The organism is Halolamina pelagica, from assembly GCF_900115675.1.
Lineage (GTDB): Archaea > Halobacteriota > Halobacteria > Halobacteriales > Haloferacaceae > Halolamina > Halolamina pelagica.
The window spans coordinates 1-47649 of the sequence record NZ_FOXI01000016.1 but is presented as its reverse complement, the minus strand read 5'-3'; the positions used below and the strand labels follow the sequence as shown (position 1 = coordinate 47649).

The 47649-nt window shown below is 69.7% G+C and carries 49 protein-coding genes, 1 tRNA gene, 1 rRNA gene and 1 pseudogene; 29 read left to right on the top strand and 23 right to left on the bottom strand.

From position 1 onward, the window contains the following. The 5 genes from BMZ83_RS14185 to BMZ83_RS14165 all read left to right on the top strand — a co-directional run. The coding region (locus BMZ83_RS14185) for an AMP-binding protein (RefSeq protein ID WP_143076986.1) at positions 1-1154 on the top strand (1154 nt) is incomplete at its 5' end. Positions 1155-1210: 56 nt separating this feature from the next. Further along, on the top strand, positions 1211-1735 hold the full coding sequence (locus BMZ83_RS14180; RefSeq protein WP_074880043.1) for a DUF4212 domain-containing protein: 525 nt from the start codon (positions 1211-1213) through the stop codon (positions 1733-1735). Further along, positions 1732-3381 (top strand): VC_2705 family sodium/solute symporter, encoded by a 1650-nt coding sequence (locus tag BMZ83_RS14175; protein WP_074880040.1) that lies wholly within the window; start codon positions 1732-1734, stop codon positions 3379-3381. The genes BMZ83_RS14180 and BMZ83_RS14175 overlap by 4 nt, the downstream gene beginning before the upstream one ends. A gap of 3 nt (positions 3382-3384) precedes the next feature. Further along, on the top strand, positions 3385-3846 hold the full coding sequence (locus BMZ83_RS14170) for a universal stress protein (protein WP_074880037.1): 462 nt from the start codon (positions 3385-3387) through the stop codon (positions 3844-3846). Positions 3847-3906: 60 nt separating this feature from the next. Beyond that, positions 3907-4305, top strand: a complete 399-nt coding sequence (locus tag BMZ83_RS14165) for a hypothetical protein (RefSeq protein ID WP_074880034.1) — start codon at positions 3907-3909, stop codon at positions 4303-4305. Between the two features lie 18 nt (positions 4306-4323). On the opposite strand, the gene BMZ83_RS14160 is transcribed toward BMZ83_RS14165, so the two are convergent. Next, entirely contained in the window at positions 4324-4521 is a 198-nt protein-coding gene (locus tag BMZ83_RS14160) for a hypothetical protein (RefSeq protein WP_074880032.1), read from the bottom strand. Positions 4522-4715: 194 nt separating this feature from the next. On the opposite strand from BMZ83_RS14160, the gene BMZ83_RS14155 reads away from it, so the two are divergent. The 3 genes from BMZ83_RS14155 to gdhB all read left to right on the top strand — a co-directional run bounded on the left by BMZ83_RS14155 (position 4716) and on the right by gdhB (position 9202). After that, entirely contained in the window at positions 4716-7589 is a 2874-nt protein-coding gene (locus BMZ83_RS14155) for a bacterio-opsin activator domain-containing protein (protein WP_074880029.1), read from the top strand. Positions 7590-7760: 171 nt separating this feature from the next. Next, a complete protein-coding gene (locus tag BMZ83_RS16535; protein WP_143076985.1) occupies positions 7761-7904 on the top strand; it encodes a rubrerythrin-like domain-containing protein in 144 nt (47 codons plus the stop codon). A gap of 2 nt (positions 7905-7906) precedes the next feature. Continuing rightward, a complete protein-coding gene (gdhB, locus tag BMZ83_RS14150; RefSeq protein ID WP_074880027.1) occupies positions 7907-9202 on the top strand; it encodes a glutamate dehydrogenase GdhB in 1296 nt (431 codons plus the stop codon). Positions 9203-9256: 54 nt separating this feature from the next. On the opposite strand, the gene BMZ83_RS14145 is transcribed toward gdhB, so the two are convergent. Together BMZ83_RS14145 and BMZ83_RS14140 are read right to left on the bottom strand one after the other, a co-directional pair. Next, on the bottom strand, positions 9257-10714 hold the full coding sequence (locus BMZ83_RS14145) for an RtcB family protein (protein WP_074880024.1): 1458 nt from the start codon (positions 10712-10714) through the stop codon (positions 9257-9259). 39 nt (positions 10715-10753) lie between these two features. Then, complete coding sequence (locus BMZ83_RS14140) at positions 10754-11872, bottom strand: DoxX family protein (protein ID WP_074880021.1); 1119 nt, start codon at positions 11870-11872, stop codon at positions 10754-10756. Positions 11873-11947: 75 nt separating this feature from the next. Here BMZ83_RS14140 and BMZ83_RS14135 point away from each other — a divergent pair, with 75 nt between their 5' ends. Next, positions 11948-12148, top strand: a complete 201-nt coding sequence (locus BMZ83_RS14135) for a hypothetical protein (protein WP_074880017.1) — start codon at positions 11948-11950, stop codon at positions 12146-12148. A gap of 237 nt (positions 12149-12385) precedes the next feature. Here the strand turns inward: BMZ83_RS14135 and BMZ83_RS14130 are convergent, their stop codons facing one another. After that, positions 12386-12811, bottom strand: coding sequence for an archease (locus tag BMZ83_RS14130; protein ID WP_074880014.1), 426 nt, complete (start codon positions 12809-12811; stop codon positions 12386-12388). Next, positions 12811-13977 carry a DUF502 domain-containing protein gene (locus BMZ83_RS14125; RefSeq protein ID WP_074880010.1) on the bottom strand — a complete coding sequence of 389 codons (1167 nt, stop codon included), beginning with the start codon at positions 13975-13977 and terminating at the stop codon, positions 12811-12813. Before BMZ83_RS14125 ends, BMZ83_RS14130 begins: the two co-directional genes overlap by 1 nt. A gap of 120 nt (positions 13978-14097) precedes the next feature. On the opposite strand from BMZ83_RS14125, the gene BMZ83_RS14120 reads away from it, so the two are divergent. Further along, positions 14098-14457 carry a hypothetical protein gene (locus BMZ83_RS14120; RefSeq protein WP_074880007.1) on the top strand — a complete coding sequence of 120 codons (360 nt, stop codon included), beginning with the start codon at positions 14098-14100 and terminating at the stop codon, positions 14455-14457. On the opposite strand, the gene BMZ83_RS14115 is transcribed toward BMZ83_RS14120, so the two are convergent. The 4 genes and pseudogenes from BMZ83_RS14115 to BMZ83_RS14100 form a co-directional block, all read right to left on the bottom strand. Beyond that, positions 14454-14711, bottom strand: coding sequence for a hypothetical protein (locus tag BMZ83_RS14115; RefSeq protein WP_074880004.1), 258 nt, complete (start codon positions 14709-14711; stop codon positions 14454-14456). The two genes, BMZ83_RS14120 and BMZ83_RS14115, sit on opposite strands and share 4 nt — an antisense overlap. A gap of 232 nt (positions 14712-14943) precedes the next feature. Then, positions 14944-15630: pseudogene (locus BMZ83_RS14110) on the bottom strand (nitroreductase family protein). A gap of 102 nt (positions 15631-15732) precedes the next feature. Then, positions 15733-16173 (bottom strand): universal stress protein, encoded by a 441-nt coding sequence (locus BMZ83_RS14105; protein ID WP_074880002.1) that lies wholly within the window; start codon positions 16171-16173, stop codon positions 15733-15735. 364 nt (positions 16174-16537) lie between these two features. Then, positions 16538-18361: an ATP-binding protein gene (locus BMZ83_RS14100; protein ID WP_074879999.1), complete on the bottom strand. Its 1824-nt coding sequence runs from the start codon at positions 18359-18361 to the stop codon at positions 16538-16540. 88 nt (positions 18362-18449) lie between these two features. Between BMZ83_RS14100 and BMZ83_RS14095 the strand changes: the two genes are divergently transcribed. Continuing rightward, a complete protein-coding gene (locus BMZ83_RS14095) occupies positions 18450-18779 on the top strand; it encodes a DUF7113 family protein (RefSeq protein ID WP_074879995.1) in 330 nt (109 codons plus the stop codon). A 7-nt stretch (positions 18780-18786) separates the two neighbouring features. Here BMZ83_RS14095 and BMZ83_RS14090 read toward each other — a convergent pair whose 3' ends face one another. Continuing rightward, positions 18787-20061: a DNA double-strand break repair nuclease NurA gene (locus tag BMZ83_RS14090; RefSeq protein WP_074879992.1), complete on the bottom strand. Its 1275-nt coding sequence runs from the start codon at positions 20059-20061 to the stop codon at positions 18787-18789. An 82-nt stretch (positions 20062-20143) separates the two neighbouring features. On the opposite strand from BMZ83_RS14090, the gene BMZ83_RS14085 reads away from it, so the two are divergent. Then, positions 20144-20350 carry a hypothetical protein gene (locus BMZ83_RS14085; RefSeq protein ID WP_074879990.1) on the top strand — a complete coding sequence of 69 codons (207 nt, stop codon included), beginning with the start codon at positions 20144-20146 and terminating at the stop codon, positions 20348-20350. Positions 20351-20355: 5 nt separating this feature from the next. Here BMZ83_RS14085 and BMZ83_RS14080 read toward each other — a convergent pair whose 3' ends face one another. Together BMZ83_RS14080 and BMZ83_RS14075 are read right to left on the bottom strand one after the other, a co-directional pair. Beyond that, on the bottom strand, positions 20356-21366 hold the full coding sequence (locus BMZ83_RS14080) for a 5,10-methylenetetrahydromethanopterin reductase (protein WP_074879988.1): 1011 nt from the start codon (positions 21364-21366) through the stop codon (positions 20356-20358). 3 nt (positions 21367-21369) lie between these two features. Beyond that, positions 21370-22128, bottom strand: a complete 759-nt coding sequence (locus BMZ83_RS14075; RefSeq protein ID WP_074879985.1) for a coenzyme F420-0:L-glutamate ligase — start codon at positions 22126-22128, stop codon at positions 21370-21372. A gap of 114 nt (positions 22129-22242) precedes the next feature. On the opposite strand from BMZ83_RS14075, the gene BMZ83_RS14070 reads away from it, so the two are divergent. Continuing rightward, positions 22243-23106 carry an alkaline phosphatase family protein gene (locus tag BMZ83_RS14070; protein WP_074879982.1) on the top strand — a complete coding sequence of 288 codons (864 nt, stop codon included), beginning with the start codon at positions 22243-22245 and terminating at the stop codon, positions 23104-23106. Between the two features lie 161 nt (positions 23107-23267). On the opposite strand, the gene BMZ83_RS14065 is transcribed toward BMZ83_RS14070, so the two are convergent. Continuing rightward, the gene (locus tag BMZ83_RS14065; RefSeq protein WP_074879980.1) at positions 23268-24440 is read right to left on the bottom strand and encodes an HD domain-containing protein; all 1173 of its coding nucleotides are present in this window, start codon (positions 24438-24440) and stop codon (positions 23268-23270) included. 85 nt (positions 24441-24525) lie between these two features. On the opposite strand from BMZ83_RS14065, the gene cofD reads away from it, so the two are divergent. From cofD to BMZ83_RS14035, 6 genes are all read left to right on the top strand, one after another. Continuing rightward, positions 24526-25617, top strand: coding sequence for a 2-phospho-L-lactate transferase (gene cofD / locus BMZ83_RS14060; protein ID WP_074879977.1), 1092 nt, complete (start codon positions 24526-24528; stop codon positions 25615-25617). Next, complete coding sequence (locus BMZ83_RS14055) at positions 25618-26385, top strand: tRNA-dihydrouridine synthase (RefSeq protein WP_074879972.1); 768 nt, start codon at positions 25618-25620, stop codon at positions 26383-26385. It abuts the gene before it with no gap. Further along, positions 26382-27260 (top strand): triphosphoribosyl-dephospho-CoA synthase, encoded by an 879-nt coding sequence (locus BMZ83_RS14050; RefSeq protein ID WP_074879969.1) that lies wholly within the window; start codon positions 26382-26384, stop codon positions 27258-27260. The genes BMZ83_RS14055 and BMZ83_RS14050 overlap by 4 nt, the downstream gene beginning before the upstream one ends. Then, positions 27257-27883: a DUF447 domain-containing protein gene (locus BMZ83_RS14045; RefSeq protein ID WP_074879965.1), complete on the top strand. Its 627-nt coding sequence runs from the start codon at positions 27257-27259 to the stop codon at positions 27881-27883. The genes BMZ83_RS14050 and BMZ83_RS14045 overlap by 4 nt, the downstream gene beginning before the upstream one ends. A 24-nt stretch (positions 27884-27907) precedes the next feature. After that, on the top strand, positions 27908-28657 hold the full coding sequence (locus BMZ83_RS14040) for a proteasome assembly chaperone family protein (protein WP_074879962.1): 750 nt from the start codon (positions 27908-27910) through the stop codon (positions 28655-28657). 68 nt (positions 28658-28725) lie between these two features. After that, entirely contained in the window at positions 28726-30099 is a 1374-nt protein-coding gene (locus BMZ83_RS14035) for an NAD(P)/FAD-dependent oxidoreductase (protein ID WP_074879957.1), read from the top strand. Between the two features lie 7 nt (positions 30100-30106). Here the strand turns inward: BMZ83_RS14035 and BMZ83_RS14030 are convergent, their stop codons facing one another. After that, positions 30107-30310: a 30S ribosomal protein S17e gene (locus BMZ83_RS14030; RefSeq protein ID WP_074879954.1), complete on the bottom strand. Its 204-nt coding sequence runs from the start codon at positions 30308-30310 to the stop codon at positions 30107-30109. Between the two features lie 125 nt (positions 30311-30435). Between BMZ83_RS14030 and thyX the strand changes: the two genes are divergently transcribed. Genes thyX through BMZ83_RS14015 form a run of 3 tightly spaced genes read left to right on the top strand, consistent with a single transcriptional unit; the run spans position 30436 to position 32972 of the window. Beyond that, a complete protein-coding gene (thyX, locus tag BMZ83_RS14025; RefSeq protein WP_074879951.1) occupies positions 30436-31179 on the top strand; it encodes an FAD-dependent thymidylate synthase in 744 nt (247 codons plus the stop codon). A gap of 39 nt (positions 31180-31218) precedes the next feature. After that, positions 31219-32241 carry a lamin tail domain-containing protein gene (locus BMZ83_RS14020; RefSeq protein WP_074879948.1) on the top strand — a complete coding sequence of 341 codons (1023 nt, stop codon included), beginning with the start codon at positions 31219-31221 and terminating at the stop codon, positions 32239-32241. A 44-nt stretch (positions 32242-32285) separates the two neighbouring features. Then, positions 32286-32972 (top strand): molybdenum cofactor guanylyltransferase, encoded by a 687-nt coding sequence (locus tag BMZ83_RS14015; RefSeq protein WP_074879945.1) that lies wholly within the window; start codon positions 32286-32288, stop codon positions 32970-32972. On the opposite strand, the gene yqeC is transcribed toward BMZ83_RS14015, so the two are convergent. After that, entirely contained in the window at positions 32973-33704 is a 732-nt protein-coding gene (gene yqeC / locus BMZ83_RS14010) for a selenium cofactor biosynthesis protein YqeC (protein ID WP_074879943.1), read from the bottom strand. Between the two features lie 55 nt (positions 33705-33759). Further along, positions 33760-34596, bottom strand: coding sequence for a polysaccharide deacetylase family protein (locus BMZ83_RS14005; protein WP_079990209.1), 837 nt, complete (start codon positions 34594-34596; stop codon positions 33760-33762). Positions 34597-34801: 205 nt separating this feature from the next. Between BMZ83_RS14005 and BMZ83_RS14000 the strand changes: the two genes are divergently transcribed. The 5 genes from BMZ83_RS14000 (at position 34802) to BMZ83_RS13980 (ending at position 39032) form a co-directional block, all read left to right on the top strand. Continuing rightward, positions 34802-35539 carry an archaeal proteasome endopeptidase complex subunit alpha gene (locus BMZ83_RS14000; RefSeq protein WP_074879941.1) on the top strand — a complete coding sequence of 246 codons (738 nt, stop codon included), beginning with the start codon at positions 34802-34804 and terminating at the stop codon, positions 35537-35539. A gap of 71 nt (positions 35540-35610) precedes the next feature. Continuing rightward, entirely contained in the window at positions 35611-36765 is a 1155-nt protein-coding gene (locus BMZ83_RS13995) for a metal-dependent hydrolase family protein (RefSeq protein WP_074879939.1), read from the top strand. Positions 36766-36878: 113 nt separating this feature from the next. Further along, positions 36879-36953, top strand: a tRNA-Glu gene (locus BMZ83_RS13990). A 158-nt stretch (positions 36954-37111) separates the two neighbouring features. Continuing rightward, entirely contained in the window at positions 37112-37540 is a 429-nt protein-coding gene (locus tag BMZ83_RS13985) for a hypothetical protein (protein WP_074879937.1), read from the top strand. A gap of 49 nt (positions 37541-37589) precedes the next feature. Further along, a complete protein-coding gene (locus tag BMZ83_RS13980) occupies positions 37590-39032 on the top strand; it encodes a hypothetical protein (protein WP_079990208.1) in 1443 nt (480 codons plus the stop codon). A 140-nt stretch (positions 39033-39172) separates the two neighbouring features. Here the strand turns inward: BMZ83_RS13980 and BMZ83_RS13975 are convergent, their stop codons facing one another. The 3 genes from BMZ83_RS13975 to coxB are packed head-to-tail and all read right to left on the bottom strand — an operon-like array spanning position 39173 to position 42713. Continuing rightward, positions 39173-39442 (bottom strand): cytochrome C oxidase subunit IV family protein, encoded by a 270-nt coding sequence (locus BMZ83_RS13975; protein WP_074879933.1) that lies wholly within the window; start codon positions 39440-39442, stop codon positions 39173-39175. Between the two features lie 4 nt (positions 39443-39446). Then, entirely contained in the window at positions 39447-41963 is a 2517-nt protein-coding gene (locus tag BMZ83_RS13970; protein ID WP_074879930.1) for a cbb3-type cytochrome c oxidase subunit I, read from the bottom strand. Positions 41964-41966: 3 nt separating this feature from the next. After that, a complete protein-coding gene (coxB, locus tag BMZ83_RS13965; RefSeq protein WP_074879926.1) occupies positions 41967-42713 on the bottom strand; it encodes a cytochrome c oxidase subunit II in 747 nt (248 codons plus the stop codon). Between the two features lie 210 nt (positions 42714-42923). Between coxB and BMZ83_RS13960 the strand changes: the two genes are divergently transcribed. Continuing rightward, positions 42924-44609, top strand: coding sequence for an aldehyde ferredoxin oxidoreductase C-terminal domain-containing protein (locus BMZ83_RS13960; RefSeq protein ID WP_074879923.1), 1686 nt, complete (start codon positions 42924-42926; stop codon positions 44607-44609). Positions 44610-44621: 12 nt separating this feature from the next. Here BMZ83_RS13960 and BMZ83_RS13955 read toward each other — a convergent pair whose 3' ends face one another. Together BMZ83_RS13955 and BMZ83_RS13950 are read right to left on the bottom strand one after the other, a co-directional pair. Continuing rightward, positions 44622-44906 carry a ubiquitin-like small modifier protein 1 gene (locus BMZ83_RS13955; protein ID WP_074879920.1) on the bottom strand — a complete coding sequence of 95 codons (285 nt, stop codon included), beginning with the start codon at positions 44904-44906 and terminating at the stop codon, positions 44622-44624. Between the two features lie 38 nt (positions 44907-44944). After that, complete coding sequence (locus BMZ83_RS13950) at positions 44945-46135, bottom strand: redox-regulated ATPase YchF (protein WP_074879917.1); 1191 nt, start codon at positions 46133-46135, stop codon at positions 44945-44947. Between the two features lie 116 nt (positions 46136-46251). Between BMZ83_RS13950 and BMZ83_RS13945 the strand changes: the two genes are divergently transcribed. Next, positions 46252-46539: a hypothetical protein gene (locus BMZ83_RS13945; RefSeq protein WP_074879913.1), complete on the top strand. Its 288-nt coding sequence runs from the start codon at positions 46252-46254 to the stop codon at positions 46537-46539. Here the strand turns inward: BMZ83_RS13945 and BMZ83_RS13940 are convergent, their stop codons facing one another. Together BMZ83_RS13940 and rrf are read right to left on the bottom strand one after the other, a co-directional pair. Further along, entirely contained in the window at positions 46540-47376 is an 837-nt protein-coding gene (locus BMZ83_RS13940; RefSeq protein ID WP_074879910.1) for a DUF7504 family protein, read from the bottom strand. Positions 47377-47566: 190 nt separating this feature from the next. Further along, positions 47567-47649: ribosomal RNA gene (gene rrf, locus BMZ83_RS17525) — 5S ribosomal RNA — on the bottom strand; the annotation flags it as partial.

Here is a 47649-nt window from a genome sequence, read left to right as displayed (position 1 = left end):
CGAAAGGCGTCAAACACACGACGGGGGGCTACCTCTCGTGGGCGGCGTGGACTTCTCACGCGGTACTGGACATCAAGCCCGAGGACACGTACTTCTGTTCGGCCGACATCGGCTGGATCACCGGCCACTCCTACATCGTCTACGGCCCGCTCGCGCTCGGGACGACGACGATGATGTACGAGGGAACCCCGGATTACCCCGAGCGCGACCGTCTCTGGGAGATCGTCGAGGAGTACGAGGCCACGCAACTCTACACGGCACCGACGGCGATCCGGGCGTTCATGAAGTGGGGGACGGAGTACCCCGACGCGCACGATCTGTCGAGTCTGCGCCTCTTGGGTACCGTGGGCGAGCCGATCAACCCCCGCGCCTGGAAGTGGTACTACAAGCACATCGGCGACGAGTCCTGCCCGGTCGTGGACACGTGGTGGCAGACCGAGACGGGCGGGATGATGGTCACCACGCTGCCAGGGGTCAAGGACATGAAGCCCGGTTCCGCGGGTCCGGCGCTCCCGGGCGTCGATGCCGAGATCCTCGACACGACCGGTGAGGAGGTCGACCCCGGACGGGCGGGCTATCTGACGATCCAGAAGCCCTGGCCGGGGATGCTCCGGACCCTCTACCAGAACGACGAGCGCTTTATCGACGAGTACTGGCGCGAGTACTCCGACATCGAGAGCGACGACCCCGAGGACTGGACCTACTTCCCGGAGGACGGGGCGAAGATCGACGAGGACGACTACATCACGGTGCTGGGCCGCGTGGACGACGTGCTCAACGTCTCCGGGCATCGGCTCGGGACGATGGAGATCGAGTCGGCGATCGTCGGCGTCGAGGGCGTCGCCGAGGCCGCCGTGGTGGGCGGCGATCACGACGTGAAAGGCGAGGCCGTCTACGCCTACGTCATCACCGAGGACGGCTACGACGAGACCGAACAGCTCCGAGAGGCGATCGTTCAGGGCGTCGAGGACGCGATCGGCCCGATCGCCCGCCCCGAACAGGTGATCTTCACGCCCGAACTGCCCAAGACGCGCTCGGGGAAGATCATGCGCCGACTGCTCGAGGACATCGCCAACGGCGAGGAACTCGGCGACACCTCCACCCTGCGCAACCCCGAGATCGTCGAGGAGATCCGGGACAGCGTACAGCAGTAACCCCGACGCACCGTTTTTCGAACACGAACGGACCACGACCGACACACGCACGATCTATGACACACAATACCTCACACGAACCGGACGACGACACCGACGACCTCGCCACCGACGGCGGCCGATCGTCGCCGCCGGCCGGCGGGACCGACGGCGGCCGACCGTCGCCGCCGTCCGACGAGACCCACGGCGGCGTCGCCGAGCGCGAGGCGGAGGTGGACTACCTCGAGACCGAGATCAACATCCTGAGTCCCAACACGCCGTTCATGCGGGACCACCTGAAGCTGGTGTGGGCGGGCTTTCTCGCGTGGACGGTGCTCACTTGGGGGCCGGTGGTTGCGACCTACCTGGCGCCGGAACTGATGACCCAGGAGATACCCGTCATCCAGTTCCCGGCGCACTACTTCACGGTCGCGTTCGTCGCGCCGACGAGTTCGCTCGTGCTGGCGTTCATCTACTCGCGGCGGCGGGACAGACTCGACGAGAAGTACGGCATCGACCACTCCGAGACCGTCGACGCCGGCTCCGGCGGCGGGTCGGAGCCCGACGAGAGCGTCGCCGCCGACGGGGGTGAGGACGTATGAACGCGCTCGCCGCGGCGGCGCTGCAGTCGAGCGAACTCCTGCCGGAGGCGCTGGACATCTCGTTCAAGCCGATCCCGGCGGTGCTGGTGATCGCGATGCTGGCGCTGTTCCTCGTCGTCGGCTACCTGTTCAAGGTGGCCGACACCGAGGGGATGTGGGTCGCCGGGCGCTCGATCGGCAACGTGGAGAACGGGATGGCGATCGGCGCCAACTGGATGTCCGCCGCCTCCTTCCTCGGCCTGGCCGGGCTGGTCGCCCTCTCCGGGTTCTACGGGCTGGCGTTCATCATCGGCTGGACCGCAGGCTACTTCGTGTTGCTCATCTTCCTCGCCGCCCAGATGCGGCGGTTCGGGAAGTACACCGCGCCGGACTTCGTCGGCGACCGCTTCAACTCCGACACCGCCCGCGCGATGGGCGCGCTGACGACGATCCTGATCGGCTTCGTCTACTCGGTCGGGCAGGCCCGCGGGATGGGGCTGGTCGGCCTCTACGTGTTCGGCACCGACTACGTGACGATGGTGGTCATCATGATGGCGATCACCGTCGCGTACCTGAGCCTCTCGGGGATGATGGGCGCGACCAAGAACATGGCCGTGCAGTACGTCATCCTCATCGTCGCCTTCCTCGCGGCGGTGTACGTCGTCGGCTTCACCGGCGACTACTCGACCGTCCTGCCCCAGATCGAGTACGGGGCGCTGATCAACGACCTCAACAGCGAGTTCTCCGAACCGTTCGCGAACTCGTCGTTCTTCCTCTGGGTCGCCACCGCGTTCTCGCTGGTGTTCGGAACCTGCGGCCTCCCGCACGTGCTCGTGCGGTTCTACACCGTCGAGAACGAGAGGACCGCCCGCCACTCGACGGTCTGGGGGCTGTTCTTCATCATGCTGCTGTACTGGGGCGCGCCCGCGCTGGCGGCGTTCGGCGTCGACCTCTACGACGCCTCCCAGTACGGCCCGACCTACGCCGCCGAGGGCGGGATGTCCGGCGGCGAGGGTGACCTGATCGTCGTGCTGGCCGCCCAGCTCTCGAACCTTCCGACGTGGTTCGTCGGCCTCGTCGCCGCCGGCGGGATCGCCGCCGCCATCGCGACGACCGCGGGCCTGTTCATCACGGCCTCCTCGGCGGTCTCACACGACATCTACACCAACATCATCAACCCCGACGCGACCCAGCGCGAACAGGTGCTGGTCGGCCGGGGGACCATCGTCGTCCTCGGGGCGATCGTCACGCTCACCGCGCTCGACCCGCCCGCGCTGGTCGGCGAACTGGTCGCGCTGGCGTTCTCGCTCGCGGCGATCGTGCTGTTCCCGATGTTCTTCCTCGGGCTCTGGTGGGAGAAGACCAACCGACAGGGCGCGCTCGCGGGCATGAGCGTCGGCCTGCTGGTCTGGATCGCCGCGGTGGTCAACGACCTGATCGTGCCGTTCAGTGACCTCTACGGACAGGTGTTCCCGGCCATCGGCGCCGCGCTCGTGGGGACGCCGCTGGTGTTCGCGATCACCATCGTCGTCTCCCGGCTCACCGAGGAGCCGCCCGAGGACACCAAACGCATGGTCCGGCAGTGTCACAGCCCCGAGCCGATGTCCCGCCAGGAGAGCGCCGAAGACGTCGCGACCGACGGGGGCGAGACCCCCGCGGACGACTGATCCATGTACGACAACATCCTCGTTCCGACCGACGGAAGCGACACCGCCGAGGCCGCCGTGGACCGCGCGGTCGACCTCGCCGCGAAGTACGACGCCACCGTCCACGCGCTCTACGTCATCGACGTGGACGCGGTGAACTACTCGCTGGGCACCGAGCAGGTCGACCGCATCCGGCAGGGCCACCTCGACGACATGCCCGAGGTGAAACAGGCCGCCGACGAGGCGACGGGCTACGTTGCCGACGCCGCCGAATCCGCGGGGGTGCCCGCCGAGGAGCACGTCCGCGCCGGCCAGCCGGCACGGGCCATCCGCAACGCCATCGACGAACTCGGCGCCGACCTGGTCGTGATGGGGAGCCACGGCCGCTCGGGGATCTCCCGGGCGCTGCTCGGCAGCGTCGCCGAGCAGGTCCTCCGGAAGACGCAGATCCCCGTGTTGGTCGTCGACGCGCGAGGGGAGGAGTGAGTCCGGCCGGGGGGTGACGCCGCCGAAAGGCACGTCCCCCTCGCGCGCCTCGTTCCGCGTATGTCCTACCCCGTCACCTACTACTGCCCGTGCTGTGGCGCAGTCCACGAACTCGAGCGCGAGGGGTATCTCGCGGACAAGAGCGTCACGCCCTACCCGCTTTCCGGATGGAACTACGTCGACCCGGACGAGCCGTTCGAGGACGCGGCGGGCATCGACGGCGTCCGGATCGTCTGCGGCGACGGGGAGCTACTGCTCTCCGGGGACGACCTCCCGGCGGGCGCAGACGCCCCCGACGAGGGCTGTGGCGAGCCGTTCTACCTCTCCTTCGTCCGGTTCGAGGACGGGGTCGAGATCGAGCCGGAGCCGGAGGGCGACCGCGTCACGATCGGCCTCGGCACCCACGGCCCACGCGGACCGGACGAGCCGGGCGGGCCGGCCGGCCCCCACGACGACTGAGCCCCCGCGGCCGACCGCTCACTCCTTCTGGAACCATCCGTACACCGTCGGGTGGCTGAGGAGGTTCGCCGCCGTGAGCGCGATCGCCACCACGCCGCCGGCGACGACCAGTTGCGTGTACGGGTCCGGCGGCGTGAACAGGATCGCCAACGGGAACGCGACCGTGGTGATCCCGAGGGCGAGGAGGACGAACCGACCGCGCCGGGTGTCGAGCATACGCGGTGTAGCGCCCGGGCGGGGGTAAATGTCTCCGGTCGCCGTGTGAGGTATGGTCGCAGGGGACACGTTGGTATCGAAAGAACGGTCGATCACGAAGGTTGATAGTTAAACAACGACGTTTTCATCGCCGGGCGACTACCGTCGGGAACACACGGCCGCCGAGCCGTCACCGGCGGCGTCGAACCCCCAACATGCCCTCGCTATCCGACACCGTCCTCGACGACTCGCGGGTCGCCGTGGTCGGCGAGACCGACTGGACGACCGCCGTCGCCGACGCGCTGCGGAGCCGGACGGACAGCACTGTCGACGCCGTCGACACGGCCCCGGCCGCACTCGAACTCGTTCGGACGGACGCCGTCGACGCCGTCCTCACCGCCCGGGAGGTCGGGGACTCGACCGGGATCGACCTCGTCCGCGGGATCCGCGACACGACGACGACGCTCCCCGTCCTCCTCGGGACCGCCGCGGGCAGCGAATCGCTCGCCAGCGAGGCGATCGAGGCGGGCGTCACCGACTACGTGGTCGTCGACGGCCCGCTCGACGAGGTCGTCGAGGACACGCTCGGGCGAACCGAGGAGGCGATTCGCGCCGCCCAGCGCAAGCGGACCCGGCGCGACCGCGCCCGCCAGTTCGACGCCACGTTCGACGACGCCCGAACCGCGACCTGGGTACTCGACCCGGACGGGACGCTCACGCGGGTCAACGGGGTCGCCCGGGAGATGGTCGACGCGGACACCGACGCCGTCGTCGGGCAACCGTTCTGGACGCTCCCGTGGTGGCCCGACGACGACACCGCCGCGGCCGACGTTCGACGGCTCGTCGAGACGGCCAGGAACGGCGAGTTCGGCCAGGCGGTCGTCACCCGCGACGGCGTCACAGGCGACCGCGTGTTCGAGCTCTCGGTCCGCCCCGTGAAGGACGAGCGGGGGCGGCTGGTCTCCATCGTGGTCGACGGGATGGACATCGGCGACCGCGTCGACCTCGAACGCGAGCTCCGGCAGTCCGAGGAGCTCCACCGCGTCACGCTCAACAACATGACCGACACCGTCCTCATGACCGACGAGGACGGCGAGTACACGTACGTCTGTCCGAACGTCCACTTCATCTTCGGCTACACCGCCGACGAGATCCGGGAGCTGGGGACGATCGACGAACTGCTCGGCGACGACCTGTTCGACCGCGAGGCGCTCGCCGAGACGGGCGTGCTGAAGAACATCGAGATCACCGCGACCGACAAGGCCGGCCGTGAACACACGCTGCTGGTCAACGTCCGCGAGGTGTCGATTCAGGACGGGACGCTGCTGTACAGCTGTCGCGACATCACCAAGCGCAAGCAGCGCGAGCAGGCGCTGGCCACGCTCCAAGAGACCGCCCGGGACTTCCTCTACGCCGAGACCCACCAGGAGATCGCCCAGCACGTCGTCGACGACACGGCGTCGGTGCTCGATCTCGACGCGGGCGCCGTCTACCTGTTCGACGCCGACGACAACCACCTCCAGCCCGCCGCCCAGTCACCGGGGATGCGGGAAGCCAACGGCCCCCTGCCGACCGTCCACGCCGACGGGCGCGACCTGACGAGCCACAGCTTCGTTGAGGACGAGGCGCTCTTCTTCGACGACGTGCACGCCGACGATCGGCTCCAGAACCCCGCGACCGACCTCCGGAGCGCGGCGTACATCCCGCTCGGCAACCACGGCGTGTTCATCGCCGGCACCACCGAGGTCGGCGCGTTCGACGACGTGACCCGCGAACTGGCGGACCTGCTGGCCGCGACGGCCGAGGCCGCGCTCGACCGCGTCAGCCGCGAGTCCCAGCTCCGCGAGCAGGACCGCGAGCTCCAACACCGGAACGAGCAGCTCACCACACTCAACCGCATCAACGAGACGATCCGGGAGATCGACGGGGCGCTCGTCCGCTCGGAGACCAGGGAGGAGATCGACCACACCGTCTGCGAGCGGCTGACCGCCGAGGACCGCTTCCGGTTCGCGTGGATCGGCACCGTCGACGCGGCGACCGAGACCGTCAACCCGGCGACGTGGGCCGGCGCCGAGGAGGGGTACATCGACAGCCAGTCGTTCCCGGTCGCTGCCGACGGCGTCGAGCCGGCGGGCCGAGCCGCCGCGACCGGGGAGGTGACGCTGGTGTCGAACGTCGCCGCCGACCTCCGGGCGGCGCCGTGGCGGAAGGCCGCCATCTCCCGGGACTTCCTCTCGGTGCTGAGCATTCCGCTGGTGTACAACGATCTCACCTACGGCGTCCTGACGGTGTACGCCGAGACCCCGGACGCGTTCGACGACCCCGTTCGGACGGTGCTCGGCGAACTCGGGGAGACCATCGCGTCGGCCATCAGCGCCAGCGAGCGCAAGCGCGCGCTGCTCACCACGTCGATGACCCGCGTCGACTACGCGGTGTCCGACCGCTCGTTCGTCCTCACGCAGTTGGCCGGCGCCGCGGACTGCACGCTCAGCTACGAGGGCGGCGTCCAGCAGACGGCGAACGGGAACTACGTGTTCGTCACCGTCGAGGACGCACCCGTCGACAGCGTCGTCGACGCCGCGGCGGGGCTCGTGTTGGTCGACGACGTCCAGGAGATCCGCGGCGGCGAGACCGGCGGCGTGGTCCGGCTCCAGCTCTCGAAGCCGTTTCTCGCGACCGAACTGGCCGACCACGGCGCCATCCTCCAGACCGCCGCGGCGACCGGGTCCGGGACGGAGCTCACCATCGACGTGCCCGGCAGCGTCGACACCAGACACGTCAGCCAGTTCCTGCGCGAGCGCTTCGGCGAGGTGGAGCTCACCGCCAAACAGACCAGAGAGCAGGCCTCCGAACACGGGTTCTACGCCTCGGTGCTCGAGCGCCTGACCGACCGCCAACTGGAGGTGTTGGAGACGGCGTACTACAGCGGCTTCTTCGAGACGCCCAGGCGCCTCACCGGCGAGGAGGTGGCCGAGTCGCTGGACATCTCGCCGCAGGGGTTCTACCAGCACGTCCGGACCGTCCAGCGCAAGCTGTTCGCCGCCCTGATCGACGACCACGCGCCGGTCACGACCGCACACGCCGATTGAGGGAGTGAGCGGCGCGCTCCCGTCCGTTCTGCCGGATCGTGTGGGTTCGGCACACCGTTGAATGATCAACCCACCCGTTTCGGAGCCGTTCGGTAGTCAACGAGGGAATACTCCCCGGTCCCCCCGTTAGTGAGGGCGAGTACCCGTCACTGGCTGTCGGGACTCGTCACTATGAGAGACGTCGACCAGAACCCGAACGAGGAGACGCCCTACGAGTGTTTCCAGTGCGGCAACGTGATCGTCGCCGAAGACAACCCCGGGCAGTGTCCGGACTGCGCCGGTTCGATGCGGAATCGACGGACGCCGATCGAGTAATCATGGCATCCACATCCACAACAGAGACCGAGCAGCCCCCGGAGGAGCCGACCGAGCACGAATCGGCGCTGCAGACCGCGCGTCGCCAGCTCCAGCACGCCGCCGACCACCTCGACATCGACCCGAACATCGTCGAGCGGCTCAAACACCCCAAGAGCGTCCACGAGGTCACGGTCCCGATCGAGCGCGACGACGGCGGCGTCGACGTGTTCACGGGCTACCGAGCCCAGCACGACAGCGTCCGCGGCCCCCACAAGGGCGGCCTGCGCTACCACCCCGAGGTCACGCGCGACGAGTGTGTGGGCCTCGGCATGTGGATGACCTGGAAGTGCGCGGTGATGGACCTCCCCTTCGGCGGCGCCAAGGGCGGGATCTCCGTCAACCCGAAGGAGCTGAGCGATCGCGAGAAGGAGCAGTTGACGCGTCGGTTCACCGAGGAGCTCCGTGACGTGATCGGGCCGACGGTCGACATCCCCGCGCCCGACATGGGGACCGACCCGCAGACGATGGCGTGGCTGATGGACGCCTACTCGATGCAGGAAGGCGAGACGATCCCGGGCGTCGTCACCGGGAAGCCGCCGGTCGTCGGCGGTAGCAAGGGCCGCGACAGCGCGCCCGGCCGCAGCGTCGCCATCATCGCCCGCGAGGCGATCGACTACTACGACATGGACATCCAGCAGACCTCTGTCGCGGTCCAGGGGTACGGCAGCGTCGGCGCCAACGCCGCCCGCCTGCTCGACGAGTGGGGCGCCAACGTCGTCGCGCTCAGCGACGTGAACGGCGGCATCTACGACACGAACGGGCTCGACACGCACTCGATCCCGACCCACCACGAGGAGCCGGAAGCGGTGATGACCCACGACGCCCCCGAGACGGTCTCCAACGAGGAACTGCTCGAACTCGACGTGGACGTGCTGATCCCGGCAGCCATCGGCAACGTGCTGACCGCCGACAACGCCGACGCGGTCGACGCCGACCTCGTCGTCGAGGGGGCGAACGGTCCCACGACGACGGCGGCCAGCGAGATCTTCGCCGAGCGCGACATCCCGGTGATCCCGGACATCATCGCCAACGCCGGCGGCGTGACCGTGAGCTACTTCGAGTGGCTCCAGGACATCAACCGCCGCGCGTGGTCGCTGGAGCGCGTCAACGACGAACTCGAGACCGAGATGCTCGCGGCGTGGAACGACGTTCGCGAGGAGTTCGAAAGCCGCGACGTGACCTGGCGCGACGCCGCCTACATCGTCGCGCTCTCCCGCGTCGCCGAGGCCCACGACGCCCGTGGGCTGTGGCCCTGATCGCGGCGGGGAGATCGTCGATCGTCCCCCGCTGAGGCGCCGGGGGGACGGGACTCAGCCCTTGATGTTGCAGACCGGGAACGTCCGTGCCACCCTGTCCCCGATACCCAGTTCGTCGCTGACCCGGACCACCTCGTCCACGTCCTTGTACACCCCAGGTGCCTCCTCGGCGATCGTCGCGCCGGAGTTGGCCTTCACGTAGATGTGGTCCTGCTCGGCGAGGTCGTCCTGGACGTCGCCGCCCCAGAACTCCTGTTTGGCCTGCGTGCGGGACATCAGCCGCCCGGCGCCGTGGGCGGTCGAGCCGAACGTCTCCTCGAGCGAGCGGTCGCCGCCTTTCAGCACGTAGCTCCCCGCCCCCATCGAGCCGGGAATGATCACCGGCTGGCCCACGTCGCGGTAGGCGTCGGGCACCTCCGCGCGCCCGGCCGGGAACGCCCGCGTCGCGCCCTTTCGGTGGACGAACAGCTCCCGCGCCTCCCCGTCCACGTCGTGCGTCTCGCGCTTGGCGATGTTGTGGGCCACGTCGTACAGCAGTTCCACGTCGGCGGCGTCGACGGCGTCGAAGACCTCGGCGAGCGTCTCCCGCGTCCGGTGGGTGATGAGCTGGCGGTTCACCCACGCGAAGTTGACCGCGGCGCACATGGCGCCGTAGTACTCCTCGGCCAACTCGGAGCCGGCGGGCGCGGCCGCGAGGTCCTTGTCCGGGAGTCGGTCGAGCAGGTCGCCGTGTTCCTGCTCGATGCGCCGGACGTAGTTCGAGCAGATCTGGTGACCCAGCCCGCGGCTGCCACAGTGAATGAGGACGACGATCTCGCCCTCGCGCAGCCCGTAGGCGTCGGCGACCGCGTCGTCGAACGTGTCGGTCACGCGCTGGAGCTCGAGGAAGTGGTTCCCCGAGCCGAGACTCCCCATCTGGTTCATCCCGCGGTCCTTCGCCTTCTTCGAGACGAACTCGGGCTGCGCGTCGGGCCGCCGCCCCTCGTCCTCACAGTGGGCGAGGTCGGCCTCGGTCGCGTACCCCTGCTCGACGGCCCACTCGACGCCGCGTTCGAGCGCCCCTTCGACGGCGTCGCGGCTCCCCTCGACGACGCCGCCGCCACCGAGCCCGGAGGGGATCGCCTCGAAGAGTTCGTCGACCAGTTCCTCCTCTCGGCCGCGCACGTCGTCGTAGGTGAGCGGCGTGCGGAGCATCCGGACGCCGCAGTTGATGTCGAAGCCTACAGCTCCGGGCGAGATACAGCCGTTCTCGGCGTCGACGGCGCCGACGCCGCCGACGGGGAAGCCGTAGCCCTGGTGGGCGTCCGGCATCGCGAGGGCGTGCTTCGTCATCCCGGGGAGGTGGGCGGCGTTTTTCAGCTGTCGGAGGCTGTCGTCCTCGCCGATCTCCTCGAGCAGCGCCTCGCTCGCGAGCACGCGGGCGGGGACCTCCATCCCGCCCTCCTGGGGGATCTCCCAGACGTGCTCCCGGACGCGTTCGAGCGTGACGTCGTCGAACTCCCTCGTAGTCATACCCGACCGTGGGGCCCGAAGCGGAAAGACCGTTCCGTGTCAGTCGGCCGTCGGCGCCGCGTCCCCGCCGGCCCGCTCGACGCGGGCGTCGCTCCCGAACCGCTCGGCCAGCCAGCGATCCAGCGAGTACGCGCCGCCGCCGGTGATCACTAGCACCGACACCAGTCCGAACAGCGAGACGTGCGCCATCACGGGGTCGTCCGGCAGCCCGAACAGCGTGGTGGTGAACATCAGGATCGCCACGCCACAGCCGGCCCGGGTGAACAGGCCCAGCGCGAGCGCGATCCCCAGCGCCATCTCCGTGAGCGCGGCGCCGACGACCCAGAGTTCCGGCGAGACGGGGACGACCGAAGTCAGGTCGTACTTCGCGACGACGGCCAGCGCCTGGCCGGGCATGAACAGCTTCTGGACGATCCCGAGGTAGACGAACGACGCCCCCAGCCCGACCCGGACGATAACCGGGACGAGATCCGTCCGAGCCGCGAGGCGCTCGCCGATCGGCGCGAGGGTCTCCCGGACCGGGTCGAACCGCTGGTACACCGTGCCCTCGGCGGCCGAGAGCCGGGAGAACACGTGGTCGGCGCTGGGGCGGCCACCCCCGAGCAGGAGGATCACGAGGAAGCCCGGAACGTACTCCAGGGCCAGCAACAGCGCGGGGCTGAACGCCAGCCCCACCACGTAGCCGAGGAGTCCCGCGAGCGCCGCGATCCGGGTCGCGAAGCCGAACACGAGCAGGAACCCGACGCTGATGCCGTACAGCCGGATCAGCGGCCCCGGCAGGCCGAGCAGGTCGGCGGTCGCGGCCGGCGAGAAGAGGTAGCCGGTGAAGCCCGCGCCGACCATCGGGAGCCCGATCGCGAGCCGGGCGAGCCACGGCAGCAGGTCGTCGTAGCTCCGGAGCGTGGTCCTCAGGACGGCGAGGTCGGCCCGGAACGGTCGGAACCGGAGCCAGCCGGCGCCGGCGGCGACGGTCCCGACGCCCCCGCCCCCGAGCAGCGCGAGCGCGAGGGGGTCCGCCGCGATGGCGGCGAGCAGTTCGGCGGCCCGTTCCCCACCATCGCTGGGAGTCACGTACCGGACGTGTGCCAGCGCCCGCCCCGGGATCGCGGCGAGCAGTACAGCGAGCGTCAGCGGCGCGATCGCGGTGTGGCGCGTCATACCACCTGCTGTGTCCGGGAACGGGAAAGGTCGTTCCCCCGTAGCACTATATCGGCGGCAGCCACAGCACCGGCCATGGCGACCAGACGCTGCCCGGACTGCGGCGTAACGATGGAGGAGACGACGACGCGGACCTCGGACGGGTTCGAACTCCACCTCGTGACCGACGAGCCCAAGGAAGGACTCCTGGGGAGCCTCGGCGCGAAGGAGAAACTGAAGCCGACGACGTACGTCTGTCCGGAGTGCGGGCTCGTCCGGCAGTACGTGGACACGTAGCGCCGACGCCGTCGTGAGAATATCCGGACACGATCACGGTAGTGGCTCCATCGTCGCGGAACGGAGTCCGCGAGCGGTCACGAACCGTGATCGGTTTACACGATCACGGCAACACGCTCCGCGGCCGCGACACGGCGGTCGCGGCGGTTCGCGAGCCACGGTCGGTAACACACGATCACGGCAACACGCTCCGCGGCCGCGACACGGCGGTCGCGGCGGTTCGCGAGCCGTGATCGGTTACACGTCGAACACGACGTACGCCTCCCACCCCCCGTCGACGCGCCGGAGGTCCATCTCCGAGTAGGTCACCGCCTTCACCTCCCGGGCGACGACCGCCGAGAGCGGCACACCCCGGTAGCTGGCGTCGACCGACCACTCGCCGTTCCCCTCGACGCGGGCCTCGTTGTCGACGGGGAGCACCGCCCGTACGTCGCGTTCGTAGATCAGCTCGTCCAGGTAGTCGTACAGCGCCGCCTCCGGGTTCTCGGCGACGACCCGGAGGTCGGCGCGCTCGCCGCCGTCGGCGGCGTCGGGCGCCGGCCAGTCGTCGCACATCGCCGCCGCGAGCCCGTCGGCGACGGCCGCGAACGTCGCGCCGACGTCGTCGCCGGTCGCTTCGACGGCCACGTCGGCGGTGTGCTCCCGCAGCGTGAACTCCCCCATCAGTTCCCCTCGCCGGACTCCGCCGGGGAAGCGTCGTCGGTCGTCTCCCCGTCGTCGGCCGCGTCCCCCTCCGCCGGCTCCCGGCCGGCCGCCGCTGCCGGGGGCTCGTCGGTCCGGTCACGCGCCTCGGCTTCCCGGTCGGCAGCGGCCGCGGGGGGCTGATCGGTCCCGTCGGCCTCGTTGGCGTACCGGCCCGCCTCCTCGGCGGGCGTGACGTTCGCTCGCCGGGCGTCGGATCGCGCCGTCCCCGCGTCGGCGTCGGCCTCGGAGCGCTCACGGCGGGCGATGTCGTCGGGCGTCGTCGACCGCTCGGGGTTGACCGACTCGTCGTAGGTTTCCGAGCGGTCGGTGTCGGCCGATTCCGACCGCCTGACTCCGGGCGAGTCCCGTCCGGGGGTGAACTGCTGGTCGGCGTACTCAACGCCCGCGAGATCCCGCATCGCCGCCGCCGACAGGCCGCCGTCGCCGGTCCGGGTGCCGCCGGCGACGGCGACGCCGCTGGTGACGATGGCGCGGATCCCCTCCTCGACGGTCATGTCCACGTCCATCACGCGGTCGGCGGGCATGTGAACCAGGTGGCCGCCCATCACAGGGTTCGGTGCGAGCGGGAGAAACAGCGTGAGCATCTCGGGGTGGCCCGCCGGTTCGGCGAGCGCGTCCGGCGTCTCGGTGGTGACGAACCCCAGCGTGTACGCGCCCTCGTGGGGGAACTCGACGAGTTTCACCTCGCGGAAGCTCTGGGTGTCCGACTCCAGCATCACGTTGCTCATCTGCCGGAACGACTCGTAGACGCCGCCGACGGCCGGGATCTGGGAGATGAAGTAGTCGAAGTAGTTCACCGCGCGCTCGCCCCACTCGGTGGTGTTGGTGAAGACGCCGACCACCATGATGACGACCAGCAGGATCACCGGCGTCGCGAGTTGGACGACGACGATCCCGACCGGGATATCGCCGTACACCGGGATGTTCACCAGGTTCCCGGCGTCGATGATCCCCTGCGCGAGAACCGTGAGCGTGTTGTAGACGTACTGGAACGCGATCGCCAGCACGATGACCGTGACCAGCATCGGCACGACGACCGCCAGCCCCGTAACGAACGACTCACGGAGCGTCTCCCGCGTCGACTTCCGGACGCGCTGGTCCATCCGCAGGTCCGACTCGTCCATTCGTGCGCACCAACGCGGTGACTCCCGCTAAAGCCTTCGGCCACGGGGGCGCCGGGATCGTTCTCGGCAGCTGTCACGACGCCCACCACGCTTTCCCTCGTGCGCCGCGACTGGACACGTATGGCCCCGATAGACGGACTCATCGTCGGAGTCGTCAGCCTGCTCGTGGGCGCGCTCGCGATCCACATCGGCGCGAAGATCGTGCTACGGAAGGATCCCGCGTTCGGGGACGCCGTCGTCGCCGCCGCCGTGGGGGCGCTGGCCTACGCGCTGCTCGGCTTTATCGGCGGGATCCCGGTCGTCGGCCCGGTGCTGCTGCTGGTCCTGTGGATCGGCATCGTGAACTGGCGCTACCCGGGCGGCTGGATCCGCGCCGCGGGGATCGGCTTCGCCGCGTGGCTGGCGGCGATCGTGCTACTGTGGGTCCTCTCGCTGGCGAACCTCGTCGAGTTGTCGGCGCTCGGTATCCCGGGCGTCTAACCGGCTGACGATCCGCGGCGCGATCGGGCGATCGCGTCGACGGCGATCAACAGCCCCGTCACGAGGGTGAGGACGCCGACGGCGCGTCCGACCAGTTCAGCGTTCCCGTCCGTCTCGATCTCCGACGGCCGTTGGCTCGTTCCCGAGGCTTTCAGGTGGCGGTTGAGTCGATCGACGGCCGGGTGGTCGATCGCGAGCAGTACCCCGCCGGAGACGAGGAAGCCGCCGAACGCGAGTTGTCCGGGCACGACCATGAGTGGGGACGATGGCGGTAGAGCAAAGTTCTGTTCGTACTGACCCGTGGGCCGGCCGACGTCGAGTCCGCTAGCCGTGAGTGATGGTGACACGATCACGGCGACACGCTCCGTCGTCACGGAACGGAGCCCGCGACAGGTTAACGCGCCGTGGGTGGCTACTACACGACCACGGCATCACGCTCCGTGGCAGCGACACGGAGGTCGCTGCAGGTCGCGCGCCGTGGTCGACTTACTGCGTCGCGTAGCTCTCGGCCACGACCCCGTCGTCGAGTTCGGCCTCCGCCGGCTCGAACTCCTCGCGATGGACGATATCGTCGACTGAGCGGCGGAACTTCCGGGGCGTGTTCGTGTCCCGGGCGTTGGCGGCGGCGTGTCCCATCGTCACCAGCATCACCGGCTCGTACCCGTCGCCGATGTCGAACTCCCCGCGCAGCGCCTCGCCGTCGAAGCCGCCGACCGGACAGGTCGCCAGCCCCTCGGCGCGGGCGGCGTGCATCAGCGTCATCCCCGCCAGCGCGGTGCTGCGGGTGGCCCAAAGCCGGTTCTCCGACTCGTCCCGTTCGGCCATCCCATCGATGGTCTCGAGCAGGTCTTCCTTGGCCGCCTCGTTGGGGAGCTACCCCTTCCGGAGCTGGTCCTCGGCGACGGCCTCGGCGTGGGCGCTGGGGTCGGTGTTGCCCAGCACCGCGACGGCCACGGGCGCGTCGGTGACGTGTTCCTGGCCGTAGGCGACCTCCTTGAGTCGCTCGCGGTTCGGGTCCTCGGTCAGCACCAGGAACTCCCACGGCTGGAGGTTGTAACTGGAGGGGCTGTACCGAACTTGGTCGAAGACGGCCGCGATGGTGTCGTCGTCGACCGGCTCGTCGCTGTACTCGTGGACGCTGCGTCGGGTGAGGACCGCCTCGTCGAACTCCATGTCCGATCGAGGCGGCTCGGGGTTTAATGCCTGTCGTATAGCGCGTAATTAGGTCACCTCGGGGCTATAGGTAACTCCCGCGTCACCGTCGTGTCGTCGCCGCTACCGGACGACAGTGACCGGAACGGGCGACTCGCGGACCACCTTCTCGGCGACGCTCCCGAGCAGCATGCGTGAGACGCCGGTGCGGCCGTGACTCCCGATCACGAGGTGGTCGTACCCGGGGGCGTCGACGTCGTCGCTCTCGCCGCGGGCGACGTTGACGATGGCCTGGGGCGGCCGCCCGACCGCGGTCTCGGTCCGGAACTCGGTCTCGTACTCCTCGTCCGCGTCCGCGAACAGTTCCTCGGCGTCGGCCTTGGCCTGCTCGAACCACTCCTCGCCGCCGCTGGGGATGCCGACGCCGGCGCTGTAGCCGGCCTCGACGGGGTTGATGACGTACAGCAGCGTGAGATCGTGGTCGGCCCACTCCTCGACGGCGAACTCGAGGGCGTCCTCGGCCTGCGGCGTGCCGTCGTACGCGACGAGTATGCGGTCGGTCATGGCTGGGGGTTCGAGGGCATCCGTGAAAAGCGGGGTGGCGGATTCGCCGCCGAGGCGCGGCGGGTGCGGTCGGTCGCGAGACGTTTGGCCATACACGGTCACGGCAACACGCTCCGTGCAACGATCCGGAGATCGTCGCTGGTCATACGCCGTGACCGGTTCGACACAGTCACGGCATCGGTTCCGGGCGCCGATCCGGAGATCGCCGCTGGTCGCACGCCGTGACTGGTTCGACACAGTCACGGCAACACGCTCCGTGACCGCGACACGCAGGTCGCGGTCGGTCTCGAGCGGAGACTGGTGTTACTCGCCGTGTCTGGTAACACATCGCCACGCGTCACGACGACGCGGAGGTCGTCGTCGATCACTCGCCGTGGCGAGTGACACACTCGCTCAGCCCGATCAGCTCCACCGGCTCGGAGTTGTCGGGCGAGTAGACCACCATCTGTCCCTTCTCCATGTAGGGGACCTTCCGGGCCAACTCGCTCGGGATGTTCACCGACGAGATCGCGTCCTCGTCCCCGAGGTTCAGCACGACCTTCGTGTTCACCTGCTTGAACACCGGCTCCGCGATGTCCTGGGGGTCCTGGGTGATCAGGAACAGCCCCAGTCGCTCCTTCCGACCCTGCTTGGCGGCCTCGGTGAACTTCTGAACGACCTTCCGGGCCTGCACGGTGTCGGCCTCCGAGAGGAAGTTGTGGGCCTCGTCCATCCCCAGCACCAGCGGCGTCTCCTTGATGCGCTGGCTCTGCGGGGAGTTCGAGAGCTTGTCGTCGACGAGCAGCGACGAGACCGCGAGGACGAACATCTCCTTCGCCCGCGAGGTCGAGAGGTGGTAGGTCGGCACGACCGTCAGCCCGCCCGGGCGGACGAGCTCGTGGTCCAGTTCCGTGATCGGCCGCGCGTCCTGATCGAAGATCCCGTTGGGGATCCCGCGAACGCGGCGCTTGACGGCGTCGAACGTCGCCTCGTGGACGCGCCCGGACTCGTGGAGCTCCTCCTGCAGGCCCGGGTCGTCGAGGTAGGTCAAGAACTCCTCGTAGGTGCCGTTGCTCCCGTAATCGCTGAAGAACCGGTTGAGGAGCGTGAGCAGCGCCGGGTACTGGTTGTCGTTCAGCCCGCCGCCGGCGACGAGCCACGGCATGTCGTACTCGTCGACGACCGAGAACGGGATGGTGAACCGCACCTGCTCGGCGCGGTGGTTCTCGCCGCCGTAGGTGACGCCGTCCTCGACGGGCACCAGCGCGACCGTGTCGTCGTGGCCGCCGTGGGCGATCCCCTCCCGGTCGAGCTTGCGGGCGAACTCGTCGTCCATATCGGGGTTGTCGTCGTGCATCTGGGCGTACTCGTCCTGCGGGTCGAACTGGACCACGGCGGGCGACACGTCGCGGCCGTCGTCCATGGGGTAGCTCCGGTCCGAATCGAGATACTGCCGCAGCACGTTCTTCGAGGCGTGGGTCTTCCCCGACCCGGTGCCGCCGGCCACGAGCGTGTGCCGGAAGACGAGGGGGTCGCCGTCGGCGTACTCGTCCTTCACGCGGTAGTCGACCGTCGGCGGTTCGGCGGCGGTGCGGACCTTCTCGCCGCCGACGGAGAGGTGGCCGAGGAAGACGCCGTCGCCGGGGATCTTCAGCCCGGTCTTGATCTGCTCCTCGTCGGCGGCCTCGCGGGCCAGCGCGCCCGGCTTGGGGACGCGGTCGGTCATCCGCCGTTTGAGTTCGCCGCCCTCCTCATAGATGACCGCCACGGGCTCCAACTCGGCCATGAACTTGTAGTCCCGCTCCTCGAACTCCTCACGGCGCATCTGTCGGCGGGCGTGGATCTCGGTGGCGTCGTCGGACTGGAACTCCTGGGCGTACTCCAGCGCGGCGATGGAGCAGAAGAGCGTCTCGTCGTCGGGGTAGGGGACCAGCAGGTAGCTCCCCAGCCGGACCGAGTCGCGGTTCCCGGTGGTGATGAACGCCCGCAGCCGCGTCTCGTCGCCGTCCTGCGAGACGCGCAGCCCCTGCGAGACCGAGACGGTCCCCAGTCCCTGGTCGGCGCCCGCCGGCTCCGTGCCGTAGCGCTCGAACTCGGCCTCGTCAGCGCGGGCGTCGTCGGCCGGGGCGTCGTCGCTCGCGTCGGCGGCGGAGGCGTCGTCGTCGCCCACGTAGTCGGTGAAATCGCCAAGATCGCCCGAATCGCTCATGCGCCGGACGTGGGGGGCTCCCGGCATACACCTTTCCCTGCGGCGCCGCGGGCACCACCCCTAAGAGTGCCGACCGACTAGCTCGGGTATGATTCACGTCAGCGGCCACGGCGGGGGCACGACGCTCACCGGCACCGTCTTCGAGCGCGGCGAGGAGCCCCCCTCCTACAAGGGCGCCCCCGACGAGGACGCCGCCTACGTCTGGGTCTGCGACGAGTTCTACCAGGTCGAGAGCGGCGGCTCGGCCATCGAGATCGACGGCGAGGAGATCCGGGTCGCGTTCGAGTCGCCGATGCCCCGCGGGTTCGACACGCGCGAGCAGGCGATCGAGGCCGCACGCGAGCACATCCGCACGCAGTTCGCCCGCATCGGCGTCGACGACGTGACGGTCGACGTGGAGAAGGAGACGCCGGCCTGATCGGTCGCTACTCCTCCTCGCCCCAGCGCAACCGGTCGTACGTCGACCGCGACTCGCTGCCGAACGTCTCCTCGAACCTCCGGCGGATCGCCCCCTTCTCGCCGGCGCCGATCTTCGCGAGTTCGTCGGCCTTCCCAATCGCCTCCGGCGGGCCGCGCTCGGTCGCGACCTCGCTCAGCAGTTGGGTCGTCAGCGCCGCGCGCGTCTCGGGGTCGCGCGTGACGGCGTAGGGCGCCTCGATCTTGTACGTCACGTCGGTCCGGGGGTCGTAGAGGTAGCAGAACGTCACCTCGTACGCCTCGGGGTCGAGGCGGCGCTGGATCCCCATCGCGTCGCCGTCGTCGGACATCGGCTCGTCCGAGGAGCCACGCGAGCGGAACCACGAGGTGAAGGTGAGATCCGACTCGTCCCGGGCGGCCGCCGGGTCGCCGTCGCGCCCGTTCTCGTCCTCCCGACCCCCCTCCTCGCGACACTCGAGCAGGCGGGTGAACAGCGCGGCGTCGTCGGCCCACGGCGTCGGCGTGCGGTCCGACAGCGTGCGGACGATGAAGCGGGAGGTCGGGTTCTTCACGAACCCCGCGATCGGGATCCCGCGCTCGACGAACCCCTCGACGAGGCGGACGTAGTTCTCCATGATGTTCTGGGGGGCGGCCTCCTTGGTCGCCTCCGCCAGCGCGGGATCGCGGGACTCCCAGTTGAACAGCCGCTTGGGGTAGAGCGGGCCGTCGAGCAGGAGGAGCTCCTCGACGGCGTCGGCGTGTTCGAGCGCGTGGGAGGACTCGGCGAGGTAGAGCGCGAGTTCGTGGGTCACCTCGTCGGCGAACTCCGCGACCTCGGGGACCTGCAGCACCCGCTGGCGGCTGTAGCCGTCGTCGTAGCGCTGCCAGTCGGTCCCGTACTCCCGGGTCGCGTCGTTGGCGTGGACGGTCGCGACCAGCGAGCGCGAGCGGTGGAGTTCCAGATCCGTCGGCGCCGCGGCCATCGCGGCCTGGGCCACGTCGAGCAGCAGGCCGTTCTTGAACCCGGTCGGGTTGAGCGTGCCGGCGTCGAGCCCGTGGGTCGTGGCGAACGGCCGGTCCGCGAGCGCCACGTCGTCGATCGCCGCGGCCCGGAGCGACGGCTCGTCGAGCGGGTCGACCACGACCCGGCCGTCCTCGCGCAAGGGGTCGAGCAGCTCCCACGCCCGCGCGGCGTGGTCGTCGTGGTCGGAGTCGTCGACGGTGCCCGCGATGGAGGCGGCGATGCGGGCGATGGTGTCGACGTGAATGGGGTCGAGCGTCACGGGGAGGGCGACGGCGGGCGCCCCCAAAACTCCCTCGGCTGTACTCGGAAAAGCGAAGTGGCCCCCGGCGCAACGATCAGCCATGGCCACGCTGCAGGAGTTCGCGACCCGCATCGTCACCGACCTGCCCGAGATGGGACGGCTGTTCGAGGGCGTCGTCACCCAGGACCCGCTCTCGGCCGTCTCGGCCGCGATGGGGGCGCTGTTCGTGCTCGCCGCCAGCGGCGCGCTGGCGTATCTGGCCTTCGGCGGCCTGCTCGACCTGCTCGGCGCGGGTTCGACGCGGTAGTCGGTTCAGACGCGTTCTTCGGCCAGTTCCAGCGCCTCACTCGCCAGTTCGACGGCCTCGTCGAGCTCCGGCCCCAGCGGCGAGCCACAGACGACCCCGTCGGCGTGTTCGAGGACGGCGGCGAGCCGGTCGGCAACGTCGTCGACGGTCCCCGCGGCCGCGAAGGCGTCGATCATCCCGGGTGAGACCCGCTCGAACGCCCCGGTGAAGTCGCCCTCGCTGATCCGCTCTCCCACAGCGGCGGCGCGCTCGGGGTCGACGTCGTGTCGTGAGAGGACCGGATCCGGCGCCCCGGCGGCGATGAACGCCACCGGCGGGCGCGCAGCCTCGCGGGCGACCTCGCGCTCGCTGGCCACGCTCACGCTCGCGTACGCGAGGAAGTCGAACGAGCCGCGGTGATCCGGCCGCTCCTCCAGGCCCTCCGCGACGCGGTCCCCGGCCCACGCGAGATCACGCGGGTGCGAGCCGTTGAACAGCAGCCCGTCGGCGTGTTTCGCGGCCATCCGGCACATGTGCGGTCCCTCGCCGCCGACGTACACGGGGATCCCACCGGGCGGCTCGTAGTTCAGGCCGGCGTCCTCGGCGACGAAGGTGCCGTCGTGGTCGACGCGCTCGCCGGTCCAGAGTCGCTCGGCGACCTTGAACGCCTCCAGCACCGAGCGCAGGCCGCGGTCGTCGCCGTCGACGCCCAGGTTCCGGAGCGTCGAGGGGTCGCCCGGGCCGATGCCGAATACGCCGCGCCCGCCGGAGTGCTCGTCGAGCGTCGCCATCCGAGAGGCCAGCGCGACGGGGTGGCTCTCGTGGGGGTTGGCGACGCCGGGGCCGAGCCGGATCGAGTCGGTCTGGGCGGCGACGGCGGCGAGCGTCTGGAACGGGTCGCGGTTGTTGTAGTGTGACGACGCGAACACGGCGTCGAAGCCCGCGCTCTCGGCGGTCTCCCCGAGGTCAACGAGTCGGGAGACGGGGTGTTCGGGCGTGAGTTCGATCCCGCGCCGGATGGGTGAACCGTCCTGCATCGCTCAGCCCTCGTACTCCCAGTCCCGCAGCGCTTGGCGCACGAAGTCCCCGCGCATCTCGCGGAACATGTTGTCGCTGCCGCCGTGGTCGCCGAACTCCCAGTCCCGGACGATCACGACGGGCGTGCCGTCGTCGCCCTCGCCGGAGACGAGGTTGGCGGCGCCCGCGAGCTCGTCGACGACGCTCTCGACGGTGACCTGCAGTTCGTGGCCGTCGCGGTCGGTCTCGCCGCGCCAGTCCCGCGAGGCGGGCATGCCGGCCCAGCCGATCGCGACGGCGCGCTGGCCGTGCCGGAACGAGCGTCCGGACGTGTCGGAGACGATCACCGGCGGCGACTCGGGGAGAGACTCGTGGATTCGCTCGGCGGACTCCCCGGGGCGCTTGGGGAGCAGCAGGAGGTCGTGCTCGGGCACGTTCGAGCGGTCGATCCCCGCGTTGACGCCGACGTGGCCGAAGCGCGTCTCGGTGAGGATGAACGGCGCCTCCATCACCACGTCGGTGCTCTCCTCCAGTACGGCCTGGGCGAAGCGAGGGTCCTTCTCCTCGCCCGAGATATCCTCGAGGTTCCGGGCGATCTCCTTGGCCCGCGGGGCGGCGGGGAAATCTTCGAGGTCGGCGGCTCGCCCCTCGGCCTTCGAGACGACCGTCGAGGCCACACAGACCACGTCGTCGGGGCGGAGGTCCACCCGGTCGGCGATCATCGCCGCCAGATCGTCGCCCTCGCGGATCTCCGGTAACTCCGGTACGGCGAACAGTTCCATACCGCGTACTGTGGGGCGTACCACAAAGTCGTGTTGAAGGCGCGAACCGGTTCTTTCGCCGCTTCGAGAAAGCAACAGGAATAGGTAGAACGGCTGTGAAGGCCCGGGTAATTGATGCGGGATCAGGACTTCCTCGAGTCCGAGTGGGACTACTGCTTGGTGCTCGACGCCTGCCGGTTCGACGTGTTCAACGAGATCTACGACGAGTATCTGGACGGGCGCCTGGAGAAGCGCCGCAGCGTCGGGTCGTCGACGCCGGAGTGGGCCTACCGCAACTTCACGGGCCAGCACGACATCGCGTACTTCTCCGGGAACCCGTTCATCAACGATCTCGGGATCCCGCTGAACGAGCTCAAGTGGGGCGCGAGCTGTGACTACGAGTGGACCGCCTCGGACCACATCAGCGAGGTGTTCGACGTCTGGAAGTCGGGCTGGAACGAGGAGCTCGGAACGGTCCCCCCCGAGGGGATAACCGAGGCGTTCCGGAACAACCGTGACGCCGTCGAGCGCGCCGAGCGGACCGTCCTCCACTACATGCAGCCCCACGCCCCCTACCTCTCCCGGGGGAAGGGACAGAAGCTCAAACAGATCCAGAAGGGGATCCGGAAACAGGAGGAGGCGGAGAACGGCGACGCGGAAGCGGACGGCGGCACGCTCGCCTCGATGAGCGACCGGCTCCGGACCAACGTCGAGAGCGTGCTCGACGGCAGCGAACTCGCCCAGAAGGCCGGGCTCTGGCTCGAACTCGATCCCGCCGACGTGATGAAGAACGGGACGCAGGAGGCCGCACTCGGGCTGTACGAGGAGAACCTCCGGATCGTGCTGGAGGACGTCGCCGAGTTCGTCGACGAGCTCGACGGCCGGGTCGTCGTCACCGCCGACCACGGCGAGGCGTTCGGCGAGGAGGGGGTCTGGGAGCACCACATCGAGACCCCCATCCCGCCGCTGATCGAGGTGCCGTGGCTGGTTCTGGACTGAACCCTGTCGCGGCCGACGCCGAACAACGAACGACTGATACGGCCCCGCACCCAATCCCCGCCGGGCGGCAGTGACGAGGGTTACCCCCACAGAGCCCCTTGTGACGATGGATTCTCCCGAGCCGCCCGTTCTACCCACCGAGCGACGCCGATAGCGCTCGCTCAGCGCTGTACGTGCTCGGGGAGCCCCAGCACGTCGACGGCCGCCGACGCGACCGCCTCGCGGTCGGCCTCGGGCGCGTAGACCCCCAGCCGCCAGCCGTCGCGCTGGGCCTCTCGAATCGCGCCGACCAGTCCCGACGCCTCCTCGAGTCGCTGGACGACGCCGTCGACGACGACCCGGGCGTTGGACTCCTTCATCGACGGCCGCCGGGGGACGTCGACGATCACCGACGACTCGTCGACGCCGGCGCGCTCGGCGATGTCGCGCTCGGCGACGCGCTCGTCCTCGTGGTCGAGTTCCAGCAGATGGGCCGGCGTGTCCGAGAGCCCCGCCCAGACCGTCCGCTTGAACAGGTCGCGGCGCTCGATCCGCCCCCCGAGGTCGGGGACGTGCTCGCCCAGCGCGACCAGCAGGTCGTGGTCGGCCATCCGGGCGAACTGCTCGATCCCCACGCCGTTCTCGCCGGCGAGCAGGCGCTCGCTGGCGCGTTCGAGCATCGACCCCGCGATCCGGGAGACGTGGTGGCGGTAGACGATCCCGTTCATCAGCCCCCGGGCGAGCAGCAGCGACTCCGCGGTGCGGACGTTGCCCGCGGCCAGCACGAGTTCGCCGTCGCGGTAGCGCAGCGAGCGCACGAGCCGCCCGTGGTCGATCGAGCCGTAGGGGACGCCGGTGTGGTGGGCGTCCCGCACGAGGTAGTCCATCCGGTCCACGTCGAGTTCGCCCGAGACGAGTTGGCCGAGTTCGCCCTCGCCGCGGACGAGCGCGGCGACGCGGTCCGGCGAGAGGTCGTGGTCGCGGAGGGTGTCGGCGATGCCCGTCTCCTCGACGACGCCGGCGATCTCGTCGTGGTGGCGGCCGGCGTGGCGCATGATGATCTCCTCGGTCTGGTGGCCGTAGGGGCCGTGGCCGACGTCGTGCAGCAGCGCCGCCGCGCGGACGTGGGCGGCGCGCTCGCCGTCGACGCGCAGGTGCGAGAGCGCCTCGCTGGCGAGGTGGTACACCCCGAGGGAGTGCTCGAAGCGCGTGTGGGAGGCCGAGGGGTAGACCAGCCGGATCGTCGAGAGCTGCTTGATGTGCCGGAGCCGCTGGAACGCCGGCGTGTCCAGCAGGTCCGCCGCGACCGGAGAGAGGGTGATCCAGTCGTGGACGGAGTCCTTGATCGCGTTCATACGGGGTCCCCGGGGGCGAGCCCCAAAGTCGCCCCGGTGTCCGCGGGAGAGGAAGCTTCAACCCCACACGCCCGAAAGGCCGGCCATGGTCACGTTCCTCGCCGGGGGTACCGGGACCCCCAAACTGCTCTCGGGCGACGAGCCGGTGTTCGCCCGCGACGCCGTCACCGTCGTCGGCAACACCGGCGACGACGTGGAACTCGGCGGCCTGCTGGTCTCGCCGGACGTCGACACCGTGCTGTTCGACGGCGGCGGCGTCCTCGACCGCGAGACGTGGTGGGGGATCGACGGCGACACCCACGAGACGAACGACGAACTGTTCCGGATCGCCGACGCCGCCGGCCTCGAAACCGGGCCGCGCTACCTCCCCGGCGACGCCCAGACTGCGGGCCGGGAGATCGCCCGCTGGCGGCGGTTCTCGGGGATCGCGGAGTTCATGACGATCGGCGACCGGGACCGCGCAGTCCACGTCACCCGGACCTCGCTCCTCGACGAGGGGCACACGCTCACCGAGGCGACCCGCACGCTCGCCGACGCGTTCGACCTCGAGATCGACCTGCTGCCGATGAGCGACGACCCCGTCGCTACCATCGTCCACACGCCCGATGGCGAGATGCACTTCCAGGAGTACTGGGTCGCGAACCGCGCCGACCCGCCCGTCGAGGAGGTTGAGTTCCGCGGCGCCGACCGAGCCGAACCGACGCCCGCAGTCGAGTCGGCGCTCGAAGCGCCCGTGATCGTCGGCCCCTCGAACCCCGTCACCTCCGTGGGCCCGATCCGGGCGCTGCCGGGCGTCGACCGCGCGCTCGACCGCACGCCGGTCGTCGCCGTCTCCCCGTTCTGTGAGGACGAGGCGTTCTCCGGCCCCGTCGCCGACCTGATGGCTGGGACCGGTCGCGAGCCGTCGACTGCGGGCGTCGCCGAGAGCTACGACTTCGCGGACGCGTTCGTCCTCGACGCCGCGGACGGCACCGAACTGGACCGCCCGGTCGTCCGCACCGACACGGAGATCGACGGCCCCGCGGACGCCGAGCGCGTCGCTCGAGCCTGCGCGCTCGCGCTCGTGGCCGCCGGCGCATCCCCGGTTGACCTCGGCCTCGCCGTCGACGATCCCGCCGAACTGGACGGCGACGACATCGACACCGGCGACGTGCCCGGACTCGGGGGTGAGCAGTAGGTGTTCGATCCGCGCCTCGCGCTGTCGTCCCTCTCGGGCGAGTCCGACGCCGAGTGGGCCGAACACGGCGCCGAGTGGGCCGGCGCGGCGTTCCTCGGCGGCGTCTGTCTCGACGAGCCGACCCGCGAGGCGGCCCGCGAGATGGTCGCCGACCGCGACCGGTCCGAGTTCCTCCCCGACGACCCGATCGCGTTCGTCCAGGACCAGCTCTCGGCGCTCGACGGCGTCGACGTGCGGCCGGGGATCAACGTCCGGTCGACGGCGACCGACCCCGTCCGCGAGGTCGCCGAGGTGGCCGCTGAACACGACGCCGTCCTCGAACTCAACGCCCACTGCCGGCAGGACGAACTCTGCGCGGTGGGCGCGGGCGAGACGCTGCTCCGGGAGCCCGACCGACTCGTCGACCTGGTCGGGGCGGCCGCGTCGTCGGACGCCGACGTGAGCGTGAAAGTGCGGACGGAGCTCGACGGCGTCGACCTCGTCGGCGTTGCTCGGCGCGTCGAGGCCGCGGGCGCCGACGCGCTCCACGTCGACGCGATGGACAGCGAGTCCGTCGTCGCCGAGGTCGCCGACGCGACTGACCTGTTCCTGGTCGCCAACAACGGCGTCCGCGGGCGTGAGAGCGTCCGCGAGTACCTCGACTACGGCGCCGACGCGGTCAGCGTCGGCCGGCCGAGCGACGACCCCGACGTGCTCCGACGGGTCGCCGCGGCCGTCGACGAGTGGGGCGCCGAGCAGGAGGCCGAGTCAGTTGGGGTCGAACCGTGAGCGAGTGCCCCCGAACCCCGGCGGAGAACGGCGAACTCGCGCTCCTGCTGGAGGTGGCCGGGACGCCCAAACCGGGCAACGTGGACCGCCACCGCGACCTCGACGACCTGCGGTTCGAGCAGTTCCTCGCCGGGAGCGTCGGGAGCGCAGCCGGGCTCCGGGATGCCGCCGACGGCGCGCCGCTGGGCGAGGCGTTCGAGCGCGCGGTTCGCGGGATGAGCCGCCAGTCCGGCGGCAACACCCAGTTCGGCTGCCTCCTCCTGCTCACGCCGCTCGTGAGCGCGGCGGGGGTGGGCGAACTCACCCGCGAGGCGGTCCGCGAGCGCTGTCGAGCGACGACCGTCGACGACGCCGCGGCGTTCTACCGCGCGTTCGAACACGTCGACGTGGCCGTCGGCGACCCGCCCGAGTGCGCCGACGCCCTCGACGCGCGCCGCGGGAGCGACGCCGTGCCGGCGCTCCGGGAGCGCGGGACGACGCTCTGGGACGTGATGGAACTCTCCGCGGATCCAGACGGCGGCACGCCCGACACGAACGCCGCGGAGTGGGTCGAGGGGTTCCCGCGGACGTTCGACGCCGCCGAGGCGATACTGGCCGACGACGGCCCCGTACTCGACCGCGCGGCGCGGTCGTTCCTCCGGCAGTTGGCCACGGAGCCGGACACGCTGGTCGCGACCACCCACGGCGAGTCGGTGGCCGAGTCGGTCCGCGAGCGCGCGGCGTCGACGCTCGCCGCGGTCGAGCGGACCGGCTCGCTCGACCCCGCCGAGGAGCTGGCCGAGGCGTTCGTCGCCGAGGGGATCAACCCCGGGACGACCGCCGATCGCGTGGCCGGGGCGCTGTTCGTCGCGCTCGAACGGGGGCTGGAGGTATGACTGCCGGACCGGCGGGCGGGGAGTGGGAGCCGGAGGACGCCGCGCCCGACGGCTGGCCGGTGCCGCTGCGGGGCGTCACCGAATCGGTGATCGCGACGAAGGGCCCCAACGGGCTGTGGAACGTCGCCGCGCTCGGCCTCCACGCCGGCGATCCCGTGACCGCGGAGACCTACGGGAACACCCGGACCCGCCGGAACTTCGAGCGCCGCGGGGGCGGGGTGGTCCAGTTCGTCGCCGACCCGCGGGCGTTCGTCGACGCCGCGCTCACGATCCGGGAGGCGGACGATCCGGTCCTGCCGAGCGCCGACGCGTGGGTCGAGGTCGAGGCCGCGTTCGTGGGTTCGCGGGAGGAGGGGGAAACCACGATCCGGGAGTGGGAGCTACGGCCCGGGGACGGCGAGGTCGTTCGGGAGGGCGCGACGACGATCAACCGCGGGTTCGGCGCGGTGATCGAGGCGACGGTCGCGGCCTCGCGGCTGGGGGTGGCGGGCTTCGACGACGCCGACCTCCGCGCCCGCCTCGACTCCCTCGCGGACGTGGTCGACCGCTGCGGCGGCGCCCGGGAGCGCGAGGCGATGGCTCGCGTCGCGGCGGCCAGCGAGTGGGAGCGCCCGGAGAACTAAGGTTACTGCCGGTGACAATACGGTATGGATCCGACCCCCGAGCGATCCCGGCAGTTCGCCGTCGAGGACACCGAAGCGCCGAAGCAGACGCTGCTCTGCGGGTTCGCGAGCTACGGGCTCTCCGGGCTGACCGCGGTCGACTTCCTCATCGACCAGCTGGAGCTGACCGAGACCGGCCACGTGACCGCCGAGGGGATGCCGAGCATCACGCCCTTCGAGAACGGGAAGCCGACCCACCACACGCGACTGTTCTCCCGATCGGACCTGGAGCTGACGCTGCTGAAGAACGAGCTGTTCGTCCCGCCCGTGCTGAGCGACCCCTTCGGCGAGGCCATCCTCGAGTGGACCGAACGCCACGACGTGGCCGAGATCGTCGTCGTCGACGCGGTGCCGATGCGCCACAGTCCCGACGACCACCAGACCTACTACGTCGCGACCGACGACTACCACGACCGGCGACTCGACGGCTACGACGGGACGCCGCCGATGGCCCGGGGGTATCTCGACGGCGTGACGGGCGCGCTGGTCGAGCAGGGGATCGACTCGCCGCTCGCGGTCGGCGTGTTCCGCACGCCGGTCCACGAGCAGATTCCGGACATCGACGCCGCGATCCGGCTGATCGACACGGTCTCTGACCTGTACGACCTCGAGGTCGACACTGAGCCGCTCCGGGAGTTCGCCGACGAGATCGAGCGCTACTACAACGAGCTCGCCGAGCGCTACGAGGCCGCAGCGGAGCGCGAGCGGGCGTTCGAGGACCGGATGTACATGTAGACGGGGCGGGACACGGGCGACGGGGCGAGTCAGTAACTTTAACGCGGCCAGTCCGCACCTATCCAGTCATGGAACGCGTAGACGTCGCCATCGTCGGCGGGGGGCCAGCGGGCACGTCGGCCGCCCACGCCGCGGCCGAGCACGGCGCCGACGCGCTCGTACTGGAGAAGGGAGTCCCGCGCGAGGACCGCGAGGGGCTCGGCCCCGACTCCACCGACGCCGCCGGCATCCTCGACTACTGGGTCGACATCATGGGGATCCACCCCGACGAGATGCCCGACGGGGTGGTCCAGAACGTGCTCGACCGCGCGGAGTTCCGCGGCCCGAACACCGCCTGCAACCTCCGCTCGACGGGAATCGAGTCCTCCTACGACGAGTTCGGCTACACCTTCCACCGCGCGCGCTTCGACGACTTCCTGCGCTCCCGTGCGGAGGACGCCGGCGCCCACTACCGCGTCGAGGCGTCGGTGATCGAGGTCGACGCCGACCGGGACGGTCACCCGCGGCACAGGCTCGTCCTCGCGAGCGGCGAGGAGATCGGTGCCGACCACCTGCTGCTCTGTGACGGGCCCCAGCGAACCGTCACGATGAACGTGCTCGACGAGTTGCTCCCGGCCCACCGCGCCGCGAGCCAGGTTCTCTCGCCGCCGACGGCCAACCACATCGCCTACCAGGAGTACCGGAAGTTCCCCGAGGAGATCTACGAGCAGGTGCAGGACGCCATCGTGTTCTGGTGGGGGCTGATGCCGGGCCACACCGCCTACCCGTGGATCTTCCCGAACCAGGACCGGGTCTGCCGGGTCGGGCTGACGATGCCCATCGGGATGGACATCGACGCCGTCGAGGACCGTGACTCCTACCAGCTCCTGCGCCCCGAGGACGACCGCATTCCGCAGGGCGCGACGTACATCGAGCGCCTGCTCGAACGCGAGTACGGCGACGAGTACGACCTGAGCGACTTCCCGATCGTCGAGGACGCAGGGAAGAGCCGCGGGACGGAGACCTACCCCATCTCCTCGACGCGGCCGATCGACTCGCCCGTCGACGCCGGCGTCGCCGTCTGTGGCGGCGCGATGGGGACCACGTCGGCGTTCCACGAGGGCGGCGACCACCTCGCGGTCCGCACCGGCGCCATCGCCGGCCGCCTCGCCGCACAGGGCCGGCTCAGCCACTACAACCACGAGTGGCACGAGGCCGTCGGCGAGGAGCTGCTACGGAACGTCTCCCTGTCCGAACTCGTTCGAGGGTGGAAACCCGAGAAGTGGGACAGCGTGTTCCAAGTCGGCGAGGCGATGCTGGCCGAGGAGGGGGCGAACGAGATGCTCTCCTGGAGCCCGCGGGCCGGCCTGCGGGGCGCGAAGCTACTCGGGGAGTACAAGCTGACCAAGTTCCGGAACCGGAACCGCTACGTCCAGCTGACGGCCGACGAGTACAGCTACTGACGGAGAACTACGCTTCGGCTGCCTGGGCGGCGGCGCCGGCCTGCTTGCGCGTGATGTAGCCCGCGATGCGGTTGCGAACCTCCTTGGACTCGACGTTCGTGAGCGCGGTGACGCTCTCCTTGTTGGTCTCGAAGCTCTGGTTGAACGACTCGGGATACTTCTCGAGCAGGATCCTCCCCAGCTGTTTGACGTACTTCGGCTTGATTGCCATACCGGCAGATTTCGCGGAGAGCCACTAAAGCGATTCGTTCCGGGACCAGGGGCATCGTTGGGGTCCCGCGGGCCGAGTTCCGACAAGGTAGAGTTATGGCCCGTCGGGCCCCGTGCCGTAGTAAGATGGAGGTCGAACTGCTCGAGGCGACGGACGACCCGGAGGAACTGATCTGTTCGGCCGCGCGCAACGACTACGCGTCGGCGTTCGTCGGCGACCAGACGTTCGCGGAGACGATGGACACCGTCGAGGGCGACAGCATCAGGGCGAAGAAGGAGACGCTGATCGGCCACCTGCTGAGCCACGGCCACTTCGGCCCGTTCGAGCACCCCCAGGCCACCTTCGCCATCGAGGGGATGTCCCGCTCGTGTATGGCCCAGCTCACCCGCCACCGGCACGTCTCCTTCGACGTCCAGAGCATGCGCTACGTCGCCTTCGACGACGTGGACCCCGAGGCCGTCGGCGACGGCGAGATGGTGGTCACGCCGCCATCGGCCACCGATCCCGACTGGATCGGCCGCAACCAGCAGAGCGGGACCGTCGACGAGGAGACCGTCGAGAAACGCGAGGAAGTGTTCCGGGACTCGGTCCAGCGCTCCGTCGAGGAGTACCAGCGCCTGCTCGACCTGGGGATGCCCCCGGAGGACGCCCGCTTCGTCCTCCCGATCGGGACCGAGGTCAACGTCGTGATGAGCATGAACGCCCGGACGCTGATGCACGTCGCCGACATGCGCGCGGCCGCCGACGCCCAGTGGGAGATCCGCGGGCTGACCGAGGAGGTCCTCGACTACGCGGCGGAGTGGTGTCCGGTGACCTTCGAGTACTACGAGGAGCACATGAAGCACCGGAAGAACCGGCTCGCCCCCTGAGCCTCAACACCTTTCCCGCTCGTCGCCGTAACGCCGCCGATGCAGTCTCCCGTCCGCGCGGTCGCGCTCTGTACGCTCCTCGTTCTCGCCGGCTGTGCCGGCGGCCCCGTCCCCACTGACGGCGACGGACGGATGCCCCTCGACACCGACACGCCGACGCCCACGGCGGCCACGCCGTCGACGCCCGTCGACGCGCCGCCCTCCGCGACGGCCAGCCCCGACGGGATCGAGGCGGAGGTGATCGGCGTGGTCGACGGCGACACGATCGACGTGCGCCTCCCCAACGGGAGCGAGGACACGGTCCGCCTGCTCGGCGTCGACACGCCGGAGGTCCACGCCGAGAACGATCCCGCGGAGTTCCCGGGCGTGCCGGACACGGAAGCGGGGCGTGACTGTCTCCGGAGTTGGGGCGAGCGCGCCAGCGAGCACGCGAAAGACGAACTCGCCGGGAAGACGGTGACGCTCTCCTTCGACGCCAACGAGCCCCGCCGGGGCTACTTCGGCCGCCTGCTGGCGTACGTCCACGTCGACGGCGAGTCGTTCAACTACGGCCTGCTCACGCAAGGGCTCGCCCGCCGCTACGACGACTCGGGGTTCGAGTACCGTGATCGCTACGGGGCCGCCGAGGACGCGGCGCGAACCAACGGCGTCGGGCTCTGGGGCGCCTGCGCCGTCGACGATCCCCAGACCGCGACCGAGACGCCCTTCGCCGTCGCCGACGGCGGTGAACCGCTCCGGATCGAGGCGATCCATCCCGACGCCGCGGGCGACGACCGCGAGAACCTCAACGACGAGTACGTCACCTTCGGGAACGCCGGCGACGAGACGATCGACCTCGCGGGCTGGACAGTCAGCGACGAGGCCGACCACACGTACACGTTCCCCGAGGGCGCCGAGATCGGCCCGAACGGGACGATCACCCTCCATACCGGCAGCGGCGAGGACGGTGACGGCCATCTCTACTGGGGGGAGGGGTCGCCCGTCTGGAACAACGACGGCGACACCGTGATCGTCCGGAACGCGAGCGGTGAGACGGTTCTCGAGCGGTCCTACGACGGCTGAACCGGACCGCAAGCGACTTTCCGCGACGGCGCCGACCCTCGCCCATGCACTCGGCCGTGATCGTCGCCGGCGGACGCTCGACCCGGTTCGGCGACGACGACAAGGCGGTCGCCCCGCTCGCGGGGACGCCGATGATCCGCCGCGTGGCGGACCGACTCGAACCGGTCGTCGACGAACTGGTCGTCAACTGTCGGGAGGACCAGCGCGAGGCGATCGAGGAAGCGCTCGCCGGCACGCGGTCGGCCGGCGAGGGCGACGCGCTCGACCGCCCCACCGCCTTCGCGCTCGATCCGGAGGTCGATCAGGGGCCGATGGCGGGGATCCGGAACGGCTGTCGGGCTGCTGAGGGCGAGTACGCCGCCGTCGTCGCCTGCGACATGCCGTTCGTCGATCCCGACGCGATCGACTACCTCTTCGACCGCGCGAGCGGCGAGATCGCGCCGCCGGCCGAGGCGGACGACGAGGGTGAGCCCCCGTTCGACGGCGCGGTCCCGCGCCTCGTCGACGGCTGGTACCAGACGACGCAGGCGGTCTACCGGCCGGAAAGGATGGCCGAAGCCTGCGACGCCGCGCTGGAACGCGGGGATCGGAAGATCCTCGCACCGCTGGAAGACCTCTCCTACGCGGTCGTGAGCGAGGCGGAACTGGCGACCGTGACCGACCTCTCCACGTTCGAGAACCTCAACACGCAGGCGGAGTTCGAGGAGGCGGCGGCGCGGCTCTCGGAGTAGCTACTCGCGGATCTCGCGGACCTCGGCGTCGGCCATCCGCGCGAGCACGACCCGCGGGACGACCGAGCGGTCGGCGTGGTCGAGCACCGCGTCGGCGATCTCGCGTGCGGCGTCGAGGTCGTCCTCGTCGTCGACTTTGTTCACCAGCGGGATCGCCGTCGCGCCCGCGGGGACGCCACGCAGGCCGCCGTCGGGGCTCGCGAGCACCCGGCCGACGATTTCGGGCGTGATCTCGTCGCCCACGTCGACGCCCGCGACGACAGCGACGCGCTCGGGCCGGTGGACCAACTCCTCGTCGAGCGGTTCGCCGACGACGTGGGCGCTGGCGATCGGGACGACCGTGTCGGCCGTCTCGGGGATGCGGGGCTCGTTCTCGCCGGGCGCCTTGAAGTCGCGCATCCGGGCGCCGTCGGCCTTGACGAGCGTCGGGCCGTCGTGGGCCGCGGCGATCTCGGTGACGGTGTCGGGCTCGTAGCCGCGGTAGCGGTCCTCGAACTCCCGTTCGGGGACGAGCCCGAGCGGGAACTCGTCGGTGGTGACCAGCGTCGAGATCGGGTCCTCCGTGACGACGACGCGGGCGACGTGGGGGTCGAAGATCGGGATGCGGACGGTCGCGGTGACGACCGCGCGGTCGGTCTCGGCCGCCAGCGCGTACATGGTGGTCTTCTTGCCGCCGGCGCCGACGAAGCAGGTCATGCCGTCGGCGTCGAGTGCGGCAGCGAGATCGGTCATAGCCTGACTGGGGGCGGGAGGGTTCAAACGGTTTCGGGACGGGGCGACGCCGCGGTCAGTGCTCCTCACCCTCGCCGGCCGACCGCGTGCCGGCGAGCGCGTCACTCACCGTCGCGAACTCGACGCCCGGCTTGGCGGCCATGTGCTCGATCAACTCCCGGAGCATCGACGGCCGGGGACTCCGGCCGCTGACCTGCGGGTGGAGCGTCAGGACGTACACTCCATCCGCAGCGTGTTCAGACATCCAGTCGAACTGCCGGCGCCAGTGGTCGAACACCGCCCCCTCGTCGGAGAACGCGCGGTTGCCCGAGAACGCGAGCGCCGGGTAGTCGTCGCGCTGCCACGAGACGGGCACTTCGGTGATCCCCACGGGGTCGCCCGTCTCGTAGGGCCCGTCGACGGGCGCGTGCTCCTCGGTGAGTTCGTAGGGCTCGAACTCCCGGGCCATCCCGCTGGAGGAGTACTCGAAGCCGAACTCCTGCAGGAGCGGGACGGTGTGGGGCGAGAAGTCCCACGACGGCGAACGATAGCCCGCGGGCGCCGAGCCGGTGAGCCGCTCGATGCTCTCGATCCCCCGGGCGACGTCCGCGCGCTCGGCCTCGCGGCTCTCGTACTCGCCGGGGGGCGTGTGGCTCCAGCCGTGGTGGCCGATCTCGTGGCCGGCGTCGACGACGCGCTCGCAGGGCTCGGGGAAGGAGTCGATCGTGTGCCCCGGCACGAACCACGTCGTCGGCACGTCGAGCCGGTCGAACAGGTCGATCAGGCGCGGGGCGCCCACCTCGGCGCCGAACACGCCGCGGGAGCGTTGGACGGGCGAGTCGCCGAACTCGCCGGCGTGGAGCCACGGCGAGACGGCGTCGAAGTCGACGGTGAGACAGACGGTGTGAGCCATACGGGCCACAGCGGCCGCCGAGGAGATAAACTCACGTGACGAACCGGGCGACGATCCGGCGTCCGGCCCCGCCGGTCGCCCCGAGGGATATCGACAGCAACGGTCGGGGTGGTAAAATCCCGCTTAAGCAGGGTTTTTCAGTCGGGGGGGCGTACCGACTACTGATGACTGACAGCGAAGCCGTCTCCGCGGCGGAGGGTTCCCGATGAGAGGAAACGACCAACAGGCCTACGACCGCGGTACGTCGCTGTTCTCCCCGGACGGCCGCATCTACCAGGTGGAGTACGCTCGCGAGGCTGTCTCCCGTGGCGCGCCCAGCGTCGGCGTCCGAACCGAGGAGGGCGTCGTGCTCGCCGCGCAGGCGCAGGCGAGCTCGGAGCTGATGGAGTCAGAGAGCATCGAGAAGATCCACAAGCTCGACGACCACATCGGCGCCGCCTCCGCGGGCCACGTCGCCGACGCGCGACAGCTGATCGACTTCGCCCGCCGGATGGCCCAGACCAACCACCTGCGCTACGGCGAGGCCATCGGCGTCGAGACGCTCACGAAGTACATCACCGACCACATCCAGGAGAACACCCAGATGGGCGGGACCCGGCCCTACGGCGCCGCGCTCCTGATCGGCGGGATCGAGGGCGGCGTCGAGGGTGAGGAGGGCACGCCGCGGCTGTTCAGCGCCGACCCCTCGGGGACGCCCCACGAGTGGAAGGCCACGATCATCGGCGGCGGCCGCGAGGAGATCCAGGGCGTGCTCGAGGACGGCTGGTCCGAGGAGCTCACCCTCGAGGAGGGGCTGAAGCTGGTGCTCCGGAGCCTCCGCGAGCACGACGAGGAGATCGAGGCCGACGCGCTCTCGGTCGCCTCGATCACCGTCGACGACGGGTACGAGGCCTACCAGCCCGAGGAGATCGACGACCTCCTCGACGCGCTGGACGGAGAGTAACCCGCCGTCACCTTCTCGCCGCGATAGCCGCCACCCGACGCTTTAGGTAGCCGGCGCCACCACCGAGAGCCATGCGACTACTCGAAGGCGGCACGGTCGTGGACGCCGACGGCGTGCTAGAGGCGGACGTACTGATCGACGAGGGGACGATCGAAGTCGTTGGCGACGCGAGCGACGAGCACGTCGACGAGCGCGTCGACGTGTCGGGCCAGTTCGTCGTTCCGGGGATGATCGACACCCACGTCCACCTGATGATGGACGCCCGACCCGACGCCGAGAGCGTGCAGGGCGACAGCGAGGCGACGCTGGCCTACCGCGCGGCGGAGAACCTGCGGAACCAGGCCGAAGCCGGCGTCGTCGCGACCCGCGACCTCGGCGCGCCGGCGACCGTCGCCATCGACGCCCGCGACGCGGTCGCGAACGGGACACTCCTCGGCCCGCGCGTGCAGGCGGCGGGCCAGAACGTCGTGATGACGGGCGGCCACGGCCACTGGTTCGGCCGCGAGGCCGACGGCCCCGCCGAGGTGCGGAAGGCGGTGCGCGAACAGCTCAAAGCCGACGCCGACGCGATCAAGTGCATGGCCACCGGCGGCGTGCTGACGACCGGCGCCCAGACCGGCGCCCCCGAACTCACGCCGACGGAGCTGGAGGCGCTCGTCGAAACCGCACACACCGCCGGCCGGTCGACGGCGGCGCACTGCCACGGCACGAAGGGGATCAAGAACGCGGTGCAGGCCGGGATCGACAGCGTCGAGCACGGGACGTTCATGGACGAGGAGGGTGCGGAGATGATGGTCGAGCGGGACACCTACTGGGTGCCGACGCTGTCGGCCCTGAAGGGGATCGTCGAGAACAGCGACGCCGGCATCCCCGAGCAGGCCGTCGAGAAGGGCAAGGACGCCGCCCAGCGGATGGCCGCCGCGTGGGAGTACGCGCTCGACGCCGGCGTCCCGATCGCGATGGGGACCGACGCGGGGACGCCGTTCAACGACCACGCCGACGCCGCCCACGAGCTCGCGTACATGGTCGAGTACGGCCTCGACGAGGCCGGCGCGCTCGAGGCGGCGACGGTCAACGCCGCCGACCTGCTCGGCCTCGACGACACGGGGATGATCGAGACGGGCTACCGCGCGGACCTGCTGGTGCTGCCGTCGAACCCCCTCGAGGACGTGCAGGCGTGGCAGTCCCCGGAACGGGTCTACCTCGGCGGGGAGCCGGTTCGGTAGTCGCCGACGGGCGTTCGGCAGGCTGTGGCCGGCGTGTGACCTGCGAAACCGACACACGGCAACGGCAAAGCGCAATCGTTTTACGTATCTCCCCGCTATCGATGATTGCGTCCGCTCTGGTGGTGTAGTCCGGCCAATCATATCACCCTCTCACGGTGATGACCTGGGTTCGAATCCCAGCCGGAGCATTTCTCCGACGAACAACGGTCGTGAGTCGACGGCGTCGCGATCGGGGAGCCGGCGTCACAGCGACACGCGTCGACGCACGAACCGGGGGGCGAGCCCACGACGAAGAAACGAATCTTTATACGCTCGCCGCGGCCATTCTTCGCTAACGGAGCGCACTATGGCATCGACGATCTACCTCGTGAGTGCGGCGCTGATGGTCCTCCTCCTGCTCGCCGTCGTCGGGGCAGTGGTGGGCCGGAACTGGAAAGCTTACACACCGAGCCTGCGGAACGAGCAGTCGGTCTGGAGCGCGCTCGCCGGCAACGAGACGGTCTGGACCCTCGTGTTCCTCGTCGCCGCGCTCGCGGTCGGCGGCGGCGCGGCGCTGTTCGTGAGCGGGGACGCGTTCTCCGGCTCGCTGGTCAGCGCCGGCGGCGCCGCGGTCGGCGTCGCGTTGGCGGCGGCGTTCCTCTTCTACCTCTTCTACGGCACCTACGCGGCCGCGAAGGCCCGCGGCTACCGGCGCGCGGCGGCCGTGATGGCCGCCTCGTGGGTGCTGGGTCTGCTGGTCGTCGGCGCGATCACGGTGAACCTGCTGACCGGCTGATTCGGTTGCGAAACGTTCCTGTAGCTCCCCTCCCGACGTCCCGAGAGACGTGCGCGATCACCGCCAGCACGCGGCATCGGGAGGGGATCGACTCGCGAGAGTCGCGGCGGTCGCTCGATCAGCTGGCGGTCGGTGGCTGACAGTCCCGGCGGCGGCGACGCTGTTCGCCGCGCCGGCGCGGGCCCACGGCGGCCCGGGGATCACGGCCGGCGAGGTCGACGCGCCGACGTGGCTGTTCTTGCTCACCGGTGTCGCCGTCGTCGCCGTCTCCCTCCTGCTCACGAGCGTCGTCACCGATCGTGCCCTGCTGGCGGCGTACCACGACCGTCCGCTGTCGGTCCCCGCCGGCCCCGCGATCCGCCGGTGGGGCGGCCGCGTCGGCGGCGCCGTCGGCCTGCTCGGCCTCGCCGGGGTGCTCGCGGGCGGGCTGCTCGGCCCCCCCGAAGCTGCCCGGAACCTGGCGGTGTTGCTGGTCTGGGTGCTCTGGTGGGTCGGCCTCACCGCGAGCACGTACCTCCTGGGGAACGGCTGGCCCGCAGTCGACCCGTTCGGCCGGCTCGCGACGGTGTTACCGACCGCCGAGCGCTTCTCGCTCCCCGACTGGGCGGGGCGCTGGCCGGCGGTCGCCGGCTTGCTGCTGCTCGTCTGGCTGGAGATCGTGACCGCGGTGTCCGCGGACCCGCGACAGCTCACTGCCGTCGTCGCCGCCTACCTTGCCGCGACGCTGGCCGGGACCCTGCTGTTCGGCCGGGAGTCGTGGCGCCGACAGATCGACCCGATCGGGGGCGTGTTCGAACTGTTCGGGCGCGTCGCGCCGATCCAGCGCACCGACGACGGGTTGGTACTGGTTGCAGCCGGGGCGGCGCTCTCCCGGCCCGACGCCGACGCGACCACCCGAGCCAGCGAGGTCGGCTTCGTGCTCGCGCTGCTGTGGGTGACCGCCTTCGACGGGTTCGTCGCCACGCCGGGCTGGCAGTCGCTCGCGGCGCCGATCGTCCGGGCCGGCCTCCCCGCGGCGCTGACGTACTTCGCCGCGATGCTCGGCGGGTACGCGCTCCTGTTCGGCGCGTACTGGCTCGCCTCCGGGGGCGTTCGACGGACCGGGCAGACGTACCTGTCGACCTCGCGCATCGCCGCCGCGTTCGCGCCCGCGCTGGTGCCGCTGGCCGCGGGCTATCACTTCGCCCACTACCTGCCGTATCTCCTCACTCAACTGCCCGCGGCGGTCGTCGTCGCCTCGAACCCGCTCTCGCCGCCGGGCGCGCCGCCGGTCCTCGGGCTGCCGGGGTGGGTCGGCTGGATCGCCCCCCTCGCAGTTCTGACCGGGCACCTGCTCGCGGTGTGGACCGCCCACAGCCGCGCAGTCGAGCTGTTCTCCGGACGGGAGCGGTCCATCCGGAGCCAGTTCCCCTACGTCGTCGTGATGGTGCTGTACTCGATCGCGGCGTTGTGGCTGCTCGCACAGCCGACGGTCGAGGTTCCCTTCGTCTGATCGGATCGGCCATCGACGGCGGGAACCGGGGGCGCTGGCACGACGGGCAGGACCCGATCGGGAGTCCGCCGGTTCGGACGGTCGAGGCGCGTCGCTGGCTGGCGGTCGGTCCGAAAAAAAAGGTCAGCGTCGACGTCGCCCTACAGGATGGAGTACGACGCCGCGACCGTGAGCGCCAGGAAGCCGACGAAGCCCAGCAGCATCACGTACGTCACCGAACGGGGCTCCCAGACGAGGTGCTGGAAGTAGCCCGCGACGACTACCGCCTTGACCAGCGAGAAGACGGTGATCAGCCCGAGCGCGAGCATGTAGCTACTCTCGAGCAGACCGATCTGCTCGACAGCGACCTGCATCGTCGCGATGACGAACAGTGCCACGTAGATTCCGGTGTAGAGTTTTGTTCGTGCCATTGGTCTAGACGATGTAGAACAGCGGGAACAGGAACAGCCACACGATGTCGACGAAGTGCCAGTACAGCCCGAAGTACTCGAGCGTCTCGTCGTTCCCGTCGGTGTACGCGCCGTTCCAGGCCCGCCAGATGAGGTAGGCCGTGACCAGCAGTCCCGCGATCACGTGGCCCATGTGCAGGCCCGTGGTGAGGTAGTACGTCGAGGCACGCACGCTGGAGTCCAGCCCGGTGCCCTCGCTGAACAGGACGACCCACTCGATGGCCTTGTTCGCGAGGAAGCCCAGCCCGAGCAGGAACGTCAGGGTGAGGCTGGCGACGACGCCCTTCCGACTGCGCTTCTGGGCGGCCACCAGCGCCAGGATCACCGTGAACGAACTGGTCAGCAGCAGGTAGGTGTTGACCAAGCCCGGGATCGGGTTGTGCGGGATCGGGTGCCACTGCGTCCAGCCGTAGGCCACACGCAGGAAGATGGCGGCGCCGATGAACGCCCCGAACAGCACCACGTCGGAGGCCAGGAACACCCACATCCCCATCTTCGTGTTCTCGACGCCCTCGAACGGCCACGCTTCGCCGAGGCCGCCCTCGTGGGCCGTGAAGTTCTCGTAGCCCATCGCCGTGATGGAGCCGAGCAGGCCGACGACGCCCAGCACCGAGGCGCCCTGGTAGAACAGCCCTTCGAGGCCGGACGGGTAGCTCCCGACCTGCAGCCCCGAGAGGCCGAGCGCGGTCACGAGCGTGAACAGGCCGATCGTTACGGGCCAGTAGCTGGCGTGATCGACGTGGACGTCGTCACCGTGGCCCGACTCGAGCGCCGCGTGGCCGCCGTCCGTGGCGGCCGTGCCGCCGTCGGCGGCCGCGGCGGCCGTCGCGTCGTCGTCGAGGAACTCCAGGCTCCCGCTCACGTAGCTGGGTTTGCCGGGGAAGTTCTCGATCGGCGGCGGCGAGGCGACCGCCCACTCCGCGGTCGTCGAGTACGGCCAGGGGTTCGCCGCGGCGTCGTCGCCGGCGACGATGCTCTTCGCGAGGTTGTAGATGATCAGCAGGAACGCGATCCCGAGGATCACCGCGCCCACGGAGGCGAGTCGGTGCCAGCCGACGTACTCCGGCCGGTAGGCGAACACGCGCCGGGGCGTGCCCCACGCGAGGAACAGCGGGAAGTACAGCAGGTTGAACCCGGTGAAGTACACCGCGAAGCTGAGCTTCCCAAGGAACTCGTCGTAGGTCTTCCCGGTCATCTTCGGGAACCAGTAGAACAGTCCCGCGATCAGCCCCGTCACCCCCGAGACCATCACGTAGTGGAAGTGGGCGACGACCCAGTAGGTGCCGCGGAACTCGTAGTCGAGGACGACCGCGCCGAGGAACACGCCGGTGATGCCGCCGACGATGAACAGCACGAGCGCACCGAAGGCGTACAGCATCGGCGTGTCCCACCTGATGCGTCCCTTGATCAGGGTGTAGATCAGCGCGAACACCATCAGGTCGAACGGCAGCGAGATCCCGATGGTGGTCGCCATGAACAGCGTCTTCACCTCGAGGTTGATCGAGGTGAGGAACATGTGGTGCATCCAGACGATGAAGCTCTGGAGCGCCACCAGCACCATCGAGACGATGAACCACTTGCGGCCGACGATCCGGTTGCCCGAGAACGTCTGGAAGATCTCCGCCATCGCGCCCAGCGCGGGGAAGAACACGATGTACACCTCGGGGTGGCCGAAGAACCAGAACAGGTGGGTCCACAGCACCGACCCGCCCGCGGTCGTCGCCGCGAAGTACGTCGTCCCGAGCATACGGTCCGAAAGCAGGATCATGACTGCCGCCAGCAGCGCCGCGAAGGCGAGCAGCATCATCCAGGCGGTCAGCAGCCACGACCACGTGAACAGCGGCAGCGAGCGCATCGTCAGCCCGGGCGCCCGCATACGGTGGATGGTCGTGAGGAAGTTCACCCCGCCGACGGTGATCGAGGCACAGAACACGACGATGGCGAACACCGTCGTCGTCGCCCCGATGCTCGGCATGAACGCCGGGATGTTCAGCGGGGCGTACAGCGTCCACCCCCCCGCGAAGGAGGAGCCCTGGAAGAACGACGCGAACACCAGGATCCCCGAGGCGAGGTAGAGCCAGTAGGAGAGGGCGTTCAGCCGCGGGAACGCCAGGTCCTCGGCGCCGATCTGGAGCGGGACGATGTAGTTGGCGAAGCCCGTCGCGAAGGGCGAGATGAACCAGAACACCATGATCAGGCCGTGCAGCGAGACGGCCTGGTTGTACGCCATCGCGGAGAGGACGCCCGTCCCCGGCGCGCGCGGACTCCACATCTGGGCGCGGATCAGCAGCGCCAGCACCCCGCCGAAGACGAGGAAGAACATCGCCGTCGCGAGGTAGAGCAGCCCCACGTCCTTGTGGTTGGTCGTGACGAGCCAGCGCTTCAGCGACCACCGCGGCGGGAGGTGGTCGTCGTCGTGGCTGTCACCCGGCAGTGCCGTCGCCGTGCCGCCGTCGGTTCGTGGTTGGTTGTCGTCAGTCATGCGTTACACCCCCGCCGCCGCGACGTTGGCGGCGGACTCGTTGTTCGTGGACGCGTTCTGGGAGTCGTACCAGTCCTGGAACTCGTCCTCCTCCATCACGATGACCTCCGCGTCCATGTAGGAGTGACCCTGTCCGCACAGCTCGTAACAGTGGGCCGTGTAGTTCCCGGTGTCGGACGCCTCGAACCACGTCTCGGTGGTCTCACCCGGGATCGCGTCGGTCTTCACCTTGAGCTGCGGGATGCCGAAGTTGTGGAACACGTCGTCCGAGGTCACCTGTAAGTTGATCTGCGTGTCCACGGGGACGCGAAGCTCGTTCGTCGTGTTCACCCCCGTGTAGTCGTCGCCACCGTCGTCGAGGTAGTAGAAGTTCCAGCCGAACTGGTACCCCTCGACCTGGACGTCGACGCCCTGTTCGCCGGTCTGTCCCTCGACGAACAGCAGCGTCCCGTAGGTCCACGCGATCAGCGAAATGACGATGATCGCGCTCAGCCCCAGCGAGAGGAACAGCTTCTTGCCTTTCCCCCCGCCGGTCGGGACCTCACCCAGCTTCGGGCGCTCCTCCTCGTCGACACCGCCCTGGTAGCTGTATTTGTACGCATTGTACAACATGTAGCCGATTACGACGGCTCCTACGAGTGTTCCGAGCCCGAGGAACACCCAGTAGATCTCGCTGAACACTTGCACCCGCGTCCCCTGGGGAACGAGCCCGCTCTGGAGCACGGATGCGGCTGTGGAATCAGGTATCATCGGCGGCCTTGATACAGGGCACTCGCTTCGCTCTGACCTTAGTGGTTTCGAACGCTCACGCGCGCGCGAGCGTGGAGTCGACAGTTCGCCGACCAGTGGGCCGGATCGAGGCGGCGTGTTCGCGGGCGCGGAGCGGTGTCGACTGCGGTCGTCCCGGAGATGGTGGCCCCGAGAGACAGGAATAAGGTTGGGCAACCACACGTTGTGTGTATGCTTCACGCAGAAGGGCCGATGCTCACCGTCGACGTGGGCGACCGCAGCGCCGACGCCGTCGACATCGACGACGTGCTCGAGCGCACCATCGGCGGCCGCGCGACGGCGACCGCACTGGCCCACGACCGAATCCCGTTCGACGCCGACCCGTTCGGCCCGGAGAACCGCGCGTACCTCTCTACGGGCCCGATGCAGATGAGCCAGATGTCGTTCACCGGCCGGATGAACATGACGGGGCTCTCGCCGCTGACCGACGGCCTCGTCTCCACGAACGCCGGGGGGTACCTCTCCCGGAACTTCGCGGGCGCTGGCCTCTCGGTACTCGAACTGGTCGGCGAGAGCGACGAACTGCTCGCGGTCCACGTCACCGACGGCCCGGCGGGGCCGGAGGTCCAGTTCGAGGAAGTACCCGAACTCGAGGGCGCCGAGACGAGTCGCGTCTCGGCGTACATGGAGACCCACCACGATCTCGGCCCGGAGAACTGCATCACCATCGGCCCCGCGGGCGAGAACCTCGTCCGCTTCGCGTCGGTGATGACGTTCGACTCCCGCGCGTTCGGCCGCGGCGGCATCGGCGCCGTCCTCGGGAGCAAGAACGTCAAGTGTGTCACCTTCGAGGGCGACTCCGCGCCCGACATCGAGATCGCGGACCCGCCGGCCTCCGACGTGCACCGCGAGGCCGCGACCAGCGACGACCTGATGCGCCGACAGGGGACGACGGGCAACACGGAGTTCATCAACGACAACTTCTCGATCCCGACGCGGTACTTCGACGACTACGAGTTCGAGAGCATCGCGAACATCGGCGGCAACGCCGTCGAGGAGAAGAAGTACAAGAAGGGCGCTTGCTCGCAGTGTGCCTACGCCTGCAAGCTCCCCACGAAGGACGAGGAGCGCGGGGTCGAGACCGAGGGGCCGGAGTTCGAGACGGTGTACTCCTTCGGCACCTGCCAGGGCGTCGACGACATCGTCGACGTGATGATCTCGAACGAGCTGTGTGACGAACTCGGGATGGACACCATCTCCGCCGGCGTCACCGTCGCGGCCTACCTCAAGAGCGAGGACGCGTTCGGCGACGCCGACCTGGCCCACGAGACCCTCGAGAAGATCGCCTACCGCGAGGGGATCGGCGACACCCTCGCGGAGGGGACCGCCCGCGCACACGAGGAGCTCGGCGTCGACAACTACACGGTCAAGGGGATGGAGTTCGCCGCCCACGACGGCCGGACGCTCCACGGGCAGGGGCTCTCCTACGCGGTCGCGAACCGCGGCGCCGACCACATGTACGGCGGGATGCTCGGCCTGGAGTACTCGGGTGAGGTCGACCCCGAGGGCACGCTCGGCAAAGCTGAAACGCTCGTCGGGCTGGAGAACCACAACGTCGTCCGCGACTCGGGCGTCGTCTGTGCCTTCGGCGGCGACTACCTGACCGACGAGCGCCTGGAGACGCTGCTCGACGCCGACTACGAACGGCTGCAGGAAGTCGGCGCCGCGGCCGTCGAGCGCGAGCGCCACTTCAACAACAAACGCGGGAAGGACGTGGCCGACGACGACCTCCCCTACGAGATCCCGGACCTCGCCGAGGCGGTCCAGGAGTACTACGAGGCTCGTGGCTGGAACGACGACGGCACCATCCCCGACGCGAGCGTGGAGTCGGTCGCGCCTGCGGCCGCCGACGACTGACCGCGCGCTCCGCTACCCGCCGTACACCGACGGCACGATCCGGACCGTGTCGCCCTCGCCGAGTTCGGTTTCGAGGCCGTCGAGGTGTTTCACGTTCTTCTCGTTGATCGTGACGACCGTCGCACCCTCGGTCTCGCCCGCCTCCTCGTCGACGATGCGCCCCGCGAGACTCGGGTACTCGGCCTCCAGTTCGCGTAGAACCTCCCCCACGGTCGTCCCCGGGTCGTACTCGCCGCCGACGTCCTCGACGCCGGCGTCGTCGCGGAACGGGCCGAACAGTTTGCACTCGACTTGCACGCCCGGCCGTAGCGTCGCAGGAGAGAAGTAGCCAGCGGTTAGCCGGTGGTGACGATCTCGATCACGTCGCGGTGGCCGAGCTCGTGGTCGGCGCCGACCTGGCGGCCCGAGCGGCAGTCGATCCCGTGGAGGAGGCCGTCGCCCACGTCGGAGTGGATGGTGTACGCGAAGTCCTCGACGGTTCCGCCGCCGGGGAGGATGAAGCAGTCACGGAACACGCCCTTCTCGTCCTTCGAGCCGTTGGCGCTGCCGGGGAACACGCCCATACAGCCGAGCGTGTCGAACAGCGCGGTCTCGAGGGTTTTCTGGACGCCGGTGCCGCCGTAGGCCTCGACGAACGCGCGGATCTGTTCGAGTCCCTCTACCTGCTCGGCGCTCACGTCGCCGACGATCTCGAAGTCGTCCTCGCCGGGCGTGTAGTCGACGACGCCCGCCTCGCTGGCCTGCTTGAGTGACTTCTCCGCGTGGGCGCTCACGGGGACGAAGTCGAGGTGGTCGTACTGGTCCTCGCCGGTGATCTCCGCCCAGTTCTCCTGGGCCGCGGGCGTGTCCATCTTGTTGGCCGCGATGACGATCGGTTTGGTGCGCTTGCGGATCTCGCGGGCCAGCGCCTCGCGCTCGTCGTCGTCCCACGCCTCGGGGTCGAAGCCGACCCCCTGTCCGAGGATGATCTGCTTGATCTCGTCGGCGACGATCCCGAACGCGTCCATCTGCTCGCCGAGGGCCTCCTCCACGTCGCCGTCGCCGCCGTGGTAGCCCGAGAGGTGGCGCTCGATCCCCTTCTCCAGCACGTCGAGGTACCACATGTCGATCTCGTTCTCGAGGAACGCGATGTCCTCGCGGGGGTCGTGGTTCTCGGTCGCCTCCCCCTCGATGTCGGTCTCGCCCGAGAAGTCGACGACGTGGACCAGCACGTCCGTCTCGTTGAGGTCGGCGAGGAACTTGTTCCCCAGCCCCTTCCCCTCGTGGGCGCCGGGGATCAGTCCCGCCACGTCGACGAGTTTTACCGGGACGAACCGGGTGCCGTCGTCGCAGTAGCCGACGCTCGGGGTGCACGTCTCGTCGAACTCCGGCGCCGCACAGTCGACCCGCACGTACGCCTCCCCCACGCTGGGGTCGATCGTCGTGAACGGGTACGCGCCCTCGGGCACGTCGTTCATCGTCGCCGCGTTGAACAGTGTCGACTTCCCCACGGAGGGCTTGCCGACGAGACCGATCCGGTAACTCATTGGAACGTTCGACGTGGCTGGCGGACAAAAACGCCCCCATCGGGACCGTCACCGGCTGAGAACCTCACACACGGACGAGCCGGAGGGGATTTGCCCGCGGGTCACCGAGTGTGGGTATGAGCGACGAGGCCGAGGACGCGGGCGACACGTTCGGCGTCGGGATCGGGGTGACGGAGACGGAACTGCGCGTCGTGGTCCGCGTCCCCTCGGAGATCGACTCGGGGTGGACCGATCCCGAGTCGTTCCAGGGGATGGTCGAGGAGGTGCTCTGGGAGCGACTCGACCGCGAGGAGACGCTCCGGACCGTGGCGTCGTCGACCGAGCCCGGGGAGACGGCGATGCTCGGGACGGTGACGCTCCGGCCGGACGGGACCGTCGTCGACAGCTCGCTCGCGGCGCCGTAGCTACTCGGGCAGCGACTCGACCGCGAGCCCCAGTTCCGCGGCGCGTTCGGGGTCGTAGTTCCGGCAGTCGTAGCGGTTGGGGCCGTTGGTGTCCGCCCGGAGCGCGAGTGCGTCCAGTCGAGCCAGTGCCGACAGCGTCGCACCCAGCATGCGCGATGAGAGCTCCGTCTCGTCGGCGAGCTGTCCCGCCTGGACGTAGGAGCGGTCGGTCCGGTCGAGGATCTCGATCGCCTCGCGCCAGTAGCTCCGGAAGTAGCCGAACGTCGTCGGATCGGTCGTCCGGAGCCGGCGGACCGCGGTCGGCGCGTCGGTGTCGAACGACGGCTCCCCGACGGTTTCGTCGAGCGTGTCGCCGAACACCGCGATGTCGCGTGCGGCGCAGTCGGATGCCGCCGCGACGACGCCGTCCCGGTCGGTGCGCGCAGTGAGAGATTCGAGCAGCCCCCCCACGGTCTCGCGGTCGGTATCCTCGCGGAGGTCGGCGAGCGATTCGAGGTAGACGACCGTCCCGCGCGGGCTCCCCTCCCAGCCGTCGAGGAAGCGCTCGAGCACCGATCGGAGCTGGCTGGCGTCGATCGGTCGCTCGACCGTCGCGACGGCGAGGTCGTCGGAGACGACGGTCGTCTGTGCGGCCGCCGCCCCACGCGCGAGGTCGAAACACTCGATCAGGCCGACCTGTTCGGCGTCGCCGCCGGCGCGTTCCCAGCGGCGATGCCACTCGTCGGCCGTCGAGTCGGTCAGAACCGCGAGGACGTTCTGCCCGCCCGCGTGCTCGCGAAGCGTGCGCATCGCCCGATCGACGCCGAAGGCGAGTACGTCTGAGGCGTCGTCGGGCATCGTGTCGATTACAACAACTGATCGGGTATAAAAATACGGGTCGCGGTAGATAGCACATCCCCGCGGCGTATCGAAATCGGGTGTGATGAGCGAAATACTACCTGCTCACCACTCGAAATAACGTCGATGAATGCCGAGTCGACGAGCGAGAAGCGACTCGCTCGTCGACTCAAAATGGCCGCAATGAATGGAGAGACGGCGAGTCAACTTTCCCAGCGGGTCGCCCACGCCAGTACTCGTCCACACGTAGGTGAGCTTAACTTCCGTGTTCGG

What these genes read in the sequence shown, in the direction of transcription:
- BMZ83_RS14180 (WP_074880043.1), top strand. Translation starts at nt 1,211, where the DNA reads ATGACACACAATACCTCACACGAACCGGACGACGACACCGACGACCTC.
- BMZ83_RS14175 (WP_074880040.1), top strand. Translation starts at nt 1,732, where the DNA reads ATGAACGCGCTCGCCGCGGCGGCGCTGCAGTCGAGCGAACTCCTGCCG.
- BMZ83_RS14170 (WP_074880037.1), top strand. Translation starts at nt 3,385, where the DNA reads ATGTACGACAACATCCTCGTTCCGACCGACGGAAGCGACACCGCCGAG.
- BMZ83_RS14165 (WP_074880034.1), top strand. Translation starts at nt 3,907, where the DNA reads ATGTCCTACCCCGTCACCTACTACTGCCCGTGCTGTGGCGCAGTCCAC.
- BMZ83_RS14160 (WP_074880032.1), bottom strand. Translation starts at nt 4,521, where the DNA reads ATGCTCGACACCCGGCGCGGTCGGTTCGTCCTCCTCGCCCTCGGGATC.
- BMZ83_RS14155 (WP_074880029.1), top strand. Translation starts at nt 4,716, where the DNA reads ATGCCCTCGCTATCCGACACCGTCCTCGACGACTCGCGGGTCGCCGTG.
- BMZ83_RS16535 (WP_143076985.1), top strand. Translation starts at nt 7,761, where the DNA reads ATGAGAGACGTCGACCAGAACCCGAACGAGGAGACGCCCTACGAGTGT.
- gdhB (WP_074880027.1), top strand. Translation starts at nt 7,907, where the DNA reads ATGGCATCCACATCCACAACAGAGACCGAGCAGCCCCCGGAGGAGCCG.
- BMZ83_RS14145 (WP_074880024.1), bottom strand. Translation starts at nt 10,714, where the DNA reads ATGACTACGAGGGAGTTCGACGACGTCACGCTCGAACGCGTCCGGGAG.
- BMZ83_RS14140 (WP_074880021.1), bottom strand. Translation starts at nt 11,872, where the DNA reads ATGACGCGCCACACCGCGATCGCGCCGCTGACGCTCGCTGTACTGCTC.
- BMZ83_RS14135 (WP_074880017.1), top strand. Translation starts at nt 11,948, where the DNA reads ATGGCGACCAGACGCTGCCCGGACTGCGGCGTAACGATGGAGGAGACG.
- BMZ83_RS14130 (WP_074880014.1), bottom strand. Translation starts at nt 12,811, where the DNA reads ATGGGGGAGTTCACGCTGCGGGAGCACACCGCCGACGTGGCCGTCGAA.
- BMZ83_RS14125 (WP_074880010.1), bottom strand. Translation starts at nt 13,977, where the DNA reads ATGGACGAGTCGGACCTGCGGATGGACCAGCGCGTCCGGAAGTCGACG.
- BMZ83_RS14120 (WP_074880007.1), top strand. Translation starts at nt 14,098, where the DNA reads ATGGCCCCGATAGACGGACTCATCGTCGGAGTCGTCAGCCTGCTCGTG.
- BMZ83_RS14115 (WP_074880004.1), bottom strand. Translation starts at nt 14,711, where the DNA reads ATGGTCGTGCCCGGACAACTCGCGTTCGGCGGCTTCCTCGTCTCCGGC.
- BMZ83_RS14105 (WP_074880002.1), bottom strand. Translation starts at nt 16,173, where the DNA reads ATGACCGACCGCATACTCGTCGCGTACGACGGCACGCCGCAGGCCGAG.
- BMZ83_RS14100 (WP_074879999.1), bottom strand. Translation starts at nt 18,361, where the DNA reads ATGAGCGATTCGGGCGATCTTGGCGATTTCACCGACTACGTGGGCGAC.
- BMZ83_RS14095 (WP_074879995.1), top strand. Translation starts at nt 18,450, where the DNA reads ATGATTCACGTCAGCGGCCACGGCGGGGGCACGACGCTCACCGGCACC.
- BMZ83_RS14085 (WP_074879990.1), top strand. Translation starts at nt 20,144, where the DNA reads ATGGCCACGCTGCAGGAGTTCGCGACCCGCATCGTCACCGACCTGCCC.
- BMZ83_RS14080 (WP_074879988.1), bottom strand. Translation starts at nt 21,366, where the DNA reads ATGCAGGACGGTTCACCCATCCGGCGCGGGATCGAACTCACGCCCGAA.
- BMZ83_RS14075 (WP_074879985.1), bottom strand. Translation starts at nt 22,128, where the DNA reads ATGGAACTGTTCGCCGTACCGGAGTTACCGGAGATCCGCGAGGGCGAC.
- BMZ83_RS14070 (WP_074879982.1), top strand. Translation starts at nt 22,243, where the DNA reads ATGCGGGATCAGGACTTCCTCGAGTCCGAGTGGGACTACTGCTTGGTG.
- BMZ83_RS14065 (WP_074879980.1), bottom strand. Translation starts at nt 24,440, where the DNA reads ATGAACGCGATCAAGGACTCCGTCCACGACTGGATCACCCTCTCTCCG.
- cofD (WP_074879977.1), top strand. Translation starts at nt 24,526, where the DNA reads ATGGTCACGTTCCTCGCCGGGGGTACCGGGACCCCCAAACTGCTCTCG.
- BMZ83_RS14045 (WP_074879965.1), top strand. Translation starts at nt 27,257, where the DNA reads ATGACTGCCGGACCGGCGGGCGGGGAGTGGGAGCCGGAGGACGCCGCG.
- BMZ83_RS14040 (WP_074879962.1), top strand. Translation starts at nt 27,908, where the DNA reads ATGGATCCGACCCCCGAGCGATCCCGGCAGTTCGCCGTCGAGGACACC.
- BMZ83_RS14035 (WP_074879957.1), top strand. Translation starts at nt 28,726, where the DNA reads ATGGAACGCGTAGACGTCGCCATCGTCGGCGGGGGGCCAGCGGGCACG.
- BMZ83_RS14030 (WP_074879954.1), bottom strand. Translation starts at nt 30,310, where the DNA reads ATGGCAATCAAGCCGAAGTACGTCAAACAGCTGGGGAGGATCCTGCTC.
- thyX (WP_074879951.1), top strand. Translation starts at nt 30,436, where the DNA reads ATGGAGGTCGAACTGCTCGAGGCGACGGACGACCCGGAGGAACTGATC.
- BMZ83_RS14020 (WP_074879948.1), top strand. Translation starts at nt 31,219, where the DNA reads ATGCAGTCTCCCGTCCGCGCGGTCGCGCTCTGTACGCTCCTCGTTCTC.
- BMZ83_RS14015 (WP_074879945.1), top strand. Translation starts at nt 32,286, where the DNA reads ATGCACTCGGCCGTGATCGTCGCCGGCGGACGCTCGACCCGGTTCGGC.
- yqeC (WP_074879943.1), bottom strand. Translation starts at nt 33,704, where the DNA reads ATGACCGATCTCGCTGCCGCACTCGACGCCGACGGCATGACCTGCTTC.
- BMZ83_RS14005 (WP_079990209.1), bottom strand. Translation starts at nt 34,596, where the DNA reads ATGGCTCACACCGTCTGTCTCACCGTCGACTTCGACGCCGTCTCGCCG.
- BMZ83_RS14000 (WP_074879941.1), top strand. Translation starts at nt 34,802, where the DNA reads ATGAGAGGAAACGACCAACAGGCCTACGACCGCGGTACGTCGCTGTTC.
- BMZ83_RS13995 (WP_074879939.1), top strand. Translation starts at nt 35,611, where the DNA reads ATGCGACTACTCGAAGGCGGCACGGTCGTGGACGCCGACGGCGTGCTA.
- BMZ83_RS13985 (WP_074879937.1), top strand. Translation starts at nt 37,112, where the DNA reads ATGGCATCGACGATCTACCTCGTGAGTGCGGCGCTGATGGTCCTCCTC.
- BMZ83_RS13975 (WP_074879933.1), bottom strand. Translation starts at nt 39,442, where the DNA reads ATGGCACGAACAAAACTCTACACCGGAATCTACGTGGCACTGTTCGTC.
- BMZ83_RS13970 (WP_074879930.1), bottom strand. Translation starts at nt 41,963, where the DNA reads ATGACTGACGACAACCAACCACGAACCGACGGCGGCACGGCGACGGCA.
- coxB (WP_074879926.1), bottom strand. Translation starts at nt 42,713, where the DNA reads ATGATACCTGATTCCACAGCCGCATCCGTGCTCCAGAGCGGGCTCGTT.
- BMZ83_RS13960 (WP_074879923.1), top strand. Translation starts at nt 42,924, where the DNA reads ATGCTTCACGCAGAAGGGCCGATGCTCACCGTCGACGTGGGCGACCGC.
- BMZ83_RS13950 (WP_074879917.1), bottom strand. Translation starts at nt 46,135, where the DNA reads ATGAGTTACCGGATCGGTCTCGTCGGCAAGCCCTCCGTGGGGAAGTCG.
- BMZ83_RS13945 (WP_074879913.1), top strand. Translation starts at nt 46,252, where the DNA reads ATGAGCGACGAGGCCGAGGACGCGGGCGACACGTTCGGCGTCGGGATC.
- BMZ83_RS13940 (WP_074879910.1), bottom strand. Translation starts at nt 47,376, where the DNA reads ATGCCCGACGACGCCTCAGACGTACTCGCCTTCGGCGTCGATCGGGCG.